This window comes from Enterobacter cloacae complex sp. HYC033_NIDB, assembly GCF_056673335.1.
Genome location: NZ_CP115123.1, coordinates 4,363,009 through 4,420,561, shown reverse-complemented (window position 1 = coordinate 4,420,561; position 57,553 = coordinate 4,363,009). Strand labels below are relative to the sequence as shown.

General features: G+C 51.8%; 53 protein-coding genes and 3 pseudogenes (2 of these 56 running past the window's edge). 33 read left to right on the top strand and 23 right to left on the bottom strand.

Translation table 11 applies throughout. The annotated features are described in order from the left end of the window. Together O1721_RS21140 and O1721_RS21135 are read right to left on the bottom strand one after the other, a co-directional pair. Positions 1–731 carry the 5' portion of a winged helix-turn-helix domain-containing protein gene (locus tag O1721_RS21140; protein WP_032649227.1) on the bottom strand. 88 nt of this gene lie to the left of the window's left edge, so 731 of the gene's 819 nt are visible here — the first part of the coding sequence; the start codon lies at positions 729–731; the stop codon falls past the left edge of the window. Between the two features lie 863 nt (positions 732–1,594). After that, complete coding sequence (locus tag O1721_RS21135; protein WP_032649226.1) at positions 1,595–3,079, bottom strand: flagellin N-terminal helical domain-containing protein; 1,485 nt, start codon at positions 3,077–3,079, stop codon at positions 1,595–1,597. Positions 3,080–3,389: 310 nt separating this feature from the next. On the opposite strand from O1721_RS21135, the gene fliD reads away from it, so the two are divergent. Genes fliD through fliT form a run of 3 tightly spaced genes read left to right on the top strand, consistent with a single transcriptional unit; the run spans position 3,390 to position 5,645 of the window. Beyond that, positions 3,390–4,892: a flagellar filament capping protein FliD gene (gene fliD / locus O1721_RS21130; RefSeq protein ID WP_032649223.1), complete on the top strand. Its 1,503-nt coding sequence runs from the start codon at positions 3,390–3,392 to the stop codon at positions 4,890–4,892. Between the two features lie 44 nt (positions 4,893–4,936). Then, positions 4,937–5,344 carry a flagellar export chaperone FliS gene (gene fliS, locus O1721_RS21125; RefSeq protein ID WP_017692827.1) on the top strand — a complete coding sequence of 136 codons (408 nt, stop codon included), beginning with the start codon at positions 4,937–4,939 and terminating at the stop codon, positions 5,342–5,344. Next, on the top strand, positions 5,337–5,645 hold the full coding sequence (gene fliT, locus O1721_RS21120; RefSeq protein ID WP_023295285.1) for a flagellar protein FliT: 309 nt from the start codon (positions 5,337–5,339) through the stop codon (positions 5,643–5,645). The genes fliS and fliT overlap by 8 nt, the downstream gene beginning before the upstream one ends. Before the next feature lie 116 nt (positions 5,646–5,761). On the opposite strand, the gene O1721_RS21115 is transcribed toward fliT, so the two are convergent. The 3 genes from O1721_RS21115 to flgA form a co-directional block, all read right to left on the bottom strand. Then, positions 5,762–6,205 (bottom strand): flagella synthesis protein FlgN, encoded by a 444-nt coding sequence (locus O1721_RS21115; RefSeq protein ID WP_032649221.1) that lies wholly within the window; start codon positions 6,203–6,205, stop codon positions 5,762–5,764. Positions 6,206–6,228: 23 nt separating this feature from the next. Next, complete coding sequence (gene flgM, locus O1721_RS21110; protein WP_017692828.1) at positions 6,229–6,519, bottom strand: flagellar biosynthesis anti-sigma factor FlgM; 291 nt, start codon at positions 6,517–6,519, stop codon at positions 6,229–6,231. Positions 6,520–6,592: 73 nt separating this feature from the next. Continuing rightward, positions 6,593–7,291 carry a flagellar basal body P-ring formation chaperone FlgA gene (gene flgA, locus O1721_RS21105; protein ID WP_015571601.1) on the bottom strand — a complete coding sequence of 233 codons (699 nt, stop codon included), beginning with the start codon at positions 7,289–7,291 and terminating at the stop codon, positions 6,593–6,595. Positions 7,292–7,550: 259 nt separating this feature from the next. On the opposite strand from flgA, the gene flgB reads away from it, so the two are divergent. From flgB to O1721_RS21010, 19 genes are all read left to right on the top strand, one after another. Next, a complete protein-coding gene (gene flgB, locus O1721_RS21100; RefSeq protein ID WP_015571600.1) occupies positions 7,551–7,961 on the top strand; it encodes a flagellar basal body rod protein FlgB in 411 nt (136 codons plus the stop codon). Positions 7,962–7,965: 4 nt separating this feature from the next. Next, entirely contained in the window at positions 7,966–8,370 is a 405-nt protein-coding gene (flgC, locus tag O1721_RS21095) for a flagellar basal body rod protein FlgC (RefSeq protein ID WP_015571599.1), read from the top strand. Between the two features lie 8 nt (positions 8,371–8,378). Beyond that, the gene (locus O1721_RS21090) at positions 8,379–9,077 is read left to right on the top strand and encodes a flagellar hook assembly protein FlgD (protein WP_015571598.1); all 699 of its coding nucleotides are present in this window, start codon (positions 8,379–8,381) and stop codon (positions 9,075–9,077) included. Positions 9,078–9,105: 28 nt separating this feature from the next. Continuing rightward, positions 9,106–10,320, top strand: a complete 1,215-nt coding sequence (gene flgE, locus O1721_RS21085) for a flagellar hook protein FlgE (RefSeq protein ID WP_015571597.1) — start codon at positions 9,106–9,108, stop codon at positions 10,318–10,320. Between the two features lie 9 nt (positions 10,321–10,329). Continuing rightward, positions 10,330–11,067, top strand: a complete 738-nt coding sequence (locus O1721_RS21080; protein ID WP_015571596.1) for a flagellar basal body rod protein FlgF — start codon at positions 10,330–10,332, stop codon at positions 11,065–11,067. Between the two features lie 18 nt (positions 11,068–11,085). Beyond that, on the top strand, positions 11,086–11,868 hold the full coding sequence (gene flgG, locus O1721_RS21075; RefSeq protein ID WP_015571595.1) for a flagellar basal-body rod protein FlgG: 783 nt from the start codon (positions 11,086–11,088) through the stop codon (positions 11,866–11,868). Between the two features lie 62 nt (positions 11,869–11,930). Continuing rightward, positions 11,931–12,644, top strand: a complete 714-nt coding sequence (locus O1721_RS21070) for a flagellar basal body L-ring protein FlgH (protein WP_015571594.1) — start codon at positions 11,931–11,933, stop codon at positions 12,642–12,644. A 58-nt stretch (positions 12,645–12,702) separates the two neighbouring features. Then, positions 12,703–13,767, top strand: a complete 1,065-nt coding sequence (locus O1721_RS21065) for a flagellar basal body P-ring protein FlgI (RefSeq protein WP_045324746.1) — start codon at positions 12,703–12,705, stop codon at positions 13,765–13,767. Then, positions 13,767–14,696, top strand: coding sequence for a flagellar assembly peptidoglycan hydrolase FlgJ (gene flgJ, locus O1721_RS21060; protein ID WP_032649216.1), 930 nt, complete (start codon positions 13,767–13,769; stop codon positions 14,694–14,696). The genes O1721_RS21065 and flgJ overlap by 1 nt, the downstream gene beginning before the upstream one ends. 104 nt (positions 14,697–14,800) lie before the next feature. Further along, positions 14,801–16,441: a flagellar hook-associated protein FlgK gene (flgK, locus tag O1721_RS21055; protein ID WP_032649214.1), complete on the top strand. Its 1,641-nt coding sequence runs from the start codon at positions 14,801–14,803 to the stop codon at positions 16,439–16,441. A gap of 11 nt (positions 16,442–16,452) precedes the next feature. After that, positions 16,453–17,346 (top strand): flagellar hook-associated protein FlgL, encoded by an 894-nt coding sequence (gene flgL / locus O1721_RS21050; RefSeq protein ID WP_017692833.1) that lies wholly within the window; start codon positions 16,453–16,455, stop codon positions 17,344–17,346. Between the two features lie 65 nt (positions 17,347–17,411). After that, a complete protein-coding gene (locus tag O1721_RS21045) occupies positions 17,412–19,040 on the top strand; it encodes a methyl-accepting chemotaxis protein (protein ID WP_032649212.1) in 1,629 nt (542 codons plus the stop codon). 169 nt (positions 19,041–19,209) lie between these two features. After that, a complete protein-coding gene (fliA, locus tag O1721_RS21040) occupies positions 19,210–19,938 on the top strand; it encodes an RNA polymerase sigma factor FliA (protein WP_026094273.1) in 729 nt (242 codons plus the stop codon). 356 nt (positions 19,939–20,294) lie between these two features. Continuing rightward, entirely contained in the window at positions 20,295–20,645 is a 351-nt protein-coding gene (gene flhD / locus O1721_RS21035) for a flagellar transcriptional regulator FlhD (RefSeq protein ID WP_023295279.1), read from the top strand. A 1-nt stretch (position 20,646) separates the two neighbouring features. Further along, the gene (flhC, locus tag O1721_RS21030; protein WP_015571589.1) at positions 20,647–21,219 is read left to right on the top strand and encodes a flagellar transcriptional regulator FlhC; all 573 of its coding nucleotides are present in this window, start codon (positions 20,647–20,649) and stop codon (positions 21,217–21,219) included. 85 nt (positions 21,220–21,304) lie between these two features. Continuing rightward, positions 21,305–22,201: a flagellar motor stator protein MotA gene (motA, locus tag O1721_RS21025; protein WP_017692837.1), complete on the top strand. Its 897-nt coding sequence runs from the start codon at positions 21,305–21,307 to the stop codon at positions 22,199–22,201. Beyond that, positions 22,198–23,103: a flagellar motor protein MotB gene (motB, locus tag O1721_RS21020; protein ID WP_017692838.1), complete on the top strand. Its 906-nt coding sequence runs from the start codon at positions 22,198–22,200 to the stop codon at positions 23,101–23,103. Before motA ends, motB begins: the two co-directional genes overlap by 4 nt. After that, positions 23,090–25,078 (top strand): chemotaxis protein CheA, encoded by a 1,989-nt coding sequence (gene cheA, locus O1721_RS21015; RefSeq protein ID WP_032649208.1) that lies wholly within the window; start codon positions 23,090–23,092, stop codon positions 25,076–25,078. The genes motB and cheA overlap by 14 nt, the downstream gene beginning before the upstream one ends. Continuing rightward, on the top strand, positions 25,075–25,578 hold the full coding sequence (locus O1721_RS21010; RefSeq protein ID WP_015571587.1) for a chemotaxis protein CheW: 504 nt from the start codon (positions 25,075–25,077) through the stop codon (positions 25,576–25,578). The genes cheA and O1721_RS21010 overlap by 4 nt, the downstream gene beginning before the upstream one ends. Positions 25,579–25,643: 65 nt before the next feature. Here the strand turns inward: O1721_RS21010 and O1721_RS21005 are convergent, their stop codons facing one another. The 6 genes from O1721_RS21005 to rbsK all read right to left on the bottom strand — a co-directional run bounded on the left by O1721_RS21005 (position 25,644) and on the right by rbsK (position 32,506). After that, entirely contained in the window at positions 25,644–26,699 is a 1,056-nt protein-coding gene (locus tag O1721_RS21005; RefSeq protein ID WP_032649205.1) for an ABC transporter ATP-binding protein, read from the bottom strand. A gap of 1 nt (position 26,700) precedes the next feature. After that, positions 26,701–27,912, bottom strand: coding sequence for an ADP-ribosylglycohydrolase family protein (locus tag O1721_RS21000; RefSeq protein WP_032649201.1), 1,212 nt, complete (start codon positions 27,910–27,912; stop codon positions 26,701–26,703). Then, on the bottom strand, positions 27,909–29,309 hold the full coding sequence (locus tag O1721_RS20995; protein ID WP_032649199.1) for an extracellular solute-binding protein: 1,401 nt from the start codon (positions 29,307–29,309) through the stop codon (positions 27,909–27,911). The genes O1721_RS21000 and O1721_RS20995 overlap by 4 nt, the downstream gene beginning before the upstream one ends. Before the next feature lie 14 nt (positions 29,310–29,323). After that, the gene (locus tag O1721_RS20990) at positions 29,324–30,223 is read right to left on the bottom strand and encodes a carbohydrate ABC transporter permease (protein ID WP_017692842.1); all 900 of its coding nucleotides are present in this window, start codon (positions 30,221–30,223) and stop codon (positions 29,324–29,326) included. Then, positions 30,223–31,146 carry an ABC transporter permease gene (locus O1721_RS20985; protein ID WP_223230137.1) on the bottom strand — a complete coding sequence of 308 codons (924 nt, stop codon included), beginning with the start codon at positions 31,144–31,146 and terminating at the stop codon, positions 30,223–30,225. Before O1721_RS20985 ends, O1721_RS20990 begins: the two co-directional genes overlap by 1 nt. 121 nt (positions 31,147–31,267) lie before the next feature. Next, on the bottom strand, positions 31,268–32,506 hold the full coding sequence (gene rbsK / locus O1721_RS20980) for a ribokinase (protein ID WP_032649197.1): 1,239 nt from the start codon (positions 32,504–32,506) through the stop codon (positions 31,268–31,270). 772 nt (positions 32,507–33,278) lie between these two features. Between rbsK and O1721_RS20975 the strand changes: the two are divergent. From O1721_RS20975 to O1721_RS20965, 3 genes and pseudogenes are all read left to right on the top strand, one after another. Continuing rightward, positions 33,279–33,506 (top strand): annotated as a pseudogene (locus O1721_RS20975) (DUF1272 domain-containing protein). Between the two features lie 211 nt (positions 33,507–33,717). Then, a complete protein-coding gene (locus O1721_RS20970; protein ID WP_045324733.1) occupies positions 33,718–34,461 on the top strand; it encodes an LEM-3-like GIY-YIG domain-containing protein in 744 nt (247 codons plus the stop codon). A gap of 161 nt (positions 34,462–34,622) precedes the next feature. Further along, positions 34,623–35,702: an SMEK domain-containing protein gene (locus tag O1721_RS20965; protein WP_045324735.1), complete on the top strand. Its 1,080-nt coding sequence runs from the start codon at positions 34,623–34,625 to the stop codon at positions 35,700–35,702. A 156-nt stretch (positions 35,703–35,858) separates the two neighbouring features. Here O1721_RS20965 and O1721_RS20960 read toward each other — a convergent pair whose 3' ends face one another. The 4 genes from O1721_RS20960 to O1721_RS20945 all read right to left on the bottom strand — a co-directional run bounded on the left by O1721_RS20960 (position 35,859) and on the right by O1721_RS20945 (position 42,895). Next, positions 35,859–36,899, bottom strand: a complete 1,041-nt coding sequence (locus O1721_RS20960; RefSeq protein WP_032668570.1) for a hypothetical protein — start codon at positions 36,897–36,899, stop codon at positions 35,859–35,861. 276 nt (positions 36,900–37,175) lie between these two features. Next, entirely contained in the window at positions 37,176–38,483 is a 1,308-nt protein-coding gene (locus tag O1721_RS20955) for an McrC family protein (protein ID WP_032649193.1), read from the bottom strand. Then, on the bottom strand, positions 38,480–40,636 hold the full coding sequence (locus O1721_RS20950) for an AAA family ATPase (RefSeq protein ID WP_032649191.1): 2,157 nt from the start codon (positions 40,634–40,636) through the stop codon (positions 38,480–38,482). The genes O1721_RS20955 and O1721_RS20950 overlap by 4 nt, the downstream gene beginning before the upstream one ends. A 579-nt stretch (positions 40,637–41,215) precedes the next feature. Next, the gene (locus tag O1721_RS20945) at positions 41,216–42,895 is read right to left on the bottom strand and encodes an SgrR family transcriptional regulator (protein ID WP_032649189.1); all 1,680 of its coding nucleotides are present in this window, start codon (positions 42,893–42,895) and stop codon (positions 41,216–41,218) included. Between the two features lie 222 nt (positions 42,896–43,117). On the opposite strand from O1721_RS20945, the gene ptsG reads away from it, so the two are divergent. From ptsG to hxlA, 4 genes are read left to right on the top strand one after another with little or no spacing between them, the layout of a single operon-like run. Beyond that, positions 43,118–44,644, top strand: coding sequence for a glucose-specific PTS transporter subunit IIBC (ptsG, locus tag O1721_RS20940; RefSeq protein ID WP_032649186.1), 1,527 nt, complete (start codon positions 43,118–43,120; stop codon positions 44,642–44,644). Then, a complete protein-coding gene (locus O1721_RS20935; protein ID WP_032649184.1) occupies positions 44,641–45,483 on the top strand; it encodes a glucose-6-phosphate isomerase family protein in 843 nt (280 codons plus the stop codon). The genes ptsG and O1721_RS20935 overlap by 4 nt, the downstream gene beginning before the upstream one ends. Then, positions 45,483–46,046, top strand: coding sequence for a 6-phospho-3-hexuloisomerase (gene hxlB, locus O1721_RS20930; protein ID WP_032650087.1), 564 nt, complete (start codon positions 45,483–45,485; stop codon positions 46,044–46,046). Before O1721_RS20935 ends, hxlB begins: the two co-directional genes overlap by 1 nt. Positions 46,047–46,069: 23 nt before the next feature. Next, the gene (hxlA, locus tag O1721_RS20925; RefSeq protein ID WP_032649182.1) at positions 46,070–46,705 is read left to right on the top strand and encodes a 3-hexulose-6-phosphate synthase; all 636 of its coding nucleotides are present in this window, start codon (positions 46,070–46,072) and stop codon (positions 46,703–46,705) included. 71 nt (positions 46,706–46,776) lie between these two features. Here hxlA and O1721_RS20920 read toward each other — a convergent pair whose 3' ends face one another. From O1721_RS20920 to srlA, 5 genes are all read right to left on the bottom strand, one after another. Then, positions 46,777–47,979, bottom strand: coding sequence for a protein NO VEIN domain-containing protein (locus O1721_RS20920; RefSeq protein ID WP_032649180.1), 1,203 nt, complete (start codon positions 47,977–47,979; stop codon positions 46,777–46,779). A 294-nt stretch (positions 47,980–48,273) separates the two neighbouring features. Continuing rightward, on the bottom strand, positions 48,274–49,287 hold the full coding sequence (locus tag O1721_RS20915; protein ID WP_032649177.1) for a Gfo/Idh/MocA family protein: 1,014 nt from the start codon (positions 49,285–49,287) through the stop codon (positions 48,274–48,276). Between the two features lie 10 nt (positions 49,288–49,297). Continuing rightward, positions 49,298–50,278: a PTS glucitol/sorbitol transporter subunit IIB gene (srlE, locus tag O1721_RS20910; RefSeq protein WP_032649175.1), complete on the bottom strand. Its 981-nt coding sequence runs from the start codon at positions 50,276–50,278 to the stop codon at positions 49,298–49,300. Further along, complete coding sequence (locus O1721_RS20905) at positions 50,275–50,649, bottom strand: PTS glucitol/sorbitol transporter subunit IIA (RefSeq protein ID WP_032649173.1); 375 nt, start codon at positions 50,647–50,649, stop codon at positions 50,275–50,277. The genes srlE and O1721_RS20905 overlap by 4 nt, the downstream gene beginning before the upstream one ends. After that, the gene (gene srlA / locus O1721_RS20900) at positions 50,646–51,167 is read right to left on the bottom strand and encodes a PTS glucitol/sorbitol transporter subunit IIC (protein ID WP_032649168.1); all 522 of its coding nucleotides are present in this window, start codon (positions 51,165–51,167) and stop codon (positions 50,646–50,648) included. Before srlA ends, O1721_RS20905 begins: the two co-directional genes overlap by 4 nt. A 338-nt stretch (positions 51,168–51,505) precedes the next feature. Here srlA and O1721_RS20895 point away from each other — a divergent pair, with 338 nt between their 5' ends. Then, a complete protein-coding gene (locus O1721_RS20895; RefSeq protein ID WP_045324751.1) occupies positions 51,506–51,922 on the top strand; it encodes a helix-turn-helix domain-containing protein in 417 nt (138 codons plus the stop codon). A gap of 366 nt (positions 51,923–52,288) precedes the next feature. On the opposite strand, the gene O1721_RS20890 is transcribed toward O1721_RS20895, so the two are convergent. Next, on the bottom strand, positions 52,289–54,358 hold the full coding sequence (locus tag O1721_RS20890) for a DUF927 domain-containing protein (protein WP_032649166.1): 2,070 nt from the start codon (positions 54,356–54,358) through the stop codon (positions 52,289–52,291). Positions 54,359–54,393: 35 nt separating this feature from the next. After that, the gene (locus tag O1721_RS20885) at positions 54,394–54,609 is read right to left on the bottom strand and encodes an AlpA family transcriptional regulator (RefSeq protein WP_032649164.1); all 216 of its coding nucleotides are present in this window, start codon (positions 54,607–54,609) and stop codon (positions 54,394–54,396) included. Positions 54,610–54,869: 260 nt separating this feature from the next. Here O1721_RS20885 and O1721_RS20880 point away from each other — a divergent pair. Next, positions 54,870–55,837: pseudogene (locus tag O1721_RS20880) on the top strand (replication endonuclease); the annotation flags it as partial. On the opposite strand, the gene O1721_RS20875 reads toward O1721_RS20880, so the two are convergent. Then, positions 55,829–56,065, bottom strand: coding sequence for a hypothetical protein (locus O1721_RS20875; RefSeq protein ID WP_032649162.1), 237 nt, complete (start codon positions 56,063–56,065; stop codon positions 55,829–55,831). The pseudogene O1721_RS20880 and the gene O1721_RS20875 sit on opposite strands and share 9 nt — an antisense overlap. Before the next feature lie 137 nt (positions 56,066–56,202). Here O1721_RS20875 and O1721_RS20870 point away from each other — a divergent pair. Continuing rightward, positions 56,203–56,390, top strand: a pseudogene (locus tag O1721_RS20870) (hypothetical protein). Between the two features lie 276 nt (positions 56,391–56,666). Beyond that, positions 56,667–57,553, top strand: the 5' portion of a protein-coding gene (locus O1721_RS20865; protein ID WP_045324738.1) for a hypothetical protein. It continues 673 nt past the right edge of the window; only the first 887 of its 1,560 coding nucleotides appear in the window; its start codon is at positions 56,667–56,669; the stop codon falls past the right edge of the window.

Genomic DNA, 57,553 nt, shown 5'->3' with positions numbered 1-57,553 from the left:
ATCTTTCCCGTACCGGTAGTGATGTATAAAATTTTACCCGGTCTGTAATGGACGCGTCTTTCCAGCACATATTCGCTATAGGTGTGCAGCGTTGCCTGGATAAGTTCTGTTTGGCTTATTCGGTTTTTTTGCACCATCACGATATGGCCGGGGGGGATCCCTTCTCCCTGCCAGAGGATAAACTCGATGCTCTGCGGGCTGGGGACAAACGCATTTTTGACGGACAAGGCAATAAGAATACCGATCAGCATGCCGCAGACCGCGAACGCAGCGCTTCGCAAAAGCCTTTTTCGACGCGGTGCTGGCGTAGCGGAGGGGGGAGAAGGCGTAGCCTCCACCAGCATTTCAGGCGGCAGTGGTGGGGGGAGGATCTCAACGCTTTCAGCCGAGGGTTCCGGCGGGCTCTCTTCACGAATAATCAGGCGATAGCCGCTTCGCGTTACGGCAACCAGCGCAATAGCATCCTGCATCTCTAGCGAGGCCAGCGCTCGTCGAAGCTTGTTCACCATAACGCGCACGCTATTATCCGTGACCTCAACGCCAGCGCTACGCCAGCCGATATCCATTAACTGTTCCTGAGACAAAATTTGTCCCTGCGCTTCCACCAGGGCGGCAAGGCAGAGGCAGGCGCTGGCAGGCAGCGTCACGCACTCGCCGTCGCGCGTTCGTGTTAGTAACCTCGTGTGTAAATCCAGCGTCACTAACGATCCAATCGCAATGTAATTGACCATAATATCTTGATACTTCGTAATGAAAGATAAGGTGAATTGAATGGGTATTTATGTTAATTGGGTAAAGTCTTTTCGTTAACAATGCGCAACAATTTCGGGCTACCTAAGGCTTATATCGCAACTATTCGCGGATCGCTAAAGGTAAATTTCAACGATATTAATGTTATTAATGCCGATGTTAAAAATGGCCAGGCCTCGGTTGGCGTATTTGTGTGATAAATAAAGTAAATGCCCTCCCATTTTGATGCGCATGCGGTGATTCCTCTCGCTGAACCTGGCGGCACGATAGCAGTGGGGTGACGCTTATATTCCTATTTTTCTGAGGCTTAGTACGTGAAGGGCAATGACTGACGGGCATTTGCTGACTGCTCAAGTTAGATAAGCTAAACGCTTAAAAATGTATAAGTAACAGGAGGGAATTTCTCCTTTTGCACGCTGTGCAGCGAAAACGATTTTAACATTAAATATCGGCAGTCGCTATAAATGAGTTGGTTAATTTTATCTCACTGGTCATATCATTTAAACAATGTTGAGATGAGCTGTTTAGCGGAAGGTTGCGTTCATAATAAATAAACGAGATGCGTTCGTTCTTTCATTTCGTATTCAATGGCCCTTTACGCATGCTATTTATGGTCGATTACCGATTGTCTCCAAATAGGATAAACGCGTTTTTATATTGTTTTGCGAGACCTTTTTAACCATATTATTTGTAATGTTTTTGGTTGGTTGTGACTTGCCTGACAGACGGTCAGGGCAGGGGAGAAGGATTGAGGACGATTAGCGAGGTTCAAAACGAAAAAAGCCCTCCGACAGGGAGGGCTAACGCGCAATAAATACGCGTAAAATGTTGAGGCTTTTCGGGATTAGCGCAGCAGGCTCAGAACGTTCTGAGGTACCTGGTTAGCCTGGCTCAGAACGGATACGCCGGCCTGTTGCAGGATGTTAGAACGGCTCATTGCGGACACTTCCACGGAGAAGTCAGCATCCTGGATACGGGAGCGGGCTTCGGTGGTGTTGATAACAGTGGTGTTCAGGTTCGCGATGATAGAGCTGAAACGGTTCTGAATCGCACCCAGGTCAGCCTGGAAGTTAGTCACTTCAGTCAGGGCTGCATCCAGGTTACCCAGCAGGTCGTCGGCTGCGGCAGCGTTAGCGGCGGTGTTGATGAACGCGGAGTTCGCTGCGCCTGCATCCGCAACGGTAGGGGCAGTTGCGTTATCTGCGAAGGTCAGCTCTTTCACCACGGTGTTACCGCTTGCGTCGGTGCTCTGCGCGAAGTATTTGGTGTTTGCACCGTCTTTCACGGAGAACAGCTGCATGTTGCTGTCAGCAGCGTCAGCGCCAAAGGCCGCGTTGGAGATATCGTCCAGTTTAGCCTGATCCAGCGTCACTTCAGAGCCATCCTGAGCTTTGAAGGTCGCGCCTTCTTTCAGCTTGGTGGCATCGCTCAGTGTAGATGGACCGTTCAACAGGATATCGGCATCCAGCGCGCTGACTTCCGTTGCGGCGCCAGCAGGTACAGCACCGTCAATGATCGCATTGCCAGCACCATCATCCTTGAAGGTGATGGCAGAGGTATCCAGTTTAAACATTTTGTCGGCAGTTTTATCGTACGCGAAAGCTTCACCATCAGCTACGTACAGCTCGACGTCGCCTGCTGCTGCGCCCACTGCCGTTTCAATTGCGGTGATGTCAGCTGCGTCAACTTTCCAGTTACCGGCAGTTGTGCTGATACCCGTATCGTCGCCCGCTGCTTTCGCAGTGGCTGCCTTGGTGTACTGGCTGGTGGCGCCCGCAGAGCCGGCAATTTTATCGAATGCAGCAGTGAAGCCGTCCAGACCCAGAGAGTCGATGTCCAGTTTCTTCAGATCGATGTCGATGGTCTGGCCATCTTTGTCGCCAATCTGGATGGTCAGTTTATCTTTGGAGCCATCGAGAACGTTAACGCCGTTGAAGTTGGTGGTTTCAGAAATACGTTTGATTTCGTCCAGACGTGCAGAGATCTCTTTTTTAATGGAGTCACGGTCGTCAGAGGAGTTAGTACCGTTTTTTGCCTGAACGGTCAGTTCACGGATACGCTGTAAGTTCTCGGTTACTTCTTCCAGCGCGCCCTCGGTGGTCTGCGCCAGGGAGATACCATCGTTGGCGTTACGTGCTGCCTGGGTCAGGCCGCGGATAGAAGAGGTGAAGCGGTTAGAGATCGCCATACCTGCTGCATCATCTTTCGCACTGTTGATACGCAGACCGGAAGAGAGACGCTGAATTGCAGTACCCAGAGAAGTCTGAGATTTGTTCAGGTTGTTCTGAGCCATCAAGCTCAATGCGTTAGTATTAATGACCTGGGCCATATCAATATCCTTTTAAATAAAGTAACGACGGCATTCGCCAGTTAAATATGCGATGTCTGTTGCGCATACTGAATTAATCGGATGAAAAGGAAATGACTAAATTATTTTTTCATAATTTTTTATATTCCAGGAAAAGCATTCACAAGTGATGGCAATTCTCCCGATTACCACAGTCAATAGCCTGATAAGCGTGTAAGAGTGTATTAATGTGGTGGTTTCGTTGTCGCCTGAACTGTAAAAAATTAAACTTTATGGCCGAAACCCCGATGATATCGCTATATCTATCTTCACTGTAACAGGAATACAAATCATGGCTTCGTTCTCTATGTCAGGCCTCGGCGGCTCCGGGTTAGATATTGAAAGTATGATTTCGCAGCTCCAGGTAGCTGAGAATAAAAAATTAAACCCCTATTTGCAGAAGCAGAGCAATTATGAAGGACAAACTTCCTCCTGGGGTAAAATCTCCAGCAGTCTGGATGCGGTGAAAACGGCGCTGAAAAAACTGGAGGATGAAGGGTTCAACGGGGTCAGCATTGGCACCAACAAGGCATTTAACGCAACGGCAGGTAAGGGAGCGATCCCGAATAGTTACTCGGTCCAGGTTGAGCAGTTAGCAAAAGCCAATAAAGTGGGGACGGCACCGCAAAATGCGAACGACACCCAGCTGGGTGACGGCGCCGGTCCGCGTACGGTGACCATCACCGCAGGCAAAGGCAAGCCGATGGAGGTGGAGCTGAAAGATGATGAAACCTCTCTGGTACAGATTGCTAAAAAAATTAATGCTAAAAATGGCGATGTTACCGCGACGGTAATGCCTGCCGAAGATGGCAAATATCAGCTGGTCGTGACGTCGAAAAAGACCGGCGAAGATGGCGAAATTAGCATCAGCGTAAGCGGCGACAGTAAGCTGGCAAAAGTGCTGGATTACGACCCGGCAGTCACGCCGGGGGCAGATAATGCCCGGGAGATTACGCCGGCGCAGAATGCCATTGTCTACGTTGATGGTACGAAGATTGAACGCAGCTCCAATACCATTTCTGACGCCATTGACGGGATCACCCTCGATCTGCGCGAGGTCTCAGAAAAAGATCCTGACGACGCATCAAAACTGAAATCAGAAACACTGTCGATCACCGCCGACACCTCTAAGGTTAAAAGCCTGATTGAAGAGTTTGTGAATGTCTATAACGCCTATCTTAGCGCAGCATCCAGCGCCAGTGTATACAACGAACCGGAAAAGACGACCGGCGATGAACTGCCGCAGGCCAATGCGTCAAACGGCGCGCTTTTCGGTGACGGTACCCTGCGCCGTTTGACCAGCCAAATGAAGTCCGCTGTCGCCGGGAGCTATGGCGATGCCGACGATCTGTACAAATCTCTGGGTGCGCTCGGTATCGAGGTGAAGTTCAACGAAACCAAACCCGGCGAGGAGCGTACCGGGACCCTGGGCATACTCACCATCGACAATAAAAAGCTCGACGAAGCGCTGAAGAAAAATCCAAAGGAAGTGGAAGCTCTGTTTTTAGGCACCGGCTCAACGGGCGGGATCAAGGATCGCATGGAGGAGGTGTTCACCACCTATCTGGGCGATAACGATTCGATCCCGAAGGTTGAAGGGGCGATCTCCACCGCTCTCAAGGGGGTAAAGGAACAAAATACCCGCGTTGAAAAACAGATAGCCCGCATGCAGGAACGCATTCAGGACAGCCTTGACCGCAGCCGTAAGGAATTCCAGCGTCTCGACCAGGCCCTGACGCAAATGAACAGTACGAGCCAGCAGCTTCAGTCCGCGCTGCTTGGGATCATGGGTTAAACTTAACGCATCCGGGCAGGCCAACTGCCCGGCAGGAACCGAAGATGTACACCAAAACGGGCAACAGCGCCTATTCCTCCGTCTCTCTGGACAGCCAGATTGCTGGCGCCACCCCGCACCAGCTCATCGTTTTGCTCTACGACGGAGCAATCAATGCCATGCGTCGCGCCGAGATCTACTTCCAGTCTGGAAACATCGCTCGCCGGGGTGAGATGATCTCCCGTGCAATCAACATTATTGATAATGGCCTGCGCGCCGGGCTTAACCATGAGGTTGGGGGACAGATTGCCGCCGATCTGGAGCGACTGTACGAGTATATTTCGCGCTCTCTGCTGGAAGCGAACCTTAATAAGTCCGGGGAAATGCTCCCGCATCTTATCTCACTGATGGTGGATATGGCCGAGACGTGGAAAGCCATCGACCCACAGGCGCGTCAGGTGAAGCATGGCTGATAAACTCACGCGGCAAATCGCCCTGATGTTGCAGAGTAACGAACGTCTACAGCAGTTAGCAGACGAGGAGGCGTGGGAGTACTTTAATGAAGAGGTTGCAGCCTACGCCCGGGGTATGCAGGCGCTCTGTGAGTTCAATCTCTCGCCGCTTGCTGAAGACGTCCGCGCACAGCTTGCGCAGCTTCTTGCCCAGGACGAACGTCTGCGCCAGCGGATGTCTGTCCGGCTAGGTCATCTCAGCAATAACATTTCTGCTCTACTTAAATCAAACGCGTCTGCCCAGGCATACCACACTGTCTGACGCTCCCGCCCCTGATGGCGGGAGCGTGTCCCGCCTCAATCCCTCTGCAAGATGACGTTAGCGCGTAAAAAAAGCCCGCCATGGGCGAGCTCGGTTACGGGTAAGCAAGAGGCGAATCAGATGCTGATATTGTATTTACGACCCGCAGGTGCCTGGCTGGATTCCCCGGCGGGGCCGTAGAGCGTGTTGGCGTGACCCACGCGGTCTACCACCTTCTGCATATATTGATTCTTCTTCATATGGTTTTGCAGAAGCGTTTCGACCTGCGCGTTCAGCGTTTTGGTGCTTTGCACCCGTTCACTGATCAGCTTCCAGCTGGTGAACAGCCTGCTGTGATGGTGATAGGGCGCCTGAAGGGCGGAAAGCTGTTCCTGCTGGAGACGCATTTCATCATAGTACTGAATCGACGAAAGCAATTGGCTTTTATTATCCGATAATACCTGTAGCGAAACGGGATTTATTTGTACGCGGCTGAGCTGATTGACCTCTTCAATCATGATGGCTTCCAGCTCGTCCAGGGACGTTTTCATTTGCGTCAGTATCGGGTACAGCTTATCCATAATGTTAAAAAATCCTGCCGTTATTAATACTCAAAAATATGTCGCACCAGCGCCTGAGCAATTTTCTCTGGCTCGATAGTGAGTTCCCCGGAGGCCATTGCGGCACGGATCTTATCCACCCGAGCATAATCCACGTCACGGCTGTCATCGGTCTGAATTTTTTTTGTCAGCGCGCTCAGGGTCACTTCGGTTTTGTTTCCGCGCGCTTCGCCCGTCGCGACACTATTTTCCTGAGTAGTGCCGCGTGTACGCAGTTCCTGTCCGCCAGCCAGATTGCCAATCGGTGCGGTGGGTTGGGTGCTTTCGATGCTCATGTTTATCCTCGCCAGTAATCGTTACTGCTCTTGCCTATACACTAGTCTTCGGAAATACACGAAAAAACTAAAATTATTGTTCTAAAAAAATTGTCACGGCTCCGTCACGACCCACTTTTCCCGTAACGTTACGTCCACCCGTGGTTTTCACGCGCAGCGTATCGTCAACCGCAGCGTTGTTTAGCGCTTTGCCCTGGCTGCGGATAAAGAAACCCGGTCCCGACATGACCAGTTCTACCGTCTGCCCGGCGCGAAGACGCCACTGCTGGCGCAGCTGGTTTTGCAGCACCGGTTTGCCCGCGGAAAGGGGGCGTAAAAGGCGTTGGCCGACAATGTCCCTCGCCTCAAACATTAGCCCAACGGGCAAATCGTCTATGCTGCCGGTCATGGGAGTAATATCGCCCTGCTGCACAATTTCCCCGCCCTTCAGACTATGACTGGCGACCCAGAAGGTTCCCTGGGCGCTAATGCTAAACGGCAGATAGAACTTACGCATGCCGCAGCGCGCCACTGCGGTGCGTTTGCCGGTGAGGCGGTCATCATGCCCGGCCAGGCTCAGGTCAGGATTTTCGCACACCGCTGATAGCTGTCCGGGCGAGGCCAGCAGCGTAACGGTACGAACGATATTGCCTGGATTTTCCGTGAGCTTAACCAGCGCCTCCAGTTTCTGCACTAATCGAAGTTTCGCCGTTGTCGCGGATGGCACGCTGGCATACAGCGGGCTCGCGAAAAGGAGCGTTACCAGCGTTACGCGTAATAATGGAAGCTTCATCTTGTTGCCTTATTGTAAAACCAGTAAAGTAAACGGGTATGCTTATTCTGACTAAATTATATACGTGATAGAAACGCTTTTATTGCGTTAAATAATGACACTTCTGCTGCCGTTTTCATGAATCAGTTCCGCATGTTTTAAATATCTATCTTAATTTCGCTAATAGCGCCTATTTCTGTCAGGTCTTTGCAGTGTGATATTTCATCAGCGCTGTCTACACTATCGCGGTTTATATAAAGCAAGGCAGAGGCCAGAGTGCATGATGAATAAACTTGACGATGCGTTTCGCTTCCAACAGCAAGCGTTAGGTCTGCTCTCGCGTCGGCAGGAAGTCCTGGCATCGAATATTGCGAATGCCGATACGCCAGGCTATCAGGCGCGAGATATTGATTTTTCTCAGCAACTTAAAAATGCGTTAGGGAATAAACCTGCATCAGGGCCTGTCACAATGGCTTTAACGTCCAGCAAGCATATGCAGGGTAAAAAAATGCCTTTTGATGATGCTCAGTTGCTATATCGCGTACCGGATCAACCAAGTGCTGATGGTAACACCGTGGATATGGACCGCGAGCGAGTTAATTTCGCGGATAACGCCATGAAATATCAATCGAGCCTGACATTCCTCGGTGCAGATATTAAGAAAATGATGACGGTAGTCAGTCAGGGGTAAATAAATGTCGTTATTTAGCGTATTTGATATTTCAGGCTCGGCGATGGCCGCGCAGTCAAAACGTCTCAACGTGAGTGCCAGCAATATGGCGAACGCAGACAGCGTTGCCGGACCGGACGGACAGCCTTACCGCGCCCGTCAGGTCATGTTTGAAGCGGACACCTCTGCCGGCCAGGGCATCGGCGGCGTCAGAGTCAGCGACGTAGTGGAAAGTACAGCGCCCGATCGCCTGGTCTATGAGCCCGGTAATCCGCTGGCGGACGAACAGGGATATGTACGTATGCCTAACGTCAACGTGGTCAATGAGATGGTCAATACCATTTCCGCGTCACGCAGTTATCAGGCAAATGTGGAGGTGATGAACTCCGCCAGGGCCCTGATGCAGAAAACCTTAACCCTCGGTCAGTAAGGCAGGATATGACAGTTTCAACGGTAAACGACACCAGCGGCAATACCAGCACCTACGGCACGGGCAGCAGTGCAGCCGACCTCTCCGAGCAGTTTATGAAGCTGCTGGTTGCACAGATGCAAAACCAGGACCCGACTAACCCGATGGATAACAACCAGCTGACCTCCCAGCTGGCACAGTTCAATACCGCCGCGGGAGTGGAAAAACTCAACGCATCTGTCGGCAACGTTCAGGCGCTTATGGCGCAGTTGGGCAGTATGAGCGCCGCCTCCTGGGTTGGCCGTGGGGTACTGATCGAGGGCGATCCGAAAGTCGCCTTTGGTGACGCCACGCAGCCACTGGACGGGGAGGAGAAGCCATCAGACAGCTTTAGTTTCCTGTTATCGGGGGATGCAGAAACGGTCACCGTCACGCTGACGGATGATGAAGGCAATGCCTATACGGCGCAGCTGAAGGACGTGAAATCCGGTGTGAAGACTTACACCCTCGACGATCTGGAAAACTTCCAGCCGGAGCCGGGGCCGCCTCAGGACAGGGAATACACGCTCTCCTTTGAGGCGAAAAATCCGGAAGGCGATAACCCGGAAATATCCGGCCTGATTCAGGAGCAGGTGTCTGGCGTCACGATGACGGCCAACGGCGCGGTACTGCACCTGCTCAATCATGACCCCATCACCATGGGCGACGTGGTTGTTATCCAAAAATAGCGAATAATTTACTCTCTGGAACTTCAATATGAGCTTTTCACAAGGTCTTAGCGGCCTCAATGCAGCCGCCAAAGCGCTGGACGTGGTTGGAAACAATATCGCCAACTCCCAGACAGCAGGTTTTAAAGCAGGCTCCGTGGCCTTCGCCGACATCTTCGCCGGAACGACGGGTCTCGGGGTTCAGGTTGCGGGCGTGACCCAGAACTTCGGCGACGGTGGCCTCACGGCGGGCAATAGCTCGCTGGATATGGGCTTACAGGGAAAAGGATTTTTCCGCATGGTAAGCGAAGGTGGCGCCGTCTATTACGGACGTAACGGCCAGTTTAAGCAGGATCAGAACGGCAATATCATCAACAGCACCAATGGATTGTACCTGACCGGCTACCAGGCGACCGGTACGCCGCCGACAATCGCCCCTGGCGCACCGGTAGGACCCATTCGTATACCGACGGAAGACATGCCCCCCGCGGCGTCCACCGCCGGATCCCTTACGGGTAACCTGAAGTCAGATGACACCACCATCATCACCGACTCGTTCGATTATAGCGATCCGAAAACCTACAACTACCAGAGCCAGATTGAGGCGACCGACACGCTGGGCAATAAACACACCGTAAAGGTCTACTTCGTGCAGACCGCGGCAGGCGAGTGGAAAGCTTACGCGCGCGATGAAACCGCGCCCGGCACGCCTGATGTGACCTCCCTGGATTTAAAGTTCGATAGCAACGGCAATATGGACACGGCGGCGATGGCCAGTACCAAAATGACCATTAACGGGGCCGCGTTTAATGGCTCCGCGCCGCTGAGTATCGACATGGATCTTTCCAGCTTGACCCGCCGGGCCACCGATAGCCTCGTGAAAGTTGACACCATCGACGGTCAGGCCCCGGGTAAATATCAGAGCTTTGTTATTGGCGACAGCGGAGAAGTGGTCGCGACCTACAGTAACGGTCAGCGTCAGACCGTGGCACAAATCGTACTGGCTGATTTCGCCAACAGCGGTGGGCTGGCGGCTGAAGGTAATAACGTCTGGAGCGAAACGCCGCAGTCCGGCCAGCCTTTCCTTGGTACTTCCGGCTCCGGCAGCTTCGGTACGATTAACGGGAATATGCTTGAGCAGTCTAACGTCGATCTGGGTCAGGAGATGGTCAATATGATTGTCTACCAGCGTAACTACCAGTCGAATTCGCAAACCATCAAAACCCAGTCTGAGCTACTCCAGACGCTGGTTAACCTGCGATAAGGGCGGCGGATGGATCGCGCAATATATACCGCATTGAGTGCTGCCAACGCGGCGCTCAACCGCCAGGCCGTGACGTCGAACAATATGGCTAACAGCGCCACGGCGGGCTTTCGTGCTCAACTGGCCGCGTTTCGCGCTGTGCCGGTTGAGGGGCAGACCCTGAAAACTCGCGCGCTGGTAGCGGAATCGACGCCGTATAACGACGACACCATGGGACCGATTACCCACACCGGACGCAGTCTCGACGTTGCACTTCCGCAGAACGGCTGGCTGGCGGTAGCCTTGCCAGACGGTAGTGAAGGGTACACCCGTAACGGCGGCATTGAGATCGATCGGGACGGCGCATTGCAGGTTGGCGGGAAGCCGCTGATGGGCGATGGCGCACCGCTGGTGGTTCCTCCCCATTCGCAGATCACCATTGCGGAGGACGGTACCGTCTCTGCACTTGGCGCGGGTGATGAGCCAACGGCCGTCGTGCCGGTCGGAAGACTGAAAATGGTTAATGCTCCCATGAGCACCCTGATCCACGGCGACGATGGGCTGTTTCGCCCGGCGGCGGGCAATGCGTTGCCCCAGGATGACGCCATGCGTCTGAGTCCTGAATCCCTTGAGGGAAGTAACGTGAGCCCGGTGAAGGCCATGACGGAGATGATCGCCACCGCACGCAGCTTCGAGATGAACATGAAGGTGATCCGCACCGCGGATGAAAACGCGCAAAAGGCCAACCAGCTATTAAGCGTGGGCTAACCCGCGCAAGGAGTACAGATGATTCGGTCATTATGGATCGCAAAAACCGGTCTGGAAGCACAGCAGACCAATATGGACGTGATTTCAAACAACCTGGCGAACGTCAATACCAACGGCTTTAAGCGCCAGCGAGCGGTGTTCCAGGATTTGCTTTATCAAACCATGCGCCAGCCCGGTGCACAGGCTTCCGAACAGACAACGCTGCCAAGCGGCCTCCAGCTGGGTACCGGCGTGCGTCCGGTCTCTACCCAGCGCGTGCATACTCAGGGCGGCCTGAACATGACCGGCAACGATACCGATGTCGCTATCGAAGGCAAAGGCTTCTTTCAGGTGCAGTTGCCCGACGGCAGCACCGCGTACACCCGTGACGGACATTTCGATAAAAATGAAAACGGTCAGTTGGTAAACGCAGAAGGCCATCCCATTCTGCCGGGCGTCGTAGTACCGCAGGACGCCAAAGAGATGCAGATAAGCCCTGATGGTATCGTCAGCGTGACGCTCCCGGGTCAGGCTCAGCCGCAGCAGGTGGGGCAGTTGACCCTGGCGACCTTTGTCAACGATGCCGGTCTCGAAAGCATTGGCGGCAACCTCTATCGTGAAACGCAATCCTCCGGCGCACCGAATGAACTGAATCCGGGCCTTGAAGATGCGGGTACGCTCAAGCAGAAGTACATTGAGACGTCTAACGTCAACGTGGCTGAGGAGCTGGTCAATATGATCCAGGTCCAGCGCGCCTACGAGATCAACAGTAAGGCCGTTTCTGCATCCGATCAGATGTTGCAGAGGCTTACCCAGCTTTAATTTCCTCTCTCTTACCGCTCCGGGCGCAGGCTCGGGCGGATAGATGGTTTATCGACACGTAAATGAAAACACTTTTTACATACAGTCCAACAGGGCTATCGCGTCCTGCACTGCTGGCGGGCGTGCTGCTGCTAAGCGGCTGCGCGCATATTTTGCAAAAACCGCTCGTGGACGGACCAACGTCGGCAGAACCATTACCGATGGCACCGGTCACAACCGGCGGCTCGCTGTTCCAGGCAGGACAGGCCATGAACTATGGCTATCAGCCGATGTTTGAAGACCGCAGGCCGCGCAGCGTGGGCGACACGTTGACGATCCTGCTTCAGGAAAACGTTAGCGCCAGCAAGAGCTCCTCCGCCAGTGCCAACCGTAATGGATCGGCCGGAATGGGATTACTGGCCATGCCGGGCAGCTCGAACAGCTGGCTGGGTAACGGCAAAGCTGACTTTAACGCGGAGGGCAAAAGCGACTTCTCCGGCAAGGGCGGGGCGGCGGCGCGCAACACCTTTACCGGCACCATCACGGTGACGGTAAATAAACTCCTGCCGAACGGCAATTTACAGGTGGTCGGTGAGAAGCAGATAGCCATAAACCAGGGGACCGAGTTTATACGCTTCTCGGGTGTGGTGAACCCTCGCACCATCAGCGGGGCCAACACCGTGCCCTCAACTCAGGTGGCGGATGCGCGCATTGAGTATGTCGGCAACGGCTACATCAACGAAGCGCAGACGATGGGCTGGCTGCAACGCCTGTTCCTGAACCTTTCTCCTTTTTGATACGACGATGAATACAAAATCCATTCTGTTATTTCTCGGCCTGCTGCTCAGCATTCCGATGCTGTACACGCCGGCGCAGGCCGAGCGAATTCGCGATCTGGCCACGGTGCAGGGGGTACGCTCCAACTCGCTAATGGGCTACGGGCTGGTGGTGGGGCTTGATGGCACGGGCGACCAGACGATGCAGGCGCCGTTTACGGGCCAGAGCCTCAATAATATGTTGTCCCAGCTTGGGATCACCGTACCGGCGGGCACCAACATGCAGCTGAAAAATATTGCCGCGGTGATGGTGACGGCCGAACTGCCGCCGTTCGCCCGCTCAGGGGATAAGATCGACATCGTGGTCTCTTCTCTGGGGAATGCGAAGAGCCTGCGTGGCGGTACGCTGCTGATGACGCCACTTAAAGGGGCGGACAACCAGATCTACGCGATGGCGCAGGGCAATGTGCTGATCTCCGGGGCTGGCGCGCAGGCTGGCGGCAGTCGCGTGCAGGTTAACCAGCTTAACGGCGGTCGCATTAGCGGTGGGGCGACGGTTGAACGCGAAGTCCCAAATGACTTCGCCACGCAAAACACGCTGCGCCTACAGCTTAACGAGTCAGATTTCTCGCTGGCGCAGCAGATCAGCGACGAGATTAATCGTCGCTATAGCGGTGGGGCGGCAATCCCTGAAGATGCCCGTACTGTACGTTTGTTTGCACCGCCGGATGGTCCTTCCCGGGTGCGTTTCCTCGCCAATATCCAGGATATTCCGCTGCGGGTGGGGATACAGGATGCGAAGGTCATTGTTAACTCTCGTACCGGCGCCGTGGTGATGAACCGCCATGTTTCCCTCGATGCCTGTGCCGTAGCTTATGGATCGCTGACGGTAGAGGTTACACAGAATAATGTTGTGAGCCAGCCGGATACTCCCCTCGGGGGAGGGCAGACCGTCGTGGTGCCACAAACCGATATCTCAGTACGCGACCGCGGCGGCTCGCTGCAAAGCGTGCGCAGCAGCACGGATCTGAACGCAGTGATCAGGGCACTCAATACGCTTGGCGCGACGCCAAATGAGCTGATGTCCATTTTGCAGTCAATGAAAAATGCAGGCTGCCTGCGTGCGAAGCTGGAGGTGGAGTGATGAATGCTTTCGATCGTCTGGATAAGCCAGCCTTTGACGTTCGCTCTCTCGACGCGCTGAAGCGTGATGCACGCCGCGCTGAACCCGGGGCGCTCAGGGCGGCGGCGCAGCAGATGGAGGGGATCTTCGTGCAGATGATGATGAAGAGCATGCGCGATGCCACCATCAAAGATGACCTCATGCACAGCCAGTCCACCGATATGTTTACCGCGATGCACGACCAGCAGGTGGCGCAAAATATTGCGGGGAGCGGACAGCTTGGGTTTGCGGATATGATTGTGCGCCAGTCAGGCGGGGAGATCGATAGCCCATTGGTGTCGACGCCCGGCAGCGGTCCGCTTAATTTGCCAGGACTTTCCTCCTCCGTCAGATCCGCCACCGGTCCGCTGGCGCCGTCTGCGTCGGTCTCCTTCGGCAAAGTAGCGCAGGGGGCTCAATCCTTTATTTCTCGTCTGCTGCGTCCAGCACAGATCGCCGCCAGGCAGAGCGGGGTTCATCCGCAACTGATCCTCGCGCAGGCGGCGCTGGAGTCAGGATGGGGGCAGCGTGAAATCCCCACCGCTGACGGCCGCCCCAGCCATAACCTGTTCGGCATTAAGGCCGGAGGTGACTGGCAAGGCAAGACCACAGAGGTGATGACCACCGAATACATCAACGGCGTGAAGCAAAAGATAAAGGCCTCGTTTCGCGTTTACGATTCCTATGAACATGCGCTCGCCGATTATACGAAGCTACTCACTAAGAACCCGCGCTATGCGGGCGTTGCGCATTCCCGTTCGCCGGAGCAGGCGGCCAAAGCGCTTCAGGCGGGGGGATACGCAACCGATCCTGCCTATGCGAAAAAACTGATCACCATTATTCAGAAAGTAAAAGGTGATATTAAGCAGGGTGTAGAAGCCTATAAAAACGACCTCGCGAAAATATTTTAAAAAAGTTTTTAGATAAATTCGCAATCACCGATGAATAAAGCAGAGCAATAATTTTGACCCTGCCCGAATATCGGGCTGGAAATAACGGAATATCCAGGTGCCTTATGAACAACCTCTTTAGTCTCGCGAAAAGTGGCCTTAGCGTAGCGCAATCCGCTCTTAGTGTGGTAGGCAGCAACCTGACCAATGGCATGAGCGATACCTATAGCCGCCGCAGCCTTGTGATTGGTGAGCTCGGTGGCATGACCACGGGAAACGGATTTTATGGCTACGGTGCGACGGTAACTGGCGTCGATCGCGCTTACGATGCTTTTGCCAACAAGCAGCTACGCGGCTCCGTCTCAAACTGGGCCTCGCTTAACGGCCGCATGGAGCAATTGAGCGACATTGATAATATGTTGGGCGATGAATCCGACAACGTCTCTGTCTCCATCAATAACCTGTTCAAGTCGATGGCGACGCTGAGCGCAACCCCAGATGACGGCCCGGCCCGTTCCGCAGTATTCAGCTCACTCGGCGTATTGACCCAGCGCTTCAATGACAGCGGCAAGCGCCTCACCGCGCTGGAAAAGAGCACCAACACCAATATCGAAACCAGCGTTAAAGAAATTAATAGCATCAGCGACCAGCTGGCAGAAGTGAATAAACAGCTGGAACGCGTACAGGCGCAGAACGGTACGCCGCCTGCGGACCTGCTGGATCAACGTGATGCATTACTGGAAAAACTGAGTGAGCAGATCGGTATAGATGTAACCGAGAATAGCGTATCTGGCCGCGTCGACGTAACGCTTCAGGATGGTCGCCCCCTTGTCTTTGGCGAAAACGCCAGCAAGCTACAGGCCACAGCGTCTGAAAGCGATCCTGACAGAATCGTTGTCTCTTACGTTGATAGCAACGGTACTACCACGCCAGTTAACGAAGCGAGCATTACCAAAGGCCGCCTGGCCGGGTTGTTTAAGTTCCGCAGCGAAGATCTTGAGCTCGCTAAAAACGAGCTAAACCAGATCGCCTTTATGATGGCGAGCCGCATGAACGAGCAGCACCGTTTGGGTGAGACGCCAGCGGGTGTGCCGGGGGGCGATCTTTTCTCTCTGCCACCTATGAAGGCGGTGGCAAATGCAGGCAATGCCGGTGGGGGAACGCTCGACGCTATCAGCGTGACGGACTACACCAACGTAAAATCTGAAAATTACAGCATCGACTTTGATGGAACAAACTGGAACGTAATGGGGGAGGACGGACGCCTGGTGAAGCAGGTGCCGGCCGGTTCCGCCACGCTTGAGTTTGACGGCATTGAGATTGATCTCTCCGGTGTGACCGCAAGCGCCGGGGACAGTTTTTCCTTTAATCCTATGGCTGGGGCTGCGGAGGGTATTGGCCGCGCGATCAACAGCGCACAGGATTTTGCCGCAGCGGATGCCTCCGGGGGCGGGGTGGGAAATAATCTTAATCTGGAAGAGATGCTTAAGATCCAGAATGAGAAACTGATTGGCGGCAGCACGCTGACGGAGGCTTATTCAAGCCTGGTGGGGACCATTGGTTCTAACGCGCGGGCGGTAAAATCGGGCATTTCCTCGGCTGAGATCGACCTGCAAACTAAATATGATGCGAAGCAGGCGCTTTCAGGTGTGGATATGAACGAAGAAACCGTCAATATGCAGATGTTTATTCAATATTACCAGGCCAATGCGCAAATTCTACAGACCGCAACCACCATGTTTGATTCGCTGCTTTCGATTAAATAAGGAGCTATCCGATGCGATTAAGTACGCTGTATATGTTTAAACAGAGCGCCGAGAGCATGTCAAAGCGCGTGAGTGATAATAATAATATTTATCTTCAACTCTCTGCTGGAAAATCGTTGCTGCGAGCCTCGGATGATCCAAAGTCCGCTACCGATGCGGTAAATTATCAGGACGCACTGGCGAAGCTTGAGCTTTACAGCAACGTACGTTCAACGGTGCGGAGTTCACTTGAGCATGAAGATAATATCCTGAACGGTGTGGGCAATTTGCTGACCACCACCCTCACCGAAAAAATCGTAGCGGCGAAAACGGAAAGCTACTCTGATGAAGATCGTCGGGCGCTGGGTGCAGAGATTAAAGGTATTCGCGGCAATCTGATGGATCTCGCGAATAATCGCGACGGGAGCGGGCGCTATATTTTTGGCGGATTTAAAAGCGATACGGCGCCGTTTGACGATGCGGGTAACTATGTCGGCGGTGATACCGCTCGTCGACAAACCGTTGCCGATGGTACGGATATGCAGACGGGCCACCTGGGCAGCGATGTTTTCGGGGATATATTCTCTGTTCTTGATAAAGCGGTAGAAGAACTTTCTCGCGATCCCATCGACCGTGATGCGCTGAATGCTGCGTTGAGCGCCGCCAGCGAAGCGGTTTCCGGCGGCATCGATCGTCTGGGTAAGGCGCAGGCGGAATTGGGGACCAACCTTCAGCAACTGGACGCGCTTGATATGAGTGGCGACGTCATGATCAACGACACCATAACCAAGGTTCAGACGGCCATTGGCGCTGACTATAGCACGATGACCTCGCTCATTATGGATTCTAAAATGTCAGAATTTGCGCTGAACGCATCCATGATGGTATTTCAGTCAATGCAAAAAATGAATTTATTTAATAAATAACATTATCTTTCCATCTTATTTCTGAAAGTTTTAGCCGCATATTTATGTGCGGCTTATGAGGACCTATGTTAAATAAACTTAAAATCTATACCGTAATCAGCCTGATTATCGGCATGATCTCTTGCATGCTGTTTGGCGTTACGGCTTTTTCCGTTTATAACTCGGTGACGATTAATAAAAATTTTAAACGCGTTGTGGACGTTAATGACAGCAACGCCTACATGACTAACGCCGCATATAACATTAACTCGGTGGTGGCGAATACGAACGGGATGATGCTTCAGACGTCGCTGCATAAACCGCTGTCGCCAGAGATGATCAAACATACCCACAACCTGCTGAAAGAGGCGCGCAAGGAGATGGATGCTTTCGCGCAGGTGAAATTCAACAGCCTGGCAGAGACAAGGGCTGCTGAGGAGCTTCGCGCCAAATTTGACCTGGTTTATAACACCGTCCAAACCAAGCTCGGCTATCTTGAGCGACCGGAAGGATACCCGGGCTCGATGAACGGTGATATGGAACTGCGTACCGAGCTGCGTCAAAAAATTGAGAAGTATTCAGAAATCTCATCTGACCGGGGGTACGAATATGTGTCAGTAGCTGAAAGCAGCTACAAGATGATGATTTGGGTAAGCGTGGTGATGATGGCCATCGCGATTTGCGTATTGTTAGCCGTTCGCTACTGGTTGCGTATTGCGCTGGTGCGCCGGATGGAAACTACCGTTGAGATGCTTCAGCGCGTAGCGGCAGGCGATCTGAGTCATGCCATAGAGACTGGCGCTGATAACGAAATTGGCAAAATGCTCAGGGAGCTTGAGAAGATGCGTGTCTCCCTGACCAACACCATTACCGGTATCCGTGAAGGGGTAGTGAATATCCATTCTAACGCCCAGGAGATAGCTCAGGGCAACAGCGATCTTTCCTCCCGTACCGAAGAACAGGCAGCGGCCCTTCAGGAGACGGCTGCCAGCATGGAGCAAATTAAAACCACCGTACGCCAGAATGCGGATAACGCACATGCGGCGCGCAGTCTGGCAGAAGGGGCAAGCATGAATGCCCAAAATGGCGGTGAGGTGATGGTAAACCTGGAAGCTATCATGGCGCAGATTACCGAAAGCTCCCGTCAGATTGCTGATATTAACGGCGTCATCGACAGTATCGCCAATCAGACCAACATTCTGGCCTTGAACGCAGCGGTTGAAGCCGCTCGAGCGGGAGAGCAGGGGCGTGGCTTTGCGGTAGTTGCGGAAGAAGTGCGTAACCTCGCCAAGCGCAGCGCCGATGCAGCGAAAGAGATTAATCAGCTGATTAATACCAGCGTTAACAATATTGATACAGGTTCGCGCCAGGTAAGCCAGGCGAGCGGCGTCATGCAGGACATCGTGACTTCGGTTGCTGAGGTGACGCAGATTATGGGCGAAATCAGTTCGGCCTCTGACGAGCAAAGTGCGGGTATCAATCAGATTTCGCAGGCCGTGAACGAGATGGATCTGGTGACTCAGCAGAACGCGGCGATGGTGGAAGAAGCGGCCATGGCGGCAGGCAAACTGGAATCTCAGTCGGACGAGCTTGAGCAGCTTGTTGCCCAGTTTACCCTGCGAGATGAAAAAGTTGAAAAACGCCATACGCCCGCGCCGGAAAAAATGACGTTGCGTCACGTTGAAAATGATAATGCGCAGTGGGAAACGTTCTGACATCTGCGGAAAGAGAATAATTGGCGTCAATAGTGCCGCCAATTATTCCTGTCAGGCAGCGCGATGATTAAATTAACAGAATGCGCATTTTTATAAAAGCTTATCGCACTTTTTGATTATGTGGTTTCAACTGATAATTGAGAATGTGAAGATTAGGTGGAAGAAATGCGTGGACGGTATATACACAGCTGAAGGGCTGGAGAATAAAACGGCATTGTGGTCAAAATACCATTTTATCGTCAGGCAAGAAGCGCTGCGTTTGCATAAGAGACTGCCTGCCAATGTCGAATTAGACGATCTCATTCAGGCGGGCTCCATGGGTTTTTTGAGTGCCATTGATAGCTTTGACCCTAAAAAAGGGGTGGCCCTTAATGCCTGGATCTCACAGCGTGTGAAATGGGCATTAATGGATGAGCTTCGGGAAAGTGATTGGGTTCCACGGCGCGTGCGATCGCATTCGCGGGAAATTGTGTCACTTATTCAGCAGATCGAACAGGAAAAGGGGGGAGAAGCGACCGAAGCTGATATTGCTGAACGGATGGGCGTTTCGCTAAAGGAATTTCAGCAAATGCTGGCTGATAATAATAGCAGCCAGATGTACTCTATTGATGAGCTTCAGGAAAACTATTCTGACAGTTGGGAGAGTAATGACGGCGAAAATGCACAGCTTAATCCGTTAAATGAGGCCATTCAGGAAAATTTGATAGCCAACATTGCTGAGCATATCCGAATGATCCCCAAGCGTGAACAGCAGATATTGCAGTTTTATTATCAGCAGGATCTAAACATGAAAGAGATTGGATTAATTTTGGGCGTTACCGAAACGCGCGTTAGCCAGTTGCACAGTTTAGCGATAAAACGCTTACGAAGCAGAATGGATCGGTTAAGGAAAGAATAACATAGCGATAACATTAACAAGATTAACAATATTTCCTAAGTAAAGTTAATTACGTTGCGTGATAATTAAGAATGTTTAACAATGTGTATTTTTATAGGTAAATCATTTAGTTATGATAGTTTTCTGGTGCGCGTTGTTTTCTTAAAGCTTGCTAGGAAAATTCTTAATGAATATGATTTCGTCAGATTTGTGATGTAGCCATCCTTTGGCATTGAAAAGTTTTTCGATAATTTATTGAATCAGCTTGACTGAATTCAGCGATTATCAATGCCAAAAGACTCTCTGCATCGACCGGGTAAACATTTTGCCTTAACTATTTAGCCTTGTTTGTGGTTGAAAAACAGTGGGAGCTTTTTGTGTCCAATTTTGACGAGTATCTGCAAAACATTCACGATATTAATCTTTCTTATTTATTACTGGCGCAGCAGCTGATCAGACAGGACAAGTTTGCTGCCAGTTTTCGTCTCGGCTTATCCGAAGGCACGATTGATAATTTAAAAGAGTTGTCTTTACCACAGTTGATGAAACTGGCTGCGACCAATCAGTTGATTTGTCGTTTACGCGTCGATGACGAAGTGGTCATCGAAAATTTGACGAAAGATTCGCGTATTGAAGCTCTTCAGCAAATTCATACCGGCATCATTTTATCGACAAACTTACTTAATTCATTAAGCGAGTCCGATGCTGCTGTGACGGGAGAAGCATAAAATGTGCGAGAAAAGTTTATTGCAAGAAATTGAAGAGGTAAATATTGCCATGGGGTTAATTAACCTTGGGGCAAGAATGCAGGTTCTGGAATCTGAAACTTCTTTAAGTCGTCGGCGTTTACTGCGCTTGTATAAAGAGTTACGCGGCTGTCCGCCTCCAAAAGGGATGCTCCCTTTTTCTGAAGACTGGTTCATGTCATGGGAGCAGAATATTCACTCTTCCATGTTCTATAACATTTACCTTTATCTTCAGAAAACTGGGGGCGGGCGTCCTATTGAAATATTGATGAAAACCTACCGTCTTTATCTGGAGCAGTGTGGTTCTTGCTGCGACGATAAACCTGTCCTGGGGCTAACGCGTGCCTGGACATTATTACGCTTTATCGACTGCGGTATTATTTCCCGTAAGGCCTGTAGCGTTTGTTCCGGTGGTTTTGTGGTCACGACGGAATTCATCAAAAACCCGTTCACCTGTAGTTTGTGTAGCCCTCCTTCGCGGGCATTTAAGAAATCGCAGGTCAACCTCAGCGGAATCGCAGGCAATTATGCCACGCCGGAAATTATGACAGCCTGACGGATGTTCGATGGCAATGCACAGGATGGCGTTTTATTCGATGCCACGGCACTCGACATCGGTCAGCGAGTAAAAAGGAGAGAGTGTGTTAGTTATCTTTGGCTATCTTGTTGTTATTGCTACCGTATTTGGTGGGTTCGTACTGTCTGGTGGTAATCTGCTCGCGCTGTTCCAGCCTTTGGAATTGTTAATTATCGGCGGTGCCGGGGTCGGCGCTTTTATTGTTGGTAATAACATGAAATCCCTTAAGGCGACGGGTAAAGCTATCGTGAAGCTGTTCGTGGGGAAACGCTACAACAAAACGGTTTATATGGACCTGATGGCGCTTATGTTTTTGCTGCTGTCAAAAAGTCGTGTTCAGGGACTCATGTCACTTGAGAAAGACATTGAAGATCCGGCGGGCAGCGAAATTTTCAGCGCTTATCCTCGTCTGATGAGCGATCCGATGTTAAGCAACTTTATCCTCGATTACTTCCGCCTGATGATTGGCGGAAGTATGAACTCGCATGAAATCGAAGCGTTAATGGATGAAGAAATTGAAACCTGCGAAGAGGAGCTTGAGGTTCCGGCCCACAGTCTGAATACCGTCGGCGATGCCTTTCCGGCCTTTGGTATTGTGGCTGCCGTCATGGGGGTAGTGAACGCGCTCGGTGCCGCGGACCGACCCGCAGCCGAGCTCGGAATGCTGATTGGCCACGCGCTGGTGGGCACGTTCCTCGGAATTTTGATTGCCTACGGGTTTGTATTACCGCTCGCAACCCTGCTGCGTCAGATGAGTTCCGATCAGGTCAAAATCCTTCAGTGTATAAAAGTCACGCTGCTCTCCAGTCTAAACGGCTATGCGCCACAAATTGCCGTGGAGTTTGGCCGAAAAACCATTTTTACCAGCGAACGGCCTTCCTTTGAGGAGCTTGAAGAGCATGTGCGGGAAGTGAAATCCAGCGCCAGCCTTAAGTCTAAGTCTGCGGATGCCACGGCATGAAAAACGATTCCCCGATAATCATTTCGCGCAAGCGAAAGAAGAAAAAGCATGCTCATCACGGTGGTACGTGGAAAATCGCCTACGCCGATTTTATGACCGCGATGATGGCGTTCTTCCTGGTAATGTGGCTGATTTCTCAGTCCAGCACGGTGCAGCGGGAGATGATCGCCGATTACTTCCGCATGCCGCTTAAGCCATCTATGGCCAATGGCGACAAAACCAGCCTGAGCGACAGCATCATCCCCGGCGGCGGTGACGATCTGATGAAGCAGGACGGAGAAGTGGCGAATCATAAGCGGGTACAGAGCGAGCGGCAGCGCTGGATGGAGAGCCTGAAACAGGCCAGAGATAAATTGCAGCAGATGATCGAAACCGATCCCCGGCTCAATAACTTTAAATCCAACATTATGCTGCGTCTTACCAACGACGGCCTGCTCATTCAGATCACCGACAGCCAGGATCGCCCGATGTTTAGAGTAGGCAGCGAGCTGCCGGAATCCTATATGAACGGCATTTTGCAGGCGCTTGTGCCGCTGTTGCAGGAGTTGCCCAATAAAATCAGTCTCACCGGCCATACCGACTCGCTTCCCTATGCGGGCGGCACCTCCGGATACAGTAACTGGGAACTTTCTTCCGGACGCGCCAACGCCGCGCGCCGCGTGCTGGTTAAAGCAGGTCTTGACGATGAGCGTTTTCTTCGCGTGATCGGCACGGGAAGCCGTATGCCTTTAGAAAACAGTGATCCCTCAAGTCCGGCGAATCGCCGTATTAGCATTTTGGTATTAAGTAAAACCAAAGAACAGGATATCCGTCTGGAAGACACGCGCATGCATCGCCCAGAAAACGTCCTGAACAACACTACGCAGCAGGAGGTAAGGGGGTATAGCGATGGACATGAATGATTTCACCGAGATCTTTTTTACCGAAGCGGAAGAGCTGCTGGCCGAGATGGAGAAGCATTTGCTGGAGATTGATGCCGCATCGCCGAATCCTGAACAGGTAAATGCCATTTTTCGCGCAGCGCATTCTTTGAAAGGCGGGGCAGGGACTTTTGGCTTTAATGCCCTGCAAGAGACCACGCATCTACTTGAGAACCTGTTTGACCAGGTGCGAGCCGGAGAACGCTCGCTTAACCGAACGACCGTTAATCTATTTCTGGAATGTAAAGACATTATGCAAGCGCAACTGGAAGCCTATCAGTCTTCGCAGGAACCTGATGAAGCGAGTTATCGCTATATTTGTGAAGCCCTGCGCAAGATTGCTCTGGAAGACAAACATGCCCAGACGGCAGTCGAGTTGCAAGACAAAGCCGCGACGCAGCAGGGGGCAGCTGATGGTGAGCCTTTACTCTGCGTGACGTTGAAGAAAATTCCTGAAAGCGAGCGGGCAATGCTTCAGGAAGAGTTATCCCACATGGGAGAGATTGTCGCTACGGAGAAGGCTGATGATGGCATGGTGGTTCAGCTGCGCACGAGCGCCTCTGCCGATGATATCTCCGCGGTGCTGTGTTTTGTGCTTGAAGAGTCGCAAATCCTTATCGAGCATGTCGTTCAACCAGCGTCGGTTGAAGTGACTTCTCCTGTTACGGACAAGGCTTCTGTAGTCGCGGACCATTCAGAACCGCCTTCACGACCTGCCGCGCCGGTGCCAGCCCGCAGTAATAGTCAGGAATCGGGCAGCATCCGCGTGGCGGTCAGTAAAGTCGATCAGATCATTAACCAGGTGGGTGAGCTCATCATCACCCAGGCGATGCTATCTCAGCTTTCCAAAAAACTTGATCCAGCGAGCTACGACATGCTCTCCAGCTGCGTGGCGCAAATGGAGCGTAATACACGCGAGCTTCAGTCATCAGTCATGTCAATTCGAATGATGCCAATGGATTATGTGTTTAGCCGCTTCCCGCGGCTGGTGCACGATCTGGGTTCTCGCCTGAACAAAGAGGTAGAGCTAACTCTTCGTGGCGGCTCGGCCGAGCTGGATAAGAGCCTGATCGAACGCATTATCGACCCACTGACTCATCTGGTGCGTAACAGTCTCGATCACGGCATTGAGCAGAAAGAAGAACGTGCCCGTAAGGGGAAGTCGGTAGTGGGCAATCTTATCCTCTCGGCGGAACATCATGGCGGCAATATCATCATTGAGGTGACTGATGATGGTGCCGGACTGAACCGGGAGAAAATCCTCGCGAAAGCCCGCTCCCAGGGAATGAATATCAGCGACACCCTCAGCGATGAGGACGTATGGATGCTGATTTTCGCCGCGGGATTTTCCACCGCAGAAAGCGTGACGGATGTTTCCGGGCGCGGCGTGGGTATGGACGTGGTCCGTCGTAACATTATGGCCATGGGCGGCCATGTCGAAGTCCTTTCAAAGCCGGGAGAAGGCACGACGATACGCATTATTCTGCCGCTGACGCTGGCAATCCTTGATGGCATGCTGGTGAAAGTTGGACAGGAGATCTATGTTCTGCCGCTCGGCGCGGTAATGGAATCGCTGAGGCCCGGCGAGGATATGCTCTGCCGCTTCGTCGGGGAGGAACGTCTGCTGCAAATTCGTGGCGAATATCTTCCGCTGGTGATGCTGCGTCAGCGCCTATCGGTGCCCGGCGAGACCGCACCTGAAGATGGCATTGTGGTGATCGTCCAAAGCGCTGGATGCCGCTACGCCCTGTGGGTCGATCAGCTCATTGGTCAGCAACAGGTTGTGGTAAAAAACCTCGAACAGAACTATCGCAAAGTACCGGGCGTTTCAGCCGCGACCATTCTCGGTGATGGCAGCGTTGCGCTAATCCTCGACGTGGTTGAACTGTCGACGATGAACGGACAAAAGGAAAACCATGTCAGGCCGACGTTCGGCAAGCAAGGAGTAACAGCATGACCCAAACAACGACAAAGCCTGCGGGCGCGGACGCCATTGCGCAGGAGTATCTGGTTTTTCGTCTCGGTAACGAAGAATATGGGATCGACATTCTGAAGGTACAAGAGATACGTGGATGCGATAGCGTTACTCGTATCCCGAACGCGCCAGGTTTTATCACCGGCGTGACCAACCTGCGCGGTGTGATAGTGCCAATAGTTGACCTTCGCGTGCGCTTCAGTCTTCCTGACGTTCAGCAGGATGACAGTACGGTAGTGATCATCCTTAACCTCAATAATCGCGTTGTAGGAATCGTGGTAGACGGTGTGGTTGACGTGCTGTCGATGGACATGGATCAGATTAAACCGACGCCGGACTTCGCGTCCATGCTATCAAGCCGCTATCTTCTTGGGCTTGGCGTGATGGAAAACAGAATGATCATCCTGGTCAATATCGAAATGCTGCTCAGCCGTGAAGAGATGGATATGGTGGATTCGATGCTGGAAACTAGCCTGGCCTAGCCTGATATATACCCACCGCCATTATAAAATCCCCCTGCGATTGCAGGAGGGATTGATTAAGCATTCTATGACCGCAGGCGCTTACCGGTCTGGGCATCAAACAAGAACATTTTTTCCGCGTCTACGGTGAGGAAGACCTTCTGACCCACGTTGATATCCAGCTTTTCATGGGACACCACGATCAGCTCCTGATCGTTGATACGCACCCGGATCTCCTGTCCTTCCCCGGTCATCTCTATCAGCACGATTTCCGCTGGCATCCCTGACTCGCCGAGCCGGATATAGTGCGGTCGGGTGGCGCAGATGATCTCCATCCCTTCAATATGTGAGCGGAGGGGGCAGGGGAAGCGGTAGCCGTTGTTGAGCACAATCTCGCCGTGCTGAATCACGCCTTTAAGGGTGTTAATTTCCGGCGTGCCGATAAAGCCCGCGACAAACAGGTTATCCGGGTTACGGTACAGCTCTTCCGGGGTGCCGACCTGCTCAATATGTCCGGCATTCAGCACCACAATCCTGTCCGCCATGGTCATCGCTTCCGTCTGATCGTGCGTGACGTAGATGGTGGTGCGACCCATCCGCTGGTGGATCTTACGAATTTCTCCGCGCATTTTATGGCGCAGTTTGGCGTCCAGGTTGGAGAGCGGTTCATCAAACAAAAAGGCCTTCGGGTCACGCACCAGCGCGCGTCCCATCGCCACGCGCTGACGCTGGCCGCCGGAAAGATCCCGCGGGAGGCGATTGAGCAGATGCGTCAGGCCGAGGATTTCCGCTGCCTCTTCCACGCGCGCCATCCGTTCCGCTTTTGAGACGCTGGCAAGCTTCAGGGCAAAACTCATGTTGTCCCGCACCTTCATGTGTGGATAGAGCGCATAGCTCTGGAACACCATGGCGATATCGCGTTTTTTGGCGGGCAGAGTGTTGACCACCTCGCCGTGCATCAGCAGTTCACCGGAGGTGATGTCTTCCAGACCCGCAATCATGCGCAGCAGGGTGGATTTCCCACACCCGGACGGGCCGACCAGCACAATAAATTCGCCTTCGTGAATGCTCAGCGAGATCCCTTTAATGATGCTGACGTTGCCGTAGGATTTACCGAGATTATTTAAAACGATTTGGCTCATGTTACTCTCCTCGCCCGGCGGTGTGGCCTGGCTGCAATAATGGCATGACGTGCTGGCGGTAAAGCGCCGCCGCAGCGAGATCCTGCTGGATAATGCTTTGTGCTGATTCGCTGAAGCGCAGCGCGGCCGTACGCAGATCCAGGCGGTTGGCGCTATCAATACCCGCCAGCACCTCAGGTTCGACAATGGCTTCCCCGTGCAGCGCGCCTAAAATCGCGCCGCTCATCACCCCGATAGAGTCGGTATCACGGCCTGAATTGATGGCGTCTTCCACCGCGCCGCGAAACTCGCCTTCGCGCAGCAGGCAGAAGGCCAGCGCCATTGGCAGTTCCTCAATCGACATCAGGCGCGAGGGCTGGTAGGCCATGGTCGGGACGCCCGCTTTTTCCGGGCCGTGCATCAGGTCATCTCCCATCGGTGAGAAGGGCAAAAGCGCATCGTGCAGGGCGTCAACGACCTGTTGATAATCCCATGCGGTTCCACGGTAGCGACGCGCGACGTCAAGCGTTGCCGCGATGGCCTGGCGGGTGCCGTCTTTAGCCAGTTTCAATGCGATGTTGGTGATAGCCTCAATGGTGATGCCAGGAATAAATGCCGCTGCAACGCAGGCGGCGAAGACCCCGGCGGCCTCCAGCCCATAGCTCTGCTGATGCCCCTGGGTGAAATTAATGGCTTCCTGGTAAGCTGCCTCAGGGTTGCAGGCATTAATAGCTCCGATGGGGGCGGCATACATGGCTGCGCCGCAGTTCACCATATTGCCCACGCCGCCCTGGCGCGGATCGCAGGCGGCCAGTTGCAGACGATGGAAGATCCATTTTTCCGGATAAAACAGGCGCTCAATAACCAGCGCTTCCCGATCCAGTTCCGGCACCCAGCGCGGTTCCCAGGCAATCTTCCGCACAAAAGACTCCCCCATATCCCACGCATCAACGTGACGGCCCAGCTCGCTGTAAACCTCCATCAGGCAGAGTGTCATCAGCGTATCGTCGGTGATGATACCGTTGCCGCGTACGCGGTTGTTGCGCCGTGCGGACGGCTCGTCCATCCGGTGCCAGCGCTGGTGGATGGAGGTGACGCGGCCATATTTCTCCGCGATTTGCCGGGCGGAGAGTTTCTCAACCGGTCCGCCTAAGGCATCACCGAACGCCACGCCATACAGCATGCCCAGAATGCGGGACGTGAACGATAAATCAGCGGCTTGAGTAACGGTCATTTTAATTTTTCCTCTGCATATTCGGTCATGGCGTTTCCACCTGCGGCTTTCCAGGCGCTGACATACTGATCCCACTGATCAAATGACGCTTTGCCAGAGACAAACTGGTACGCCCACTGGTTATAAATACTGCTGGTTGAGTCGATGGCGGCGGCAAACGACGCCGGGAAGATAAAGGCGTTATCCGCCGTAAAATAACGTTGTGAATTGTCGATATAGCGCAGCATCGCAGGCGTCCGCCACTCCACCGGCGGCTTCCAGTTGGCGGCCTGGATAAACCGCGGATACCAGGCATTAATTTTTGGCGTCACGTTTATCGTGTTGCCCTTACGAACGTAGTGCGTGTTCTCGAAGCCCATCTGCTCCATCATTTGCCCTTCCGGGCTTGCCAGAAAATCGAGCAGGATCATCACTTCCTTTTTATGTTTCGAGAGCGAGGACATGGCAAAGCCGCGCGTTTCCATGGAAACATCTGTCGCCGCCAGCCCTTTACCTGCCGGGCCTTCGGGTGGGTCGAGCAGGGTGAGGGTGGCGTCAGGATGGATCTGGCGCATCTTTTCCTGGTACACGCCGACGTTGCCCGGCGATGAGACGGATACCACGCCAACCTTGCCGGTATAAAACTCATCCTCTTTTAGCTCCCAGTTGGTGGTGATGTACTGGGAGGAGAGCAGTCCTTTCTGATAAAGCGAATGGTAGAACTCCAGCTTGCTCCGCTCCTGCGGGCTTATCTGGGCGTTGATCAGCTTGCCCTGATCGTCCTTGAGCCAGGTGGCGTGAATGCCAAACGCCGGGTTCATAAAACCGTCGAGATCGCGCAGGTCTTTCTCGGAGGTGATCCCCCAGCTATCCGTCTTACCGTCGCCGTTGTAGTCACCGGCGTGGATCGCATTGAACAGCGTGACGTACTCCGTCAGCGTTTTGGGTGATGCGCTGAATCCGCTCTTCTGTAACCAGTCCTCACGGATCACCGGCTGGCGCGCGCGCAGGGGAAAGACATACAGCAGGGTCGGATGGTTTTGCAGGCGAAGCTGGTTGTGCGGCCACAGCGCCTCTTTCAGATAGCGGGTTTGCGCAATCCACGGACGCCAGTCTTCAAGAATGCCCTGTTCGACCATCTTCTGGTCGCTGCCGTTGAAATAGATCAGATCAGGGATGGTGCCGGAGAGGAGCATCACGTTCAGCACGTCGGAGTAGCCGGAAGACGACAGGTTGACGATCTCAATGTGGATATCGTGTCCCTGGCGTGCCAGCGCCTGCTCGATTCGCTGAATATGCGCGACATCTTCGCGGTTGGTGGTCAGCAGATCTTTTTCCACAATCCGGATAGTGACCGGCTCGGCCCAGACGGCCTGGCATAACAGCAGGCCGCAGGCGATTGCTGTGAATAATTTCATCGTCATCGCTCCTGTTAACCCTTCACCGCGCCGGACATGGTCCCTTTGGTGAAGAAGCGCAAAATAATCGGGTAGATGGCAATCAGCGGGGCGATGGTTAAGGTGATCATCCCGGCTTTCAGCGCCTTGATGCTGATCTGGCTGGCATCGGTGTAGTTCGACATGCTTTCGACGCCTACCATCGCCAGCTTATCGCCCTCGACGACAAACTGACGCAGCACCACCTGCAACGGCCATTTGTCCGGGTCGTTGAGGTACACCATGGCGCGGAAAAACTCGTTCCAGTGCAGCACCATGTAAAATAACGTGATCATGGCAATGGACGATTTGGCGACCGGCATAATGACGTACCACAGCGTCTGGAACGGGTTCGCGCCATCGAGTTCCGCGGCTTCCAGCAGCTCCTCCGGGATCTCTTCGAACAGGCGAACCAGAATAATCAGGTACCAGGCGAAGACGGCGCGATACAGGATGACGGACCAGTAGCTGTTCAGTAGCCCCAGCTTTTTCATCACCAGAAAATCGGGGATGATGCCCGGCTCAAAGACGATGGTGAACAGGACAAACATAAACAGCCAGCGGCGTCCCGGCAGGCGTTTTTGCGCCAGCGCCCAGGCCAGCAGCACGGTGAAAACTACGTTGATGATGGTGCCCACCACGGTAATCAGCATCGCATTGCCAAACCCGCGCAGCACGGCTTCGTTGGTCAGCAGCAGCTTCCATACGTCCAGCGAAAAGCCCTGCGGAATAATCTCCAGGCCGCTCATACCGGGCACGTTTGCCGGGCTGGAGAAGGATATCGCCACCAGGTTGAGGATCGGTTGTAGCGTCACGACAACCAGCAGCATCAGTACCGAGAGAATGAGCACGTATTCGATGCGCTCAAAAGGGGTGCTTCGTGATGAGATGCGCATTACCAGACTCCTTTACCCGTCAGGCGTTTTGAAACGTTATGTGCCAGCACGATAAGGACCATGCCGATCACGCCTTTGAATAACCCTGCGGCGGTCGCCAGCGAGAACTCCCCGGTGCGCAGGCCCATGCGGTAGACGTAGGTGTCGATGATGTCTATCTGACCGTTCACCACGTCGTTGGTCATGTTGAAGACCTGATCAAAACCCTGGCTCAGGAACAGCCCGACGTTGAGGATAAACAGCGTGGCGATGGTCGGGGTGATAGCGGGCAGGGTGATGTGCCAGATTTTGCGCCAGCGCCCGGCACCATCCATTTCCGCCGCTTCATACAGCTGTGGATCGATGGCGAGGATCGCCGCGATGTAAAGTAATGAATCCCAGCCCGCGCTGCGCCACATTTCAGTGAACACCAGTACCCAGCGGATAGAGCCGCTGTCGGTCATAAAGGGGATCGGATCGTAGCCCATCGATTTAATGATGTCGTTAACCGCGCCATCAACCGGCGAGAGCGTGGCAATCGCGATACTGGCGATCACCACCCAGGAAAGATAATGCGGCAGATAAATCACCGACTGGACAAATTTACGGTAACCGGATGAGCGCACTTCATTGAGCAAGAGCGCCACGATAATGGGAACCGGAAAAATAAAAATCAGCTTCATTGCGCCGATAATCACGGTGTTCTGTATCACCTGCCAGAAAACAGGGGATGACATCAGCGTGGCAAAATACTGCATCCCGACCCAGATATTCGGCGGGATAATACGGTACTGCTCAAACGCAATTTTGGTTTCCCAAATGGGTAAATAGTGCCAGATAAAAAAATAGATAACTCCAGGCAGGGCCATCACGTAGAACGGCCACCACCGGCGTAACGTCTGGCGGCAACGTGCCATGCGGGATAGTGTTTGCTGGTGAGGCATGTTATTTACCTGCGGTATCGCGCCGCCGGGTTTAGATTCTGTCAGGGCTTTCATCGGACATACTCCCATTACTGAAATGGTTGTCGTGAATATAATCTGTGTTTGCAGAAATATGCGTGCGTTAAATTTTCTCGGTGAGAATGTTTTTATCGTTATATTGCGCGAGGCGGGTCAGGACATCTTTATATTCAGGCATATTTGATGCGCCTTCTTTTTCGACGGCCAAAGACGCGAAAGCACAGGCAAATTTTGCTGCCTGAATAATGGATTCCCCTTTCGCCATCGCGGCGGCGAATGCGCCGTTGAAGGCATCGCCAGCACCGGTGGTATCCACACATACGGCTTTCAGCGCCGGGATATGAATAAATTGCTCACCGTCATAAATAAGCGCGCCTTTCGCTCCCATGGTGATGATGACGTGACCTACCCCTTTCGCTTTAATGGCTCTGGCGGCTTCCTTCGCGCTGGCAAGATCCACAATATGAATGCCGGACAGCAATGAGGCCTCAGTCTCGTTTGGGGTCAGAAAGTCCACGTTCTTCAGGCAGCTAACCACATCAGATGACCAGGGGGCAGGGTTCAAAACCACCTTAATCCCGTTACGGCGGGCAATTTCAATGGCCCGAAAGGTAGCGGGTAGATTATTTTCCAGCTGGGTTAAAAAAATATCTGCGTTTTTCACTTCAGGGGTAATCGCTTCAACTTCATCGGCTGTAATGGACCGATTGGCCCCAGGGCTGATGGCAATCATATTTTCACCATCACTTTGACAAACATAAATAAGCGCGGTGCCGGTTTTCTGATCTTTATCCTGATAAAGCGTGAAGCTGTCGATAGCAGAAGATGAAAGATGTTCAAAGGCCATCTGACTAAACTGATCGTTACCCACCTTACCGACAAAATGGGTTTTAACATTGCATTTGCTTACGGCCAGCGCCTGATTGGCGCCTTTGCCGCCGGGTCCAATAATGGTATTTTCGGAGAAAATAGATTCTCCGCTTTGCGGGAAACGATCGACATTAGCAATAATATCAACGTTGAATGAACCCAGAATACAGACTTTACCTTTCATCTTTCGCCCTTTATGTCGGGATTTGATCGTTTTTCTTGACTGCGCGGAGTCAAAAAAATGAATGATATTGCTATCTAAATTATTGACTGATTGGGTATGAAAAATACGGCGTTTGATAATTGCCCCACCGTGGCATCGCTCAATGCCGCCTTCCTGCGCTAATAAGTTCAGGTCGCTGCGAATCGTTTCCCTGGTGACGTTAAATACTTTCGCAAGCTGATTCACCGTCGCCCGTTCGTACCTGTTAAGCCAGGTCAAAATTGCATAATGCCGTTCTTTATTGAGCATAAGGTCACCTCTGTAGTTATATTATTGTTTCCTTGTTGTTAATGTTTTGGTGTTGTTCACAGATCGTTCGACAAAACAAAAGGAAACGGAAATATATGAGGTGATAACTATTTAATATCAATTGGTTATGCTGATTGCGTGAAGGGGGGGCTTTGATTTGCAGTGCGGGGATTTCAACGATGGCATGGGCCATGACGCAACGTTAGATCTTTCTCGGGCGCTTTAGCACGCAGAACATTGGTGTAGGTCTGGGGGGCTGTGGCTGATCCGGCATGAACCGGAATACCTGAACGTATAGCGATAATCGCCGGACTAAGTCGAATGGCTCGGAGAACGACAGACACAAAAAAGCCCGCAGGGCTTGCGCCGTGCGGGCTTTCAGGACTTCATCGGATGACTCTGGTAATCACCGATGGAGAATTTTGGTGGCTGGCGTCCTTGTAATTGGTGGACGAGGTGGTTGAGTTTGTTAGGGATTTTGATTTTTTGCGTGAAGGGGAAGGCGCAAAAAGAGCGGCGATGATGTTGATATGGAAGGGTTTTTGTATCTTCTTGATTTTTAAGTTGATTGTTGGGAGCGGGATTTTCCGTGCTAGTTTAGGCTCTGGTGGACGCTATAGGCTTGTCGTTCGTTTCCGGAAGTGAGTGTTTCTGTCGGATAATTCACTCTCTTGAATTTTCCCGCCTGTAGACCATTCTCATCTAATACATATAAACAACTGAAGTCGATACAGGTAGCTGGCCTTAGGTATATTAACAATAAGAGATCACCATGCTTGAACTCCGTCCTAATTGCGAATGCTGTGATAAAGATCTGCCACCTGAATCAAAAGAGGCATACATCTGTTCATTTGAATGCACATTCTGTGTCGATTGAGTGACTCAACGACTTAATGGCCGGTGTCCGAACTGCGGAGGGGAGCTGGTGCGACGTCCAATACGCCCCGAAGCATCCCTCCTGCGACACCCTGCATCCAGTCAGAGTCGCTATAAACAGTAGAGATGAAAACTATGTTCGCTCCTTGCTTATAACGCTCTTCATGATCTTGCTAGCCGTCCGTTGAATGCCACACGCGAACGTTGCTAACTTTGGCCCTTATTTATCAATGGGGGCAGATCAGTCAATCTATATGCTATTTGTTTTGCTCTTAAGTTCTGAACTATAGTGCCGATAGGGAAATTAAGTACTTTTGTCCTAAGGAAGCAAGGTTGTGAAAGATTTTTCAAAATACTCGAAAGCGTTAGGGATGGCTAAGTTCTATGTTTATGCATTTTATGACACTGAAGATGTATCAAAAAAACCGTTTTATATAGGCAAAGGCAAGTCAGAACGCTGTCTTGATCATATAAAGTGTAATGATTGCTCTCCGAAATCAGAACGAATTAATCATCTGTTAAAAACAGGAAATCTGGGAATCGACATACTACGCCATGGCATGGATGAGGCAACCGCGAAGCTTGTTGAAGCAACATGTATTGATCTCTTAGGTGTTGGAGAACTGACCAACAAAGTACGAGGAAGCAGCTCACTTATGGGGCGAATCACGCTGGATGAGCTCAACCATCTCCTTCTTAAGCAAGAGACGGAAATTGCACCTGAACATGCAGGGCTCGCTTTTTTGCTAAACAGCACCTACAAGTCTGGCATGAGTGCACTTGCATTATATGAAGCTACGCGTGGCGTCTGGGCAAAAGTACCAAAAGATGAAAACCTGCAATTTGCATACGCAACCTACGGCGGTTTGGTGATGGAAGTCTACGAGATACAGTGCTGGCTAAAGGCAGGCTCTCAACAGTACTTTACTCGGGAACTGATTATCCCCCCCGAAACCAACCGTTCAGAGTTTGTTGGGCGAATTGCATCACCAGAAGTCAGAGAATTATACGTAGGCAAGCTAATCAAAAAATCGCGCAGTCACGGTAGCCCTTTCGTAAAAGTTGGGCTGGCACAATAAACCGACTTGCTTTCCATCCATTGGTTAATACACCTTAATGCTTCTCATGTTGTTGAGGCTGCCAATGTCCGCTTCGTGCCAGGAGCGGACATTCCCATATTGAAAAGAAAACCGCTGAGCTGTATTCTGGCAGTTATAAAAATGAAAAAGGATTCTCAATAATGAACATATATGCAACTAAAACTGAAACTTTTAAGAGGTTCGTAGCTGGAGTCTTAAGTAGCTATAGTGCAACAATTTCTAACGAATCAAAACTTAATTTGCAAAATGGAACAACCTCCTCGGAAGAGGCCTTAATGTGGCTAATAAATAAAGCTTTTCAAAAAGAGTTTGAAGACGCTAACAAAGTTTTTAAGCATAATTACCCCGGCATAGATTATGTTGATGAGCACAATAAAATTGTGATGCAAGTAACGGCAACCGCAAGTAGCAAAAAATTCGGAGATAGCATAGATAAAACACCTGATTGGCTCAGAAAAAGCGGATATAAAGATTTTTACTTTTTCATCAACTCCACTAACAAACGAATAAAATATTCTCATCAATACTTTAACGTGAAAGTTTTTGATATTAATGACTTAATATCCTCTCTATGTACGTTAGAAACAGGAGAACGGCATAAAGTCGTTGCTTATCTTAAAGAGAACTTTTCCGATTGGATTCCTTTAAACTCTTCGGGATTATTCATACCACAAGTGACCAGTTTCAAAAGAAACCAATCTCTTTTTAATAAGTTCATTGAAATAAATAAATTAGGTGTAAATTGGAACTTAACTGACTCCCATAAAGAATGGTTGCGTGAGCAGTGTGAAAATGATTTGTATCATCTTCAAAAAAAATTATCAGAACTATCAATGTTGCAGCGTAATTTTATTTGTATGATTTATCAGTATGGTTTTGTAAATGGCAGGAATAGGGCGGATGACGTTTCGCAAGAAATTCGATTTAACCTTGCGCAATATGCAACGCATTTTACTGAAGAAGAAGCCGAGCGATTTGATGATATATATTATGGGTTAAATAAGTGGGGAATTTGTGAGATCATAGAAGTTTTCGATACAGAACGCTACGTTCAAGATAGTGAGATTTTTCCGCATTACAAAGAATTAATCCTGAAATGGTCTAACTGGGATGCGAATTATAATTTATTTAGAGCTATTGGTAATTTTTACATGTCGAGATATGATGAAAAAGAATTGTACCGTGCAATTAGAAATAATGATTTTTTCCTAATTTACTAATACACCTTAGCAAACGTCTGCTGTTCACTCACAGCGGACCTCCAGCTCAGTTAACTAGTCCGCTTCGTGCCAAAAGCGGACGTTATAAATTTCTTTTAGGGCAACCAAAAAAAGTATACGACCTATACTTGATTTGTATTTTAGATTACGCCTGTATCAGTATAAATTTAACCCAAGCTTACTAATTTCTTTTCTACGCATTCCAAAAATAACATCACCACTTCTAGAAATGAATGAAGCAATGCGTCGGTCATTGTCATCTACACCTTCCCAGAAGAAAGGGACATTATTGTTCATCAGACTTTCTGCAAAGGTTAAATGTGTTAACGCCAAGAAAATCCTAACGAAATTAGATGGCTCATTGAAATTCTGATTCAGCAAATGTAGTGTCAAATGTCTATTGAAACTACCTTCATTAACACCTCCAGTTGGTTTATATATGACATTTTTAAAAAAAGATCTGGTTGAATTAATCACATCACACTGGGGGTTTAAATGTGTGAAAAAATCCACCTCAGTTTCAATGTCATAACCTTTGCCGGGATGCCAGTCAAAATTTGGTAGCTGCCGACTTCCCCATGTAATAATGAGTTTTCTAATTTCTTTTTCAAATCTGTCTGCACTTGTATTTGTGTTGTCACCATCACAAAATTTCACGAGTAAGTTCCTCAACCCTCCTTCAAAGACAGGGAAGAGCGACATTATAGATATATGATCATACCCCAAATAAAAAGCTTCTATAGCTTCAAAAATAATTGTTTTGTAGTTTTTTAGTGATTCACTCTTTATAAAATATTTGTTGAAATAAGCAATTGCAATTTCTAATGAGAAATTTTCGAACAACCATTTATTTGAATTCTCAAGTGGATTTTCACATCTTTTAATTTCATGGATTGCAGAAGAAAGAGTACCTTCTCCAATATATAGGGGTAATGCTATACCAAGTGAATTTGCATGCAACTGAATATTCGAACATCGTCCCCAATGTCTATTTAAGTACGATATTGGCCTTTCGGTAAGCAAGAAGTTTAAATCATCAATTTTAACTGTGAAAGAAGCATGACAAAATTCACTTTTTGAGATCACTGGTTCTACGCTATGATTTCTCCTGAATTGATTTAAAATTTCATTCTCAGAGAGCTTGTCTAATTTTGATAAGCGTTTCAAAGTTGGCAGGAATTTTTCTAAATCTGACATAATAATCCTAAAAGTTAAGAATTAATCTTTACGAAAGATATCATATGATCCTTTGATTAATTATACTATTTAATGGTGTTTTTATCAGCACAGAACTAGCGCAAACGTCCGCTTTTCGCTCATAGCGGACATGTCCTACTGTTATTCTCTACGTACCAAGAGAATAAGCCCAGTATATTAAATGCATTAAATGATCATGTAAGTTTGAGCCTAAATCATGGATTGAGGTTATTGAGAGAGCCGAGCCTCAAGGTGCATCGGTCTCGCCTTTTCACCTCACTGCGTGTTGATGCCGAGAAGGTTAATTAACTGCCCGACAATCTTGTCCTCATCGAGAATCAGATCCACACTAGCCACCTGTAATTGTTCCTTGCCTGCTAGAATCCTATAGCCTGCATTCAGAGGTTGCGTTCCCAGACCTGCATGATGTGGATAGAGAAGCATAACTTGTGGGCAGTGATAAAGCCGGGCATAGGCCATCATCTGGTAGACATCAGTCTGCGATACTCCATGCCTGACATCTTCTGGATGACGCCCAATACGCTTCCATTTAGTGTCTATGATCATAACAATCTGCTGCTCCCGCTCGATAAGCAGATCCGGTCGGGTCTGGAAGCGTGGTTTGCCTTCTTTTACGTCCTCGATCAGACAGTATAATCTGCCTGTCTGTGCACGAACCGTCCATTCCGTACCGCGTACAGCACGCTTCGCCAGCGCCGCTATATATGCCTCGAACAGGTCGTTCATTGGGAAAAGCAGCGTAATCCCGTTCTGCGCTCGTTTATCGTGGTGTGTAGCTTGCCAGTCGCGTCGCAGGAGAAGACGTGCCAGATTGTAGAGGGCTTCCCAGCGATGATTGGTTCGGTCGATCCGTACCTGTGACCACGGCAGATGACTGAAAGGGACGTCGCTAACACCCGCTAACAGGATGCGCAATTCATTCAGTCGACGGAGCGTATCAGCAGCGCGGGCATAATGGTGAAGCAGAACTACACACGCCTTCATAATTCGAAGTAGGGCGGTATCAGCCGACAGTTCGTCGTAACGACAGGCGAGACGGTCGGGGCGGACGGCAAGCGTAGTGAATTGTCGTTTGATATTGAGCCTTCCGCGCAATGAGGGCAAATCGTCTTCCTGTGCCAAATAGGTGCGCGGTAATCCCCGATGTACTTCAGATAAGAGTCGCTCGGCGAACAAGCGGATGAGTATCTCTAGCAGGCTTTCAGCTTGTCTCGCCATTGTTGCAGCCTGTCCATTGACGAGTTTAAGGCCGAGGGCGACATCAAGCATACGTATCAGGCGATTGCGTATTGTGGCGTCCGGTTCTATCGTCTCGTCGTCGAATTTGGGCAGGATCTCAAGGCTACATCCCGGAGCGGCAATGACCCCAACCATTTGCCCGGCAATAATTTTGTTATGGCGATCGATTAAGATATTGGTACCGTGCTGATTTGCCAGCGGATGCTCGCGCGCCGCCGTAAGCAGCGCGTTAGCCTGAGGGCGGGTAAAAGCATGAGGAGCGTTTATACTGCTTTCAGTGTTCACACAAACACCACCCCATTCGCGAACCGTGAGGTGCGTCATTCTTTCGATTCACCAGCCACCTCAAGAGCGGTGACATTTAACGTTCTGGCTTTGCCTATCAGTCGATCAAAGGCGTCATTTCTGAACGGTGCACGTACCGACCAGCTTGATAATGGTTCCCCCTCTATTCCGGGTGGCGGTAAAATCTGCTCTTCCTGCATAAAACCATCGCCCAGTACTGCCGCGATTCGGCTCCAGTCCTCGAAGAAATACTCTTGTAACAGCGGTATGACCTTATTGCGCACTGCATCTTCAACTTGTTCCCTGGATTCACAATTGATAAAGAAGGCGTGTCCAATGCGATATTCCCGGCCTATAAGATATTCAATACGCTGGTTGATGGTGGTAAGAACGGCTTTGAGATCGATCCCCTCTACTTCACTTAGCAGGGTCGCGTCGGGAGCCATTTCCCGGAAGTTGAATCGTCGCCTTAATGCTGTGTCGAGCAAGGCGATGGATCGATCGGCGGTATTCATGGTGCCTATGATATGAAGGTTGGCGGGGATGCCAAAATCTTTCTTTTTCGAATAAGGCAGAGTTACGGTGAGTGCATCAGGCATTCCAAGACGTTTATCCGGCTCAATTAACGTAATCAGTTCACCGAACACTTTCGAGATATTTGCTCGGTTGATCTCATCAATAATGAGGACGAATTGTTCTGGTTGGCCTTTAACATCGGAACTATTATTCAGGTTCTCTGTACTTGAGAGCAGTCTGCCTAGCGCCGGGATATTCACACGACTGGTGGCAATGGAATAGAGCGTCCGCATGGTGAAGTTACCATCGATAATTGTATCGAGTGGCAGTGGTTCATCAAGGGTCAGTAGCCAGCGAACTGGGCGGCGGTGGGCATAGTAACCTTCGGCTTCAGGAACGAAATAGTAATCACCAGTTATTTCAGCGATAGCGCGAAACGCAGTGTTCCCGTAAGGGACAATCACGATATCACCAGGCTTCATTTCGCAACGGAAGGGATAGGTTTGCGTCCAGTTACTAGGTGTCAGATTCCCTGGATTTTGCTTGATCCATTCATCATGAATCGCGTTGAACGATGAGAATCTATCCGCGCTCCAGTCTATGGTCCCACCCCAACCCAGAGCGATATACCCATTGTCGCGGGCATCTTCATACACATCGTCTTCGGTGCCAATTGTCCCTTGCCCCATTTTCCAGAAGCGTTTTTGGGATAGTTGCAGTGCCGAGGCATCTGTCTGTGCACGGGGTTGTGTTCTGGCCTGATCGGCAAGGGCACAAATTTCTCTGAAGAGCCCCGGCGTAGGCATGAGTCTGAAACCAGCAGACGAAGACTCATCTTCACCGATTTCTGGACGAAGGCCCTCAACGAAGGTTTCGTAGTCATAGCTCTGGTGGAATGTGACGAAAGAGATCCTCTTTTCTGCCATCAGTTCGTTATAGCGCGCCATCAGGGCCGCACGCCCATCTTTTGAGTTCGGATAGGCATCTTTGCCATCGCAGAGCGCTACGGCTTCCCTCGCCGTGTGATAGGTCTTTCCGGTACCTGGAGGACCGTAAAAAATAAGGTTAGTCGGAGTTGGTTTATTCTGGGCCACCAGTTCGCTTCCTTCCGTAAGGATGAACGTATATTTCCGGGTTGTGCTCTTTTTAGGTCCTTCCGTCACCGGAGGGGGAACATCCGCTAGTTCCTGAAATTTTTGACCATCAAGAGCCTGACAGATGTTCGGCCATCCCTTGTCGAGACCCATTTCAGTATTCAGAGGACCAACTACCAGGGTGACACTTGCGTCACCTCGCTCTCTGGCTGGGGTGATGTAGTTTTCAAGAACATAATCCCGAATTTCGTCGGCCTGAGAGTCATCACCGCTCAGAAAACGTCCATATTGTCCGAGCCAGCTATTCCAGTTGGACAATCGGTTAAGCGGTTGCTCTGATTCAGGCATTAGTAACCGATAGTCATTGCCGCTATCTTTGGCATCACGGCGAATCTCTTTGATCCGCTGCCGCAATTGCGCAAATCCATCCGCCTTGTAGGCTGCATCCAGATCTGCATGAGGAGAACCAAGTGCTGCGAGATTTTTTTCTATAGTTTTGACAGCATAAATACGGGAATTGAGGCCTGCTTGCGTTTTGGCGCCTCTGCTCTTCAACCATTCCTGAAATTCAACTTCGAGCATTTCCGATGCCCTCTCATTTTCGTTAACTTACTGATAGCTATCATTGTGGATGATGGAAGGGGCAGTACTGCAACTCTTCGCTACAGATTGCCAATACTATTAATCTTCCTTGCTGATTGTCTCGCTTGCGGGGCGAAGGGTTTGACCAACCTGACATAGCAGACAGGCATCATCCTCGAATGTCATGGTCCCTCAGGAGTGCAGCCCAAGCGCTAAGTAGCTTACCGTAAACATAGCACTATGGATGCCTTGGTCAAGGTATGTTTTTTCATAATTTATTGATAAAAAACAATAATAGTTATTATGTGATGATTTGAACCTTTATGAGCCTTTTAATAAATCGTCATGTCCAAAGCTATGTAGCAGCTGAAGGTACAGGCATTGAGCATGGGCATTTTAGCTTCGTCTACAGGACGTTCTGAATGTAGGTATCGGTAGACAGTAAAGGGGGCTGCGGATGGATTTGATGGAATTGCCCATACAGATGACCAAACGTTCCTCCACCCCAAATCCCGCACTTCTCTCCCTTACCCTTAAAGGCCTTTAAAGGCCCTTTAGCGAGCTTTTGCGGGCGTAGCATTATTCGAGCCAAAGTTGGCTAAAATCCGGCCATCCCAACGTATTTAAATCCCGCCAGGTAAATGACTTCTCGGTCGCAAATTCCATCCAGTGATGCAGCAAAGGAATGACATATCGCTGATGGGTCATCTCATGGAAAAAGGCGGCAATGGTGGCGAATGCCTGTTCATCGTCGCTGTTCAGAATGGTCGGCAGCAGGGCTTTCAGGTTTTGTCGCTGGGCTTCAGTCAAGTGCGTAAACAGCGCGGTGGAAGCCAGCCATTCCAGAAATGCCGGAACCGAAAGGGTATCGAGCATAAAGTTGCTGAGCCAGATATCCGCAGGAGGGCGTGGCTGGCTGTTAAAGTTGTCAAATGCGTCGATCCGTATCTCGGCGCGAATATGCCAGCGCTCAAGCAGGCGGCGAATCGCTCCGGCAAGCTCCACAAGTTCCGGCTGCTGAAAGGTGCTGATGATGACTGGCTGACGCAGGTTAAACGGCGCGGTGATCCCGCCAAAATCCACCGGGCGGTGGTTCCACTGTGGCAGCATGCCCTGCGCAACGGAGAGGATGCGTGCGTATTCGTCGGGAAGCTGCGTCTGGCTGAGGAGTTCGACAGGTTGCAGCAGGTAATTGATAAACCGTCTTCCGGCCTCATCTGCAAAGGCACCGTCACTATCTAGCAGTACAAAGCAGCAGCCCTGCTCCAGACTACGCTCGTTGAGCGGGCGGTCATCCTGCGCCTCTTCGCCCCGCAGCAGGGGAATAAAGCTCATGCTGATATGCTCCGGAGCCCAGGTGAAAATGGTGATCTCATCCAGTCCGGGCCGCGCCTGGTGCCAGTGTTGATTGCGCCGCAAAACCATAAAGTTGTCGCTGTGCTCCTGCAAGTGGAAAGCGCCGGTACAGCGGATGTGTCCGTGCTGGTAATCAAACAGCATCGTCGGCTGGGTGGCGAGCAGGCAGTCGAGCCGCCTGACCGGGTGATGCGTTTCAATCGTCAGATGCCAGGGGGCGTCAGCGGTGATGGCTTTGATTGGGCTGAAAAGCGGGGCGAACTGCGGGCTCTGGCTGGCGGCGAGCAGGCAGCGCTGAGCGGTGCTGGCATCCAGTTCGCTGCCATCGGCAAAGCGGGCGGTGGATTTCAGCCAGAACTCCCAGCGGGTAAAGTTCTCGTTGTGGGTCCAGTAGTGGGCAATATCGGGGACGATCCTGCCATGAACGGCGTCATAGCGCGTCAGCCCGCTCAGGCACTGGCGCAGGAGGTGGCGTTCGGTCCGCCGCAGGGGAACGAGCGGGTTAAGGGGATCCAGATTGCGATAGTAAGGAATGCGCACCCGCGTTTCGCTGCTTTTATCCTGCACCCCAAAGCGCCACAGGCTCAGGCGATCCAGCAGATACTTGTCGTTGCCGATAAACCGCAGCACGTTGCCGTAATCCTGCTTCTCCAGCAGCTTATTGACGTTCTGGCTGAACAGCTTTTCCGGCGAGGTTAACAGGTGGAGCCGTGAGCGCTTGCCGCGTCCGCGCTGCGGCTGCCAGTCGAGCCATTTTTCATGGTGCATCTTTTTCAGCGCAATCCGGCAATTACGCACCGAACAGCCGAAGATGGCGGCGATTTCCTGCATCTGTAATTCGTGCGTCTGGCCTGCGCCGTAGCGGGCGTGCAGCCTGCGAAAATGCGCCTCGAAGATACTCATATGATGCCCTCCCGCCGAACGTGTTTTCCTCTTTTATCCCTTTCTGACGGCTTCTGGCGTGATTGTCCTCATAAATTTTCCGGTTTTAAGCGAAAACCGGAAATAACTTTCGTCTTCGGTTGCTGTTTTTTTAATCACCTCCGGTTCGGATACTGAAGGTGTTCGGAGCAGAACCTGCTGTTGTGCGAATCCCTGTCATAAAGACGCGCTCAGGAGATCGAGATGAAAAGATTAAACCTTCTGCAAATGTTACAAAGCATCGGGCGATCGCTCATGATCCCCATAGCCATGCTGCCTGCCGCCGGTATTTTGCTGGCCTTCGGCGTCAGCTTTCAGGATCCCAATATTGTCGCCAGCCTGCCGTTTCTCGGCGCTGACTGGCTGGTTCACGTGCTGAAGCTGATGGCAGAAGCGGGCAGTGCGATTTTCGCTAACCTGCCGCTGCTGTTTGCGGTCGGCGTGGCGGTAGGGCTTAGTGACGATCAGGGCATTGCCGGGTTGTCGGCGATCGCCGGGTTTCTGATTATGAACGTCACCATCGGCCAGTTTCTGGGGATCACGCCCGAGTCGGTGGCGCAGGTGCGTGACTACACTATGGTGCTGGGCATCCCTTCGCTGCAGACCGGCGTGTTTGGCGGCATCATTATCGGGATTATCGCCGCCTGGCTGTATAAACGCTATTACCGCATCCAGCTTCCTTCGTGGCTGGAGTTCTTCTCCGGCAAGCGATTTGTGCCGATAGTGACCTCCTTCGCCGCGCTGTTTGTCGGGCTGGTGATGGCGGTGGTCTGGCCGCCGGTTCAGCATCTGATTAATGGCCTGTCGAATACCATGACGGTGCAGGGGCCGGGCGTGTCCGCCTTCCTGTTCGGTTTTGTCGAGCGACTGCTGATCCCGTTTGGTCTTAACCATGTCTGGTGGCCGACGTTCTGGCTGCAGTTTGGCGAGTACGTGAACAAAGCCGGGCAGGTGGTGCATGGCGACCAGCTTATCTTCTTTGCCCAGTTGAAAGATCAGGTGCCGATTACCGCCGGAACCTTTATGGCCGGGCTGACGCCGATCAAGATGTTCTGCATTCCGGCGATAGCGCTGGCGATTTATCGCTGCGCCAGCCCGGAAAACAAAGCTCGAGTGAAGGGTATTATGCTCTCCGGCGCGATCACCTCCATCGTCTGCGGCATCACCGAGCCGATTGAGTTCTCCTTCCTGTTTGTTGCGCCCGTGCTGTATGGCATTCACGCCGTCCTGGCGGGGCTGGTGTTCCTGCTGATGGAGTGGTTCAGCGTACACATCGGGCTCTCTTTCTCCGGCGGGCTTATCGACTATCTGTTCTTTGGCGTCCTGCCGCGCGCGCCTCACTGGTACATGGTGTTCCCGGTCGGGCTGGTGATGGGCGTGGTGTACTACGTCCTCTTTACCTTTGCCATCCGCCGCTGGAATTTGCTGACGCCGGGGCGTGAAGTTGAAGAAACCGCTGTGGCGCAGGAAAACGAACAGAACGACCTCGTGAGCGGCATCATTCTGGCCTATGGCGGGCTGGGGAATATGACCAGCATCGAAGCCTGCATGTCGCGTCTGCGCATTGACGTGACGGATAAGACACTCGTGGACAAAGCACTGCTGAAACAGCTTGGCGCGGCGGGCGTCGTCGAGGTCGGGAACAATATCCAGAGCGTATTTGGCATGAAATCCGATCGGCTGAAAGAGGCGATCCGCGCAGCTAACGCGTATACACAGGAGGCAAAATGAAACAGCTACACCACAGCGGCTTGCCGCTGTATCTCGATGACGACGGCGTGATGGCGCTGAAACCCCCGCTGAACTATCTCGGCTTTGGCCGCAAAAGCGCCGGGCAGATGGCGGTAGTCTTACCGGAGTTCACCGAAGCGCTATGCGATGAACCGGCTTACGATGTTTATCGCGGCTTGTGCTTTCCGGAGGATCAGGAACGGCTTGCCGCTGATCAGTATCAGTACGACATCACCATCATCATGCCGGGAACGATTGGCAAGGAGCGCAAGAAAACCAGCGGTCACTATCACGGCTATAACGATACGCGGCGCAACACCCATCCGGAAGTGTATGAAGTGATTAAGGGCACTGCGGCGTATATCCTGCAAAAGTCGCCGGATTTTGCCGTTGAGCCAAAAGATCTGCTGGTGGACGATCTTATCGTGGCGGTGGTGAAGGAAGGGCAGAGCATTATCGTGCCGCCGAATTACGGCCACTGCTCTATCAATATCGGCGACGGGCCGCTGGTATTCAGCAACCTGGCGTATAAACCCTGCGCGGTTCACTACGACACGGTGCAGTTTTACCACGGTATGGCCTGCTACATCGTGGAGGAGAACGGGCAGCTCTGCGTGCGCAAGAATCATTACTATCCGCATATTCCGCACATCAAATTCGCCACCGTCAAAGAGAACCCGCATCTTGGCATCACCTTCGATACGCCACTTTACCAGCGCTATCGCGCCGCGCCGGAACGTTTCCATTTTCTGGGGCATGTCGATAACTATGTCCGGGAAATCATGGGGATGCTCCAGTATCAGGATGATTTATTCCCGCTCTGTCAGGAGGACGCATGATGGAAACGCAATCTGTTGCAGGCGTTGCCTGTAGCGACCTGAATCAGGCGATGTCGCGGATTGATGGCGCTGCGCTGGCACGTCTGGAGCAGGCCATCGCTGAAGCGAACGCGATATTTGTTTTTGGCGCAGGGCGTTCGCTGTTAATGCTGAAAGCTCTGGCGATGCGCCTGATGCATATCGGCCTGAAGGTGCATGTTGTCGGCGATGTGGTCACGCCTGCGCTGCAAAAAGGCGACCTGCTGCTGCTGGCCAGCGCCTCGGGCGAAACGGCTTCGCTGGTGAATGTGGCTACAAAAGCGAAGCAACTGGGCGGCACAGTGGCCTTGCTGACCATTTTCCCCGAGTCCACGCTGGGGAATCTGGCGGAGGTGGTGGTCAGGATCCCGGCCTATACCGACAAACTACCGGATGGACCCGATAACGTGAAAGGCATTCTGCCCGGCGGCAGCCTGTTTGAAGAGGCGGTCATGGTGCTGGGCGATGCCATGATTGTGAATCTGGCGCAGTCGACGGGATATCGCTTAACCAAAGGTTTTGCGCTGCACGCCAACCTCGAATAGTCATTCGATACAAGGAAACCAACATGAAATTACAGCTTGCCCTGGACGAGTTAACCCTGCCTGAAGCGCTGGTATTTATTGAGAAGGTGGTTGATGAAGTTGATATTATTGAAGTGGGAACACCCTTTCTTATTCGGGAAGGCGTGAACGCGATTAAAGCCATTAAAGAAAAATACCCGCATAAGGAAGTGCTGGCGGATGCGAAAATTATGGATGGCGGCCATTTTGAGTCGCAGCTGCTTTTCGACGCCGGGGCAGACTATGTCACGGTGTTAGGCGTGACCGATGTGCTGACGATCCAGTCCTGCATCCGCGCCGCGAAAGAGGCCGGAAAGCAGGTTGTGGTGGATATGATCTGCGTCGACGATCTGCCCGCACGGGTTCGCCTGCTGGAGGAGGCAGGGGCGGATATGCTTGCAGTTCACACCGGCACCGACCAGCAGGCAGCAGGGCGCAAACCGATTGATGATTTGATAACGATGCTGAAGGCGCGCCGGAAAGCCCGGATTGCCGTGGCAGGCGGTATCAGCAGCCAGACGGTGAAGGACTATGCGCTGTTAGGCCCAGATGTGGTGATTGTAGGATCGGCGATCACGCATGCGGTGGATCCAGCTGTTGAGGCAAGGAAGATTTCACAGGTGTTGTTGCAGCATCATTGAGATGAAGGCGCAGGTGACTCTGCGCCTGATTTCACACTTTTAAAGTTATGAGCCGGAGGTTGTTGAAACTATTAAGCAGGTTCTTCCAGATCGAACCTAACAACGTAAGCACAAGGGGACATTTCACTATTAGTGTAAAGATCTTGAGCATGTTTTACATATAGATTGCATGGCTCTCCATCTTTCCCATACTGTACAAGATAAAAATAATAGTTTTTACTGTGGTTACTTAAATTAGAAACGGTGAGTTCATTTCCTGACAGGAAAAAACGGAATGCTCCCTCTTTTCCATCCCGGCCAATTGATTTAACTTCGATGTATCGCTCATCACCTGGGGCATTAAAAGAAAGAAAGTCGTAACCATAAGTTGGACGATTACGGCGATCATCTATTTCCTCAGCTAGTTTTGAATAGCCGAGACCGATTAGGCGGTTTTTTTCCCAGTTTAATGCATATTCTTCGCTTTTTTTGCCTATTAAATCACGATTTTCCGTTATTTCTTCGAAATTGACTTCGGGATGGTTTCTTTTTTGTGGTTTTTTAACTATAACAGCAGGAGCGCTGCTAAGATCCTTACGTATGAATTGGGCATAAAGGAAGGTCATATATTTTGGATTGCTCCAGTTTCGGGTGATTTTATGCTCTAGTTTTTTCTTGAATAACAAATGTTGATATTTACTAATAAACTGTTGCTCTTTTATACCCATTTCCATAGCAATATCTTTAAGATGTTCTTTGCTGCAAATGTTTATAAAGTGTTCTGGGAAGTAAAGGCTCAATATTTTAGCCTTAAACATTTGGGATAGGGGGTTCTCGTCAATCGCTCTAAAATCTAATTCTTTCCCTGACTGTATTAGGTCTAGTAAAGCGTCTTTAACATTAGCGAAAACTTCTTTATTAGTACTATTATCATCGCCAAATTTCTGAGTAAAACGATAGCGGACGGTTGGATCTGATTTTGATTTTCCATAATAAATACCAAATTTGAGCGCCGTCGCACCTTGCATATTTGCCCATGTTCTGGTTTTTACTTCAACATAAGCACAAAATGAAGCTGTACCTTTGCCGATGACATAGTCATCAAGCGTCATTTTTTTTAGGTGATTAAGGGGGTAAAGTTGCAGAAATTGGCCGCGTGCACTTAGGGCATTATCTTCTTTGGCTGTATCGTAATCTTTTTCAAAAACACGAAGAATATCATTAAAATTTGTAGGGAGGGACATAATAGCTCTTCTTAAAATGGTTTTTAAAGGGACATTATGAAACTCCAGCATTATAATTTGCTTGGGACTTTTTTGAAATACTTGTTGACTATTATTGGTGCAATAAACATAGATGAGAGGTTTAGCATGATACTATTGGCAGGAAGGTGAAAAAGGTCATAGCCATAAAATACCTCCACTCCCCTTGATGACTAAAAAACATACAATCGTGTGTGAGGTTTTGTTGCGGCAGGATGGAAAACATTAATATATCTGCGGGCCAAAGCCTGACGAGTGAATAAACCAGTGAGTAGAATTAGCAAAATCATATGGAACTGGCACAGGGAGCTGCCCTGCGCCGTTTGATTATAGATTTTCAGGTTTCCCGCTCTCCAGACTGCGATGCACCGCCTCGCAAACCCGGCTTACCGCCAGCCCGTCTTCGGCGGTGACCGGGTACGGCGTTTTATGCCTGACTGCCCGCACAAAATCATTGATGGGGTCGATACCAAAACCACTGGCAACGCCGTTGCGGTAGTTGATGAAATAGCTGTTGGGGGTGAGCGTCATGCCCGGCGTGGTGATTTCCAGCCCGCGATGCTGTGAGGTGTTGCGGATCCAGGTTGCCTCGCAGAGAATATCGATGCGCCCGTCGTTGTCCTTCGGAAAGCCCTCCGGCAGCACCCACGAGTTTTCCACCACCCACGAACTGCCGTCGGCCATCGTCAGCAGGCTCTGCACGCTGTCGAAGGTGTCGAGGCCGCATTCAACCATCAGCCGCTTCTGTCCGACGGCGTACACCGATACCACCTCCTGCCCGGAAAGATGGTGCACCAGGTCGAAGCAGTGTGAGCCGAGAAACCACACCGGGGAGCTTGCGCCCGCCCAGTTCAGCCACTCTGTCGGCACGCTAATCACGTCGTCCATACTGATATGCCCGCGCAGGATGCGCCCGGCTTCCGGCTTCTCCAGTTCGGCCTTAATGCGCATCACCGCCGGGTCCCAGCGTTTGTGGAAATCGACGCCGACCAGCAGGTCCCGCTGCTGCGCCATCTCCACGATAAGCTCGCACTCGCGTACCGACGTGGCGAGCGGTTTTTCCGCCAGTACATGCTTACCGTGGCGCAGGGCGGTGAGGATGGATTCGGTGTGGCACGGGTCAGGTGTCGCCACCGAGACCACGTTGATGGCTTCCTCCTGCAGCAGAACATCCAGCCGGGTGTAGCCCATCACGCCGTACGCCATGGCAAGGTCGTCGCAGCGTTCTGTATCGGTGTCGCAGATGGCGACCAGTACCGTGTCCGGGTTATGGCGGTACGCGTTCATGTGGTGTTTACCGTAGATACCTGCGCCCACCACGGCGGCTCTGATTTTGTTCATCGTGATGTCCTCAGAATAAGCCCAGGGAAAACAGCCAGCCGATAATGACGGCCAGCGGTCCGGTCAGTTGTCTCGACAGTAGAAAGGCGGGTACACCTTTTGCGATGGTCTCCGGTTTCGCCTCCTGCATCGAAAGGCCCACCGGGACGAAGTCACAGCCGACCTGCACGTTGATGGCGAACAGCGCGGGCAGGGCGAAGGCCGGAGATATCGCCCCTGCGCCAATCTGTGTGCCTATCATCACGCCAATCACCTGCGAGATGGCCGCGCCCGGTCCGAGCACCGGGGAGAGGAACGGAATGCCACAGATGAGCGACAATAGCACCAGTCCCCACAGCGAGTTCGCCAGCGGCGTCAGGGCATGGGCTATCAGGCTACCGAGCGCGGTCTCCTGCACCAGCGCTATCAGCAGCGAGACAAAGGCCATAAACGGGATGACGTTGCGCAGGGAGACATCCACCGCCTCACGGCTGGCGGCGAACAGCAGGGCGATAACGTGGCCGACGGCGGTACCGGTCTGCTCGACCATGCGCACCAGCTTCTCCGCGCCGCGCGGTGGTGGTGGAGTGGTGGTAACCCGTGGCGCAGGCTCTGTGCTTGCCTCTGGTCTGCTGTCCGGTGCTTCGGCGGTATCCACCAGAACCAGCTGTTCCATCGTGACGCCGGAGACGTAGTTCTCTTCGGTAATAAACTGCGCCAGCGGTCCGGCCCGCCAGGTGGGGAGCACGTTGATGGTCGGGATACCCTTCTGTGGGTACAGACCACAGCGCAGGGACCCGGCGCAGTTAATCACCACGCACAGCAGTTCATCATCCGGGGGGATATCGGCAAAGCCGTTCACCACTTCCGATTCGGTGAGCGCGCCAATTTCTATCGCCACTGGATGGATTTCCCGCCCGGTCAGCGACAGTACTTTTTTACCGCTGCCAACGGGCAGCCACAGTCCCTTGCCGTAACCGCCGGGGCCGGGAGGAATAAGCACCGTGTTCATGGCCGCCCCTCCTCAATCACCAGATTGCCGTGGAGGTCATGGAGTTTCGGCACCGGGCCGGAGAGATGAACCGCGCCGACATGGCAGGGATTCAGGTCACCATTGAACACCAGCGTCAGGTGGCCGAGTTCAAACAGCGCCTGCTGTGCACCCTTGCCGACGGCAGTCACCAGATAATCATGCCCTGCCAGCATCAGGCGGTCGCCGGGGAGTATCATCAGGCTCTCTTCCCGGAACGACGGCTCCAGCGAGAGGGAGTAATCGAGGCAGTCCTTCGGCCCGTTGCTGTCGAAGGTGATGAGCATCTTGTCGGTGAGGCCGTCGGCGACAAACAGCCCGATGGCAGTAATACGTGCGCAGTAAATCATCATGGCGCATTCCCCCGCCTGCTGAGCCGCAGGAACAGATACTCGGTGATAATCCCGCGGATTAAACCAATCAGCATGGCGGCAGCGATATAACGCAGCGCCAGCGAGGTGACGGGCAGGTCGAGCGCCTTAACTCCGGCAGCGACACCAAGCCAGACAAACAGCTCCGACGGTACCACATGGGGAAACAGGCTGGTGAGCGGATGGGCAGTGGTGCCGAGTGCGTCCTCATAGCCAGGCTTGCTCTTCTCCGGCAAAAGCTTGCCTAAAGTGAGCGCGCCGGGGCTGCTCATAAAGAACCAGCCGAGCACCGGCAGCACGCCGTAGGTGAGGATGCGCGAGCGGCCGAGCAGGGCGGCGACTTTCTCCATTCTGACGGTACCGACCAGCTTCATCAGGAAGTTGATGGCCAGCAGCAGGCAGATAAGCATCGGGATAAGCCCGGTCATCATGTCGAGGAAGATTTTGCCTGCGGTCTGGAATACATGAATAAACGCCTCAGCGAGGCTGACTGTCCACATAAGGAGTCCTCCGGGTAAAAGGCCCGGAGCGCACAGACTTATCGGACAGAGGTTAAGGCATGACAGGCGTAAGCGTCTGGGGCTCCGGTAATGGCGATAAACAGCTGTGATTCATACTGCTTTCTTTGTTATCCCCGCTTGTGGCGTGTTTTTGTGAACTGAGCGGTTTTCAGGACGAGCGGATGCGTGGCAATTCAGCCCTGAGTATGCGATGCTCAGCAGTTGGGTTTGCAGAGGGTGATAGTCTGCAATTTGTACAGATAAGTTATCACATGATTTTGTGAATTTATTTTTATTGAATTCAACAAAATCAATTGATTACTGATTAGTGGCGTCTAATGTCTAAAAAAGATAATCAATTTTTTGATCAAGATAACAATTTTCAGTTTGGCACTCGCCTTGCCGAAGCGATGTCGTTATCTGAAGACACAGTCAGTTCTCTGGTAGATAAAACCGGTATTCCCAATTCAACCATTCGAAGCTATCTGAAGGGAGAATCCGTTCCCGGAATCATGCAACTTCGGAAGATAGCTGCTGGTATGGGCATCAAAGCGGGATGGTTTTTAGGTGATGATGAAGAGTTTGCCTGTCCAAAGGACGGGATATCAGAAATTGAAAAGGATCTTGAGCTACTCAATAACCTGTTCAAATACATGGCCCCTGTACAGCGAGGGCGGGTACTGAAACGCGTTCTGGCAAGTGTGGCGCGTCAGATCGACCATAATGTTGACGGTGACAATAATACTGAGCAATAGAACTAACGATCACTATCAGTCTGTATCTCTCATGGCTTTTGCCCTTTAAGGGCAGGCCCGTTCCCCTTATTCTCCCTTCCTTTCAGCCTTTGCCGTTTCAGTCCCTTTTCGCCATTTTCAGTTCTTCTGTTTTTGAGGTGGTACAGGTGGGACAAGTGGTACAACCGCGCCAGCCGTGGCTTTGCGCTGTACCACCTGAAAAATGCCAGTCGGAAAAGTGGGACAGATTCAGCAACGGCTGTCCCACCCTGTACCACTTTTTTTAAACCAGATTATCTAAAGTGGGACGCTGAAACCCGCGCCAGCTCTGCGTGTACCACTTGTCCCACCCTGTCCCACCTTTTTTTAAGACACGCGAGACTGCACTCAGATACTGAGGATGCGGGAGGTGAGCCGGTAGACCCTGGTTTTGCCGATCTCCGGCAGGCGAACCTGCGACTGGTATTTCCCGTCGCTGCCGGGCAGCAGGCATTCCGCTTCCAGACATAATCTGGCCGCTCTGGCGGGACTGAATCCCCGGCACATTTCCCGCCAGCCCTCCGGCAGGATGTGAAACAGTGTGTGCTCTTCACCCGTCAGCGGATCTTTTTCCACCCGGCGAAAGCCCACCATATTCAGCGGGCGGTCCGGGCCGTCCCACGAGGCAAAACGGCTGTACTGGTGCGCGGTAATGAACCGCTTGATCTGCGCCAGCACACCTTCATCCTCCTGGTTAGCAATATGGCCGCGTTCGTTCAGCCAGGCGTGCAGGCAGATCTGCACCGCCTCATACGCCGTGCCTTCCTGCCAGCCCGTGATGCCCTGCAGCGTCGCTATCTCTCCGGCCACCGCCAGCAGCGCAAAACGGGCCACAATGCGCTGCACCTGGTTTCCGGCATGCTCCGGCATCAGGGCGGTCTGGTAGTGGCGAAGTAATTTTCTTGCCAGCGTGGTGCTGGCGTCCAGGTCGTGGGTGAGGAAGGCCAGCCAGGCACGAAAGGCGGTGCCGTGGAAACGGGCCACCCGGTCGCAGAGGGCATCGGCGAACTGCTGGCCGCTGGCAAACCCGTGCAACTGCTCAAACGCACCATGCTGTCCGGTGTCGCTGGGGATTTGTACCATGCGCACGTCCATTCCGGCGTAGAAGCGCTCCCCGGCGCGTTCGGTATGTTCCGCCAGCGACAGCTCCCCGGTGGAGAACAGTAGCAGCGTCCAGTGCCTGCGGTTGCGCACTTCGCCGTCGGTACGGGCGCGCCCCTTGCCCTGGCCGTTCGCCAGCATATAGGCAATCATTCCGGCTTCCCGCGGGTCCACTTCGCGCAGTTCATCGAGCGGCAACAGGGCATCGTTGTGGCGGCTGGCAATTCCCTCCAGCGCATTCCCGGTGGCCCGCCAGGAGTGCCAGTAATCGGTACCGCCACAGACGGAAGCGGCCACCTTCATCACCGTGGTTTTGCCGTCGGTGGACTCACCGCGCAGATGAAAGCCTCCGCCGCCCGTTCCGGTCAGGCGCAGCAACGGGGCGGCCAGTGCACAGCAGAGGGCAAAGGCCAGCCGTGAGTTACCTGCACAGAGCGCGGCGACCTGTTCCTGCCATTCCGCCAGCGTACCGGACTGTGCAAAGCCGCCGGTCAGGTAGTGGCTGCCCTGAAGGATGACATTGTCGCCACCGGGACCGATAACCTCATCCGGCAGCACGTACACGCCGTTGTGCCAGCCGGTTTTCTCCACGCAGGTGACCCGGCGTCCGGGGAGTGACCGCGAGATATATTCACATAACAGGCTGCGCAGGGCGGGGCGGGTAGCGATGTAGGTCAGGCCATTCTCCAGCAGAATGCGTCGCAGCTCCTCGCCGTTGCCGCTGAGCATTGCCATCGGCATGGCCCAGCGCCGTAACTGCCCGGTGGTGGTATGCCATTCCAGCAGGCGGCCATAGCTGCCGTCATGGCTGTCGCAGGTGATGGCGGTGACGCGCAGAGGGGAACAGATGCGCTGGGGCTGGACGTCGCTTTCCCCGTCGCGTCGCTCGGTCAGCTTGTCAAACCACAGTGCTTCTTCATCGAGGCGGAAGTTATCCGGCAGGATGTCGGAAGGCCTTTCCTGCCGCAGGCGTGCAAGCTGCCCGGTCCAGTTCTCCAGCAACTCACCGTCAGGGCTCATCAGCCGGGCCATCTGTACACCCACGTGCGCCAGTTTTACGGCGATTTTCATCAGGTCTTCTTCGCGGATATCGCCGGTGCGAAGTACCCGGACATAGAGCGTGTCGGGTCTGATTATGGTCAGGTTGGCCAGATCGGCCAGTTCATCTGGTCCGAGTACCACAGGGGGAACATCATCTTCCCGGTCGGGATCTTTTCGCCACACACGTGAGGTTTCCCATGCCAGGCTTCCGGCAAGGATCACCACTTCGAGCGTGCGGTCCGGAGACTGCTTACAGAGAAAGGGTGCGCGTTTCATGATGGGGTATCGGTCGGCTCATCCCTGAGCGTGGATTAACGGATGGCGGTGCGGCGCTGTTGCCACTGACGAATTTCAGCGGCATCGAAGACCACCAGTCTGGAAGAGAGGTGGACGGGGCGGGGAAAGTCGGTGTTTTTAATCAGGCGGTAAACCGACGATTCGCTCATCGCCAGAAACTGGACCACCTGCCGCATACGCACGTTACCGCTTTCGGGAAAAGCATCGTTACTGTCAACACGGGTTTTCATGATTGCGCCTCACGGGAACAGAGTGTCGGAGCGGTTATAGCGCGGAACGGGAAGGGGAGGTATAGGTCCGGGTGAAAAATCGGAGTCCGGATAGAAAGTAATGAGTCCGGGAAGAATTTCTGGGTTTTTAGAACTGATAGCTTCCAAATAAATAATTGAAAGTAAGTAGTTTTATTTCCCTCATGCTCAATCAGGACGCTACCTGTTGAGGTTAACGAATGGCAACGCACGACTATAAACTCTTCACAATAGCTATCGCTACCGGGACGCGCTTAAAGTCTGAGCTTATCAACCTGCACAAAGGTACACCGGCCAACTATATCGCCAAATACATCAGTAAAAGCGTCGACGGGCGTGGGCTGGCGCAGGAAATCAGTAAAGAAACAGGCAGATCACTGCGCGATAACGCTGAGAACGTAACTTGGGCTTCGCTGCACCGTGTCCAGCAATTCCGCTTCTTTGGCCCTGGCAGCCAGGCGTACCGCGAACGGCGCTTGCTGGCCGGTCAGGCTGCAAGAGCGCAGGGTGATAAGAAGGCAGGCGCGCCGGTTCTGGAAAACCTGCGCCTGGATGCTGTGCTGGCCGCAGCTGATGCTGGCTGTTTTGCCATCTACATCATGAAGCAGGGCGGCTTCCTGGTTCCCCGTAAACATCATCTTGTCAGAACTGCCTATGAGCTGAACGACGAGCCGAGCGCCTATGGCGATCATAGTGTTCGTATTTATGGCATCTGGTTCCCGATCATTGAAGGCCGGATCTGCACTCATGCAGTGAAGTGGAAAATGGTTCGTAAAGCCGTTGACCTTCAGGAGGCGACAGCCGACCAGGGCGCTTGCGCCCCTTGGACTCGTGGCAATAACTGTCCCCCTGTTGAAAATTTGAACTAATTAGGGGGGGATCCAACCGATATTAAGGCTATGAATGTGAAGGAGCTACACAATTACCTCCATGGCATGAGCCAGAAGGAATGCCGGGGGCTTACAGCTAGGATGAAACTGGTAAAACCGAAGAGGATAAAACATACAAGCAGAACTTTTCCGAGCAGCAACGCCCGCAGCTTGAGGTTGAACTGAAATCCAGCGGTTTTGATGCAAGCAATACGGAGGTGGATCTGCTTTTGCGTGGTGGCAGTATTCCATCTGGGGCTGGATTGCGCATTTTTTGCCGTAACCAGCGGTTGCAGAAAAATGATAAATGGCGGCAGTGGTATTCAGCCGCCTCAAAATGAAAGCTTACAAGCCAGAGGCTTGCCGCGGATGCGGGCAACTTCATACTTAAGTTCAGCCGCTTTGGCCTCGCAAAGCCGGAAGGCTTTTAGCCATTGTTCTGTTGTAGGCTTACCAAATATATCTTCCATTACCACAACCAAGTAAAGGCAGCGGCCAGTGCCAAGTTCGCCTGCAACCAGGCAGGCTGCGTTAGTTCCCGCCATAAGTTCAATACATGCTTTACGCATCGATTTATCCCTCATTCCGTTGTCTCTTCTAAAGCATCGCACTTGAGCCATCTGTTTGAAACATAGAAAAAACAATTTACATTTCATGGCTAAATATAAGCTGTGTTTATATACAGATTTTTTTAATGGAGCGGAAAATGCAGGACTATTTTTTGGAGTCGTTGAAGCTCCAGCGTATTGATTTTTTGTGAAGCTTGTAGCGGCTAGTGAGTGCGATGATGAAGAAAAGCGGCTTGCTATCCAGTGGGTTTCAGCGCTGACCGATGAATTGATGGCAAAAATCCGTGCCCATGAGTACAACCGTTCAATGGATCTCCCAAGTTAGGCACAGCAACGTTGAACAACGAGCAGTGCGAGCGTTTGTGCTGTTGTGCATATCTATGCTGCATGAAAATGAATGATCGAGGATCGTTTATACCCAAGCCAGCCAGTTCTGGCGGGCTTTTACTTATATTAGGCAGACGCATGAAAACCACTACGCAAAGCGGGCAGGCGTGGCGGGGATACGAGCGCGCGCTGCACCAGAAAATCTATAATTAAAGCAGTTGTTCGTTTTAAGGATTCTTGATAGTTTGAGTTTTTTCCTAAAAAGGATTTTTCAATGGCTAAGAGTGAAATATCTCAGTTAAGAGATGAACAAGTAGATAACTTGATCATTTTGTGTGATGAAGCCATGAGGGCTACACCCGAAAATGTCAAGAGATTTATTGAACCTGCGCCCGGAGTTCTTGCTCAATCGAAAGCTAGGCAGCATAGTTTGATTTTTGGGAGAAGGGGGTCGGGCAAGTCCTCATTATTGAGGAAGGTAGTTGCCAATCTTACTATTGATAGAAGGCCTATTTCTTTTGTTGATATGGAGACATTTAAGGGGCATTCATATCCTGATGTTCTAATTAGCGTTTTAATTAAAAGTTTACAAGAATTTGAGAGTTGGTTAGAAACTGCTGCATTAACGCCAGCTACTAAAACTACATTTTGGAATCGTCTTTTTGGTAAAGCACCAGAAAGAAAACCTTTCAAAAAAAATCCTACCAATGAGCTTATCGGTGAACTGAGAGTTATCATTCAGGATTTAGAAAATAAACTTCTGCAGCCAGAAGAAATCAATGTGCAAAAAAAGGAAACTTCCACTGGAAATTTTGAAGCATCAGGTAATGCTGCATTGAAGAAAGGTCCAGTAGAAATAGGCGGTGCAGTTAAAAAAGGGAATACGGATGTTAAAGAAATAAGCGAGGGATATAAATCAATAAAAACAGAGTATTTGCATCAAAACATACTCAAGTTTCAAAGGTTTTTTAACAAGCTCTCTGTTTTATCTGAGGGGCCTGCCTATTTAATACTTGATGATCTTTATCATATTAGAAGAAGCGATCAGGCTAAAGTTATTGATTACTTCCATAGGGTTGCTAAAGGAAATGGTTTATGGCTGAAGATTGGTACCATTAAGCACAGAAGTGAATGGTATATTCATACTGATCCTCCTACAGG

Coding starts and splice junctions, on each gene's coding strand:
- O1721_RS21135 (WP_032649226.1), bottom strand. CDS start 3,079: ATGGCCCAGGTCATTAATACTAACGCATTGAGCTTGATGGCTCAGAAC.
- fliD (WP_032649223.1), top strand. CDS start 3,390: ATGGCTTCGTTCTCTATGTCAGGCCTCGGCGGCTCCGGGTTAGATATT.
- fliS (WP_017692827.1), top strand. CDS start 4,937: ATGTACACCAAAACGGGCAACAGCGCCTATTCCTCCGTCTCTCTGGAC.
- fliT (WP_023295285.1), top strand. CDS start 5,337: ATGGCTGATAAACTCACGCGGCAAATCGCCCTGATGTTGCAGAGTAAC.
- O1721_RS21115 (WP_032649221.1), bottom strand. CDS start 6,205: ATGGATAAGCTGTACCCGATACTGACGCAAATGAAAACGTCCCTGGAC.
- flgM (WP_017692828.1), bottom strand. CDS start 6,519: ATGAGCATCGAAAGCACCCAACCCACCGCACCGATTGGCAATCTGGCT.
- flgA (WP_015571601.1), bottom strand. CDS start 7,291: ATGAAGCTTCCATTATTACGCGTAACGCTGGTAACGCTCCTTTTCGCG.
- flgB (WP_015571600.1), top strand. CDS start 7,551: ATGATGAATAAACTTGACGATGCGTTTCGCTTCCAACAGCAAGCGTTA.
- flgC (WP_015571599.1), top strand. CDS start 7,966: ATGTCGTTATTTAGCGTATTTGATATTTCAGGCTCGGCGATGGCCGCG.
- O1721_RS21090 (WP_015571598.1), top strand. CDS start 8,379: ATGACAGTTTCAACGGTAAACGACACCAGCGGCAATACCAGCACCTAC.
- flgE (WP_015571597.1), top strand. CDS start 9,106: ATGAGCTTTTCACAAGGTCTTAGCGGCCTCAATGCAGCCGCCAAAGCG.
- O1721_RS21080 (WP_015571596.1), top strand. CDS start 10,330: ATGGATCGCGCAATATATACCGCATTGAGTGCTGCCAACGCGGCGCTC.
- flgG (WP_015571595.1), top strand. CDS start 11,086: ATGATTCGGTCATTATGGATCGCAAAAACCGGTCTGGAAGCACAGCAG.
- O1721_RS21070 (WP_015571594.1), top strand. CDS start 11,931: ATGAAAACACTTTTTACATACAGTCCAACAGGGCTATCGCGTCCTGCA.
- O1721_RS21065 (WP_045324746.1), top strand. CDS start 12,703: ATGCTGTACACGCCGGCGCAGGCCGAGCGAATTCGCGATCTGGCCACG.
- flgJ (WP_032649216.1), top strand. CDS start 13,767: ATGAATGCTTTCGATCGTCTGGATAAGCCAGCCTTTGACGTTCGCTCT.
- flgK (WP_032649214.1), top strand. CDS start 14,801: ATGAACAACCTCTTTAGTCTCGCGAAAAGTGGCCTTAGCGTAGCGCAA.
- flgL (WP_017692833.1), top strand. CDS start 16,453: ATGCGATTAAGTACGCTGTATATGTTTAAACAGAGCGCCGAGAGCATG.
- O1721_RS21045 (WP_032649212.1), top strand. CDS start 17,412: ATGTTAAATAAACTTAAAATCTATACCGTAATCAGCCTGATTATCGGC.
- flhC (WP_015571589.1), top strand. CDS start 20,647: ATGTGCGAGAAAAGTTTATTGCAAGAAATTGAAGAGGTAAATATTGCC.
- motB (WP_017692838.1), top strand. CDS start 22,198: ATGAAAAACGATTCCCCGATAATCATTTCGCGCAAGCGAAAGAAGAAA.
- cheA (WP_032649208.1), top strand. CDS start 23,090: ATGGACATGAATGATTTCACCGAGATCTTTTTTACCGAAGCGGAAGAG.
- O1721_RS21010 (WP_015571587.1), top strand. CDS start 25,075: ATGACCCAAACAACGACAAAGCCTGCGGGCGCGGACGCCATTGCGCAG.
- O1721_RS21005 (WP_032649205.1), bottom strand. CDS start 26,699: ATGAGCCAAATCGTTTTAAATAATCTCGGTAAATCCTACGGCAACGTC.
- O1721_RS21000 (WP_032649201.1), bottom strand. CDS start 27,912: ATGACCGTTACTCAAGCCGCTGATTTATCGTTCACGTCCCGCATTCTG.
- O1721_RS20995 (WP_032649199.1), bottom strand. CDS start 29,309: ATGAAATTATTCACAGCAATCGCCTGCGGCCTGCTGTTATGCCAGGCC.
- O1721_RS20990 (WP_017692842.1), bottom strand. CDS start 30,223: ATGCGCATCTCATCACGAAGCACCCCTTTTGAGCGCATCGAATACGTG.
- O1721_RS20985 (WP_223230137.1), bottom strand. CDS start 31,146: ATGCCTCACCAGCAAACACTATCCCGCATGGCACGTTGCCGCCAGACG.
- rbsK (WP_032649197.1), bottom strand. CDS start 32,506: ATGCTCAATAAAGAACGGCATTATGCAATTTTGACCTGGCTTAACAGG.
- O1721_RS20965 (WP_045324735.1), top strand. CDS start 34,623: ATGAACATATATGCAACTAAAACTGAAACTTTTAAGAGGTTCGTAGCT.
- O1721_RS20960 (WP_032668570.1), bottom strand. CDS start 36,899: ATGTCAGATTTAGAAAAATTCCTGCCAACTTTGAAACGCTTATCAAAA.
- O1721_RS20955 (WP_032649193.1), bottom strand. CDS start 38,483: ATGACGCACCTCACGGTTCGCGAATGGGGTGGTGTTTGTGTGAACACT.
- O1721_RS20950 (WP_032649191.1), bottom strand. CDS start 40,636: ATGCTCGAAGTTGAATTTCAGGAATGGTTGAAGAGCAGAGGCGCCAAA.
- O1721_RS20945 (WP_032649189.1), bottom strand. CDS start 42,895: ATGAGTATCTTCGAGGCGCATTTTCGCAGGCTGCACGCCCGCTACGGC.
- ptsG (WP_032649186.1), top strand. CDS start 43,118: ATGAAAAGATTAAACCTTCTGCAAATGTTACAAAGCATCGGGCGATCG.
- O1721_RS20935 (WP_032649184.1), top strand. CDS start 44,641: ATGAAACAGCTACACCACAGCGGCTTGCCGCTGTATCTCGATGACGAC.
- hxlB (WP_032650087.1), top strand. CDS start 45,483: ATGGAAACGCAATCTGTTGCAGGCGTTGCCTGTAGCGACCTGAATCAG.
- hxlA (WP_032649182.1), top strand. CDS start 46,070: ATGAAATTACAGCTTGCCCTGGACGAGTTAACCCTGCCTGAAGCGCTG.
- O1721_RS20920 (WP_032649180.1), bottom strand. CDS start 47,979: ATGCTGGAGTTTCATAATGTCCCTTTAAAAACCATTTTAAGAAGAGCT.
- O1721_RS20915 (WP_032649177.1), bottom strand. CDS start 49,287: ATGAACAAAATCAGAGCCGCCGTGGTGGGCGCAGGTATCTACGGTAAA.
- srlE (WP_032649175.1), bottom strand. CDS start 50,278: ATGAACACGGTGCTTATTCCTCCCGGCCCCGGCGGTTACGGCAAGGGA.
- O1721_RS20905 (WP_032649173.1), bottom strand. CDS start 50,649: ATGATGATTTACTGCGCACGTATTACTGCCATCGGGCTGTTTGTCGCC.
- srlA (WP_032649168.1), bottom strand. CDS start 51,167: ATGTGGACAGTCAGCCTCGCTGAGGCGTTTATTCATGTATTCCAGACC.
- O1721_RS20895 (WP_045324751.1), top strand. CDS start 51,506: ATGTCTAAAAAAGATAATCAATTTTTTGATCAAGATAACAATTTTCAG.
- O1721_RS20890 (WP_032649166.1), bottom strand. CDS start 54,358: ATGAAACGCGCACCCTTTCTCTGTAAGCAGTCTCCGGACCGCACGCTC.
- O1721_RS20885 (WP_032649164.1), bottom strand. CDS start 54,609: ATGAAAACCCGTGTTGACAGTAACGATGCTTTTCCCGAAAGCGGTAAC.
- O1721_RS20875 (WP_032649162.1), bottom strand. CDS start 56,065: ATGCGTAAAGCATGTATTGAACTTATGGCGGGAACTAACGCAGCCTGC.